We start from the raw sequence: 57,671 nt of genomic DNA, 5'->3' as shown, positions 1-57,671 counted from the left end.
TCGGCCAGACACTCCGCGCTGGTCCGCGGCGCGCACCACTCCGCGACGATGGCGCTCAGGACCTCGCCATGCTCGCCGCGCCCGATATCGTCGGCGAAGCGCGGGTCGTCGATCAGCCCCGGCGCTCCGACGAGCCGTGCCAGGCGTTCGAACATGTCCTGGCCGATCACCTGGACGAATACCCACCCGTCGCGCGTCACGAAGAGGTCGGAAGGTCCCGAAATCGGACTGCGGTTGCCGGTCGCGGTTCGGGAGCGGGCGCCGGAAGCCTCCTCGATCAGCACCGGATTCATGATGGCAAGCGCCGTCCCCAGCAGCGAGGCCTCGACCAGCTGCCCCCTCCCCGTCCTGTACCGGGCCAGGATGGCCGCCAAGGCCCCATAGGCCGCGGAAATCCCGGTGCTGTAATCGACATAGGAGGTGGCCGACCGGAAAGGCTGGCCGGGCAGGCCGGTCAAGGCCATCGCACCGCTCATCGCCTGGCCGGTCACATCGAAGCCGATGCTGTCCTTGCGCGGCCCGCGCGAGCCGAAGGCGGTGATCGAGACCAGGATGATGTCCGGCTTCACCGCGCACAGCGCCTCATAGTCCAATCCCAGGCGGCGCGCGGCCTTGGGCGGAAGGTTGACCACCGCCACGTCGCTGCCCGCCACGAGGCGGGTCAGGATGTCCCGTGCCTCCGGTTGCGTCACGTCGAGGGTCAGCGACCGCTTTCCGCTGTTCATCTGGTGATAGACCGCGCCCTCGCCGTCCGGGGTGAGCGGCATCACGTAACGGTCGTCGTTGCCGCTGGGCCGCTCGATCCGGATGACCTCGGCGCCCAGACCGGCCAGCATCGCCGCGCAATAGGGGGCGGCGATGTATCGGCCGAAATCAAGGATCCGGATGCCCTCCAGAACCCCGTTCATTCCCATATCCATGCCCATTCGCTCCGGCTTGGGATCGTTCTTCCGAATAGAAGAACCTGCAAGACGCTCCCAGGATTGCCAATTTTCTTTGACTGGGCTTCTTTATATCGAAGTCACACAGAGTAAATATCATCTATTTTTCCTTGATACCGGATAGATAAAATCTATACGTCGCTCCAATATTCCTTTATGGTTGATCTTCTGTTTTTTTAATTTTGTATCTTATTCAGGAACAGGATCGGCAACCAATTCAGCTAGGCACCGGTTTCTGACAGGGGAGCGGGCATGCCGATCAGCGTGTGGTGGCAAGTTGGGCCCGCAGGTTGAAGCGGTTTATCGCCTCCTCCAGGATCGTCCCGATCACCGATTCCACCTGGAGGCTGGCGCTGCTCGCGGGCCGGTCGCCGCGGCGCGCCAGATAGGCGGTCCGCTTCAGCGCCGGCTTCTCGATGGGAACCAGGATGACGCGGCCATCGTGGACCGCATCGAAGCAGGCCGCATGCGAAAGGATCGTATAGGCGCTAGCCCGGTCCACCAGCTTCAGGATTTGCGCAAGCGAGTCGACCTCCATCACCACATTGGTCGCGGTGCCGGTCGAGCGGGCGTGGCGTTCGATGATCTCCCGCAGTCCATGGGGGCGGCTCGGCAGCACGAGCGGCAGCCTGCAGACGTCGGAGAAGCTGCATCCTTCGACGGCAACGCCGTCGACGACCTCCGTCGACGGCCAGTGATCGGGTGCGGTGACGAGGTACAGTTCTTCGTTGAGCAGCGGCTTGACGACGAGCTGGTCGGAATCGGGCGGGTCGTAGAGACAGGCGATGTCGACATGCCCCGACGTCAGCCAGTCGAGGACATAGCCCGACATGGATTCGATAATGCGCAGGCGGACGGCGGGAAAATCGTTGCGGACCGTCTCGGCGAGCGGCACGCTCAACAGAAGGGCCATCGAGGGCGGCAGGCCAATGGAAACAGCGCCCCCGGCATTGGTTCCCCCCAGGTTCCTGACCTCCTGCACGGCGACATCGACGTTATGCAGGATGTCCCGGCTGTGACGCGCCAGCGCTGCACCGGCCTCCGTCAGGCGCGTGCCGCGGGGGGTCCGCACCATCAGCTGCACGTCCAGTTCCCTTTCGAGCTTTCCGAGGACGTCCGACAGGGATGGCTGGGCGATGCCAAGACGTGCCGCGGCAGCGGACACCGACCGGTGATCGACGATGGACAGAAAATAGCTCATCTGCCGGAATTCCATGCTCTTCCTCCCTTGCAGGCAATTCTTGTTATCGCCGAATATTGGATGAAGATTTCAAAACACCTTCATTGATCCGGCCATTATTTAATTTACCAGCCAACTTGAGCTTGACTTCTTTTTTTGCGCCGATGATGCTGCCGACGAGTTCCGAGGGCATATCACGGCCCGTCCGGTTTGTATCGCTCAACCGACGATCAGGGAGGCTATCATTCACAATACGGAAGATCAATCGGTATATGGAAACGATGCGGCGCCCGCCTCGAAGGATGTCGGGGCCGTCGTGAATGCCGTCCATATTCTTCGCTTCCTCTCCAGCGCGACGGCGCCGGTGGGGGTGGCTGCCGTGGCCCGTGGGACGGGGATCAGCCCGAGCACCTGTTTCAACATCCTGCGCACGCTGGCGCGGGCACGCTTCGTCGCCTTCCACAGCGCGGACAAGAGCTACACGCTGGGCTTGGCCGTGGCGGAAATGGCGGCGGGGATGATCGGGATCGGCCATGCGGAGCTGATCCGTCCGGAACTGGAACGGCTGGCCCTCAACTATGACATGCTGATCGTGCTGTGGCGGGTCACCGAGAACGGCCATCTCGTGCTGATCGACCGAGCCCACAGCCACACGGCGGTCAGGGTCGAGATGCGGATCGGGCTTCGCGTGCCCCAGTTGATCGGCGCGATCGGCCGCTGCGTCGCGGCGGCGCTGGACCTGCCGTCTTCCGAACTGCGGCGGCGCTTCTCGACCTTGCGCTGGCAATCGCCCCCCAGTTTCGAAACCTACGCGGCGGACGTTGCCGCCGCGCGCGAGCGCGGGTGGGCAATCGACGATGGCCAACTCTATCGGGGAATCATCACGGTCGCCGCGCTGGTGACCGACGGAAACCGCCAGCCGCGGTTCGGGATCAGCGGCATCACGATTTCCGGCCAGCACTCCCTGGAGCGGCTAGCAGAACTGGGAAACGACCTCCGCGAGGTGGCGGAAGTCGTCGGCCAGTCACTCTTCCGCGGAACAGCTAGCACTCGATGAATGGTATTCGGAATGGAGAATGCCCAAGATCTCCGAGGCCTATACCGGCAGGCCGCGAACTATCCTCACTTCAACGGGCATTTCGCCGCGTAGACGTCACGGTGCTCCTTCATGACGGCGTCGCCCAACTCGATGACGGGCTCTCCGCCGGCACCCTTGACGACCGTTCCGGCGAACAGATCCTGGATCGGGAAATGATTGGTGTTGAACTTGAAGTTTCCACGGACCGAATGGAAGTCGGCCGCCTTGATCGCCGCGAGGAAGGCTTTCTTGTCTTCGATCTTCCCGTTGACCTTTCCGATGGCGCTGTCCAGCAGCCGGCCGGCATCATAGGCCTGCGCAGCGGTTGCTGAAGGCGCGTATTTGTACTTGCGCATGAAATCCGCGACGAATTTCCTGTTCTCTTCGTTGCCTCCGATATGACTCCAGTTATCGGTCACGGTGATACCGAGCGCGGCGTCGCCGATGGCCGGAAGGTTCATGTTGTCGACGGAGTAGGACATGTAGAGCGGGAACTGCTCCTTCATGCCGCTCTGCACGAACTGCTTCACGAATTGGATCGCCAGCCCGGACGGGTAGAACGCAAACACGGCGTCCGGCTTCGCCGCCCGCAACTGAGCCAGTTCAGCCGCAAAATCCAGTTGGTTCAGAGGCGTATAGACCTCCCCCACGATGGTGCCCTTGTAGTACCGTTTGATGCCATTGATCACGTCCCGGCCGGACAGGAAGTTCGGCGCCATGACGTAGAGCTTCTTGACCCCCTTGTTCTGCAGCACCGATCCCATGGCCTCGGCCAGATTGTCGCCCTGCCACGATGTCGAGAAATAATATTCGGAGCACTTGTCGCCAGCCAGGGGAGAGGGCCCGGCGTTCGGACCGATCATGACCGTCTTGTTGCTCGTCACCCGTTCCGACGCCGCCAGCAGGGCACTGGAAATCACCGGCCCGACGACGACGTCGACCTTGTCGAACTCGACGAACTTGTCCGCGATCTGACGCGCGACATCGGGCTTCTGCTGGTCGTCCTCGAGGAGGACTTCCACCGGCAGCCCGCCAAGCTTGCCACCGGAATGCTCGATGGCGAGGTTGAATGCGTCGCGCGCATGGATCCCGATGACGGAGTTCGTCCCCGACAGGGTCGCAACGAAGCCGATCTTGACCTTGTCGGCCGCTTCGGCACCGGTGACCCAGCAGGATGCAAGCGCCGCGATGCAAGGAACAATGACGGATTTGGTCCGGATCATGGCCGTGTCCTCCTGTTGGCCGGTCTTGGCGACCGGCCTGTTGTCATTTCAGCGAATGCGACGTGGAGCAGCTGGCCGTACCGCGCCCTCAGGCGCGCGCGGCGCCGACCAGCAGGCTTGCAAGGGCCCCGCGCGTGAGCATCGGGCCGGACGCCGGCGCGCTTTCCGGCAATCCGGACCGATTGGCGGACGGATGGCCGAGCGACTGGAGCAGCAGGTCCAGAAACGCTTCGCCTTGCGCGGACGGCACGGGGGCGTCGACCTGCAACTCCAGCCAGCGCGTGCGCAGTTCCGGCCTGAGATGGTCGGCGGGCACATCGATGACCGGATGGCGCATGTTGGGGAACAGCGCCACGCCGGCCCGGCTGGCCAGATCGTAGAGCGACTCGACGTAGCGGAAGGAGCGGTGGCCGGGGTTGATGCCCTCGAAATGGAAGCCGGTCACGCTGATCGGGATATCGAAGCAGAGCACCGCGGCTTCGACGAGATCCCCCCAGGTCGCCGCCATGTCCGGCAGGAACCGGTAGCGCTCGTCCTCCGGCACGAACCCCTTGAGCGCCAGCTTCTGAATCGCGACGAAGTCGGGATGTCCCGTTTCGACGTCGGAAAAATAGGTCAGCTTGCATTTGCGCTGGAGCATCTCCTCCTGGATGGCGGAAACCGGCACCTCCGACACCGTGCATCCGGAGCCGATGGACAATCCGGCCGCGATGCCCGCCGCCGTACCGGTTTCCGTCCAGAGGGCTTCGACGCGCAGGGCGCAGAAGGCGACGTGGCTGGCGGAGATGGTCGTGGTGACCAGCAGGTTGTCGACGCCCTGCGGCGTCAGGCATCCGTACGGCACCTGATAGGGAGCACGGAGCGCCCGCATGAACATCGACCCTTCGTAGGTCTTCGTCGCCGAGCTGGGTTCGTCGTTGCAGCGCCTGCTCTCGATCGCCCAGTCGCCGATCGCAATCGACTCCGGCTGTCTCGGTGGGCGCGGCCCCGATCCGGCCAGATACGGATTGACGTTCGCTTCCGTCATCTTCACCTGTCCGCGGAACCGCCGCCCTTCCCGGACATACAGAATGTAGGGAAGATGGTTGTTCTCGACATACTCGTCCTCGGCGAGGACGAGTTGCGGCATTCCTCCTTCGGTCTGGATGAAATGGAGGAAGCCCAGGACGTGATCGAAGAAATTCCGGCGGATCGCCGTCCGCTCGCGGGGATGGGAAAGAATGAACTCCCGCGTCCCCTGAAGCAGATCGTTCCCCTCGTACCGCCGATTGAGGATCATCTTGCCGTTGACCGTCGGGATGACGTCGGGTCCGAAGGTGGGAACGCCGTCGGCGGACAGGGCAGCGGCGTTCCATGCGTATTTGCCGGGGTCGTAGGACGCCGGCCTGGCCTGCAGGCGGCCCGGCCGGCCGTCCTTCAGATAACGCAGGCTCAACCGGTAGGTGAAGGCCATGATGTTGTCGTCCATCGCCCCCGTGCTGCCCGGCAGGATCGTCGATGGCAGGAACCCCTGGTCGTCGACCCGGCGTTCGTGCGTCGCGGTGTAGATCACGCCGGCATGCGGCTCCTCCGCGGAGCGGGCTTCACGGCCGATGTCGAACGGCGCTCCCGCCCAGGCCGCCACGTCGCCTTCGTAACTCGCATCGATGAAAACCGTTCCGCGCACCCGGTTCGGCTGCGTCGGCTCGCCGGGCGGGTTGCCGAAGGAATCGCTGGCCGGTTCCCAGTGAACCTCCCTGAGGCGTTTCCGGTCGACCACGACGTCGACGGGGACGGCACCGGTGATGACCGTGATGTTCCGATGCTCCGCCAGAAGCTCGCGCCAGATGCGTTCGGCGACATGGAACTCCCAGAAGACATCCGACCGGCTTGCGAGCATCGGGTCGATCAGGCCGACCTGCTTGTAATGCCTCAGCACGAGGTCCACGAACTCTTCCGCGATTCCGCTCAGGGCTTGCAGCGAGCCGGTATCGAAGCAATGCACACCGTTCGTCGTCACCCCACCCAGGGTCGGCGTCGGTTCCAGGACGATAACCTTCATGCCGCCGCGGGCCGCCGCAATGGCCGCGGAACAGCCGGCCGCCGTTCCGCCGACGACGACGACGTCCGCTTCAAGATCCGAGTAGTTCTGCTTGTCCGACATGACGTTCCTTCCCATTCCGAATGCGCCGGAAATAGCGGGGATCGCTCGCAGCGCTCAGCCGGCTTTATGTACAATCCGCCTTTTGCAGGCAGTATTCGCACGACCCTGCCAATTCGCCCGCTTCGCGACGGGCCGGCATAGCCATGTGGCAATAAAGCCCTAGCTCCGCATGCAAATGAAGTCAAACGCCACCGCGCGGCCTCCTTTGGCCGTCATAGGTTTTACCTCTGTCCGCAAACGCATCTGGAAAGAAACGGTGGTGAAGAAGAACTGTCGGCCGACCGATGCCGAGCGCATTTCTTCGAGGATCGGAAATGCGGCCTGCCAATTCACGCGGCCGAGGGAGGGGCGAGTCTGGCACCTGCTATGCTCTGCACCCAATCGACGAAGACCCGCAAGGCAGGCGAAAGATGCCGTGACGACGGATAGAGGACCGACACGGGGACCGGTTCGGGGCTGTATGAACCGAGCACTTCGCGCAGGCCACCGCGTTTCACAGTGTCGGCGATGATGAAATCGGACAGGCGGGCAAGCCCGAATCCGGCCGTGGCGAGGTCGCGGAGCGCGAAGGTCTCGTCGACCACCAAGCCGGTCCGCATGGTCATGGTGGTCGATGCACCGCCCTCGTTGAAGGTCCACCCATCGGGCCGGCCGTTGCGGGAGGACGAGTAGCCGATGGCGAGATGATCCTGGAGGTCCGCCAGTTCCTGTGGTTCACCGCGCGCGGCAAGATAGGACGGTGCGGCACAGACAACCCAGCGGAAGCTGCCGATGCGCCGCGCAATGAGGCTGGAATCCGGCAGGGTTCCGGTGCGGATGACGCAATCGATCCCTTCCTGGACGAGATCGACCAGCCGGTCGCTCATGCCGATCACGAGGTCCACCTCCGGATACCGTTCGCGGAATCCTGGAAGCGCGGGAAGAATGATCGAACGCCCGATGGAGGCCGGCATGTTCACCCTCAGCCGGCCGCTGGCCCGCCCGCGCCCGTCCCGCAGCCCATTCTCGACGGTGTCAACCATGGACAGGATCTGGCGGCTCTGTTCGTAATAGGCTTCCCCGTCCGGGGTCAGCTTGATCTGGCGCGTCGTGCGGTTGATCAGCTGGACCCCGAGATGCTGCTCCAGCCTCTGGATCGTCATGGTGACCGACGAGCGAGGCAGGGACAGGGCATGGGCGGCCTTCTGGAAGCCGTTCCTATCCACGACATGGACGAAGACTTCCATGGCCCGCAATCTGTCCACACGCTCCTCCCTCGAAACTCGGCGATCTCGGAACCCGATCCGAGGCAACCGGCACGCCAGCCGGCGTCTACGTTCACATAATGTGAACTTTCAAGTCAAACGCCCCGGGATTGTACGGGCAAACCTGCCGCAATACCTCCTGATCCAGAAAATGCAGGGCCTGCCGACCGTCCTTCGCCCAGCACCGGAACGTCCTGGCGCGGGCTTGGCGATGATCGGAGCCCCTTGGATCGGGAGATCGACGACATGCCTTACAGGCTGACCATCAACGGCGAGGCGCGCGAGATCGACGCCGATGGCGACACGCCCCTGTTGTGGGCGCTCCGCGACATCCTCGGGATGACCGGAACGAAATTCGGTTGCGGTGCCGGCCTTTGCGGCTGCTGCACGGTGCATGTCGACGGTGTGGCGACGCGCGCCTGCCAGACTCCGATCGACAGCGTCGGCACCGCCGGGATCGTGACCGTCGAGAGCGTGGACCGCACCGACGCCGGCCGGCGTGTCCAGCAGGCCTGGATCGACCTGGAGGTGGTGCAGTGCGGCTATTGCCAGCCCGGCCAGATCATGTCGGCCGCCGCCCTGCTCGCCGGCAACCCCGACCCGTCCGATGCCGAGATCGACGAGGCGATGTCAGGAAATCTCTGCCGCTGCGGAACCTACAGCCGCATCCGCGACGCGATCCGGCACGCCGCCCGCCTCGCCAAGCCGGCCATGGAGACGGCGCAATGACAAATCCGTCCACCTGCCCGGGCCACGGCCCATCGCGTCGCACCGTCCTGTCCGCAGGCATCGCCGTCGGTGGCGGGCTGCTGGTCGGCGTTCCGCTGGCGGCGCCGGTTCTCTCGAAGAACGGCCCGGTCGATTTTGCCCCGAACGCGTTCATCAGGATCGCCCGGAACGGCACCGTCACGCTGACCATGCCCTATGTCGAGATGGGACAAGGCACCTATACTTCGGTGCCGATGCTGATCGCGGAGGAGCTGGAGGTGCCGCTTGCCGCGGTGACGCTCGAACACGCGCCGGCCGACGACATGCTGTACCGCAACCCGATCATGGGAGCGCAGGAGACCGACGGTTCGCTGTCGATGCGTGCGGCGTGGGAGCCGATGCGCCGCGCCGGGGCCACGGCGCGGACGATGCTGGTCGCCGCGGCTGCGGCGGAGTGGCGGGTGGACGCCGCCGAATGCCGGGCGGCGGAGGGCTTCGTCATGCATGATCCGACGCGGCGCCGCATCGCCTATGGCGACGTCGCCGAACGGGCGGCGACCTTGCCCATACCGCCGCAGGTGACGCTGAAAGACGCAGCGGCCTTCACCCTGATCGGACGGCCGCAGAAGCGGCTGGACTCGGCGGACAAGATCAGAGGCACCGCGATCTTCGGCATGGATGTTCGACTGCCGGGCATGAAGATCGCCGCGGTGATGGCCTCGCCGGTACTCGGCGGGCGGGTCGCCAGCCTGAACGACCGCACGGCCCGGCGGGTGACGGGGGTGCGCGGCGTGGTTCTCCTCGACGATGCCGTGGCGGTCGTCGCCGATCACTGGGCGGCCGCGAAGAAGGGTCTCGACGTCCTGGCCGTCGTCTGGGACGACGGGCCGAACGCCGACTTCTCGACCGCCCGCCTCAAGGACGAGTTGGAGGCGGCCTCGCAGCGGGACGGCGTGGTCGGCGACGAGGCCGGCGACGAGAAGGGCGCCTTCGCCGGCGCGGCCCAGCGGGCGGAAGCCACTTACCGGCTGCCGCTCCTGGCCCACGCGGCGATGGAACCGCTCAACTGCACCGTCCATCTGCACGACGGGCGCTGTGACGTCTGGGTCGGCACCCAGGCGGCGAGCCGCGCCCAGGCCGCCGCGGCTGCCGCCGCGGGCCTGCCGCGGGATCGCGTGGCGATTCACAACCAATATCTCGGCGGCTCGTTCGGCAGGCGGGCCGAGACCGACAACATCGTCCAGGCCGTGTCCATCGCACGGCGGCTGGACCACCCGGTCAAGGTCGTCTGGAGCCGCGAGGAGGACACGCAGCACGATTTCTACCGGCCGGCCTATCACAACACGCTGCGAGCCGGACTTGATCGGGACGGCCGGGTCACGAGCTGGTTCCACCGGGTCGTCGGCCCGTCGCCCCTCGCCCGCTGGCTGCCGCCGGCCGTCCAGAATGGGCTCGACCCCGATGCGGTGACCAGCGCGACCGGCCCCTACCACTTCCCGAACCGGCATGTCGATTATGTCCGGCATGAGGAGCACGCTTTCCGGTCCGGCTTCTGGAGAGGCGTCGGAACCACCCATAACGTGTTCGTCGTCGAAAGCTTCATCGACGAACTGGCCGCGGCGAGTGGGACTGACCCGCTGGAATTCCGCCGGCGGCACCTTCGGGACGACCCGCGCCTGCGGGCCGTACTGGATCTGGCAGCCGAAAAATCCGGCTGGGGCGAGCCATTGCCTCCGGGAAGCGGCCGCGGCATCAGTCTTCTTCAGGATTTCGGCGGAACGATCCTCGCCCAGATCGCCGAGGTCTCCGTCCATGACGACGGATCGCTTCGGGTGGGCAGGGTCACCTCCGTCGTCGACTGCGGTAAACTGGTCAATCCCGACACGGTGATTGCCCAGATCCAGGGCGGCGTCATCTTCGGCCTCTCCGCCGCGCTCTACGGCCAAATCACCTTCTCCGAGGGGCGTGTCGAGCAGGGAAATTTCGACAGCTACGCCGCGGTACGGATGGACGAAGCTCCACGCGTGGCCGTTCATCTCATCGAAAGTGGGGAGGCGCCGTTCGGTGTCGGTGAATCCGGTACGTCCGGCATCGCCCCTGCCGTTGCAAACGCCGTGTATGCAGCGACGGGCAACCGTGTCCGGAATCTGCCGATCACATCCGACATGTGAGTCGGCATTGGGACGATGGCGTCGTGCGTTTCCTATGAAATGCACGACGCTATAGGAGGTTATCCGGCGAAATGTTGAAGACATCTGGATGAGGCGTTGAACTGGCACAGTTGGTTGCGCTGGGTATTGATCAGGTATAGCTCCTGCTGCGCCGGAGACCGGCTATAACCTCCGACCCAAATCACTGGAAGCCCGTCACAAAACGGGGCAACTGCTGCTCGGCTGAGGGTATAGCTGGCGCGATGTCCAACTCGCCTCCGCCCCGGACGTTGTACTTGAGGGTGCATCTGCGCGACGTATAGCCAGATTTGCGGCATCCCCATCGTCAGATCGAAACGCTCGACCGGCTGCGTTCGCGGATCGAGCGGGTAACGGTGCGCTTCAGCACCGCTGATGACCGGCGCCGAGATCGAGTTGGAGAGTGATCTGGTGGCGCCTCTCGGCCTTCGGCTGAGGCCAAAAACAGCGAAGGCCGGCGCTGAGAAAGCGGCCGGCCTTAGGTATGTTCGGTAAAGGTTGGTTGCGGGGGCAGGATTTGGCCTTTACCGAACCCGCGGCTGCGACGATCAAGGGCGATGATGGCCTCGATCAAATCGCCTTTGTACAAACACGAGGCGGTTTCTCATGAGCTGGGTGAAGTCATTGATCAGGTCAGTCACGCTGCGGATGTCGGGTGCGACGGTCTGGACAGTGGCAACGAACTGCTGATTAATCCGGCTCAGGGGCACGATCCGGCTCAGTGTCTCTGGAGGACTCGTCAACAGACGAGCGGCTCGGCGGCTGGACGGTACGCGCCAGGATGGCAGGGCGATCTCTGGCGACTCTATCTCGGCAACCCATCGCCGTTTGGCCCAACGGCGCACGATATCGTAGCCGCTCTCGAAGCCGGGAGTGTCCGGAATTCACCAAGGTCTGCTGCCAGCGGTTGCGACAACTGGCCGGACACAAGGATGCACCCCTCTCGGCCAGTCAGTGCGGATTTCCGTCTTACACCGGAGGGGCCGTCCACCACATCACCTCACCACCAGAGAAACATTTTCCTAGAAGACGGGCAGAAACCGCTCACACGGTGATCGGACGGACTGTTCTTGAAATCCATTGTCCATGATTTTGCTGCGCATGGGTCCATATGGCGAAATCGCCACGATATCGACCCGGCTTCATCACCATTTCCTCGGTAGGCGATTTCGCGATCGCTGAAGCGCGGCGCAACGAGGAAGCCATCGCGGCATCCTTGGTTCGGTCCGCCGAACATATGGAGCACGACCATGTCCCTTCCCCCGACGGATACCGGCTCTTTATCCTCATGGAACGCCGTGAGAGCATACTTCGTGCCACCGTTGGTGATTCCGATCGCCATCATGCTGACGGTTTTGCTCTTCGTCCTGATACATGGTCCCGCTGCCTGAACCGAAGGCTTCGCAATGTTCGAGAGCGTCGATCGGAAGTCCTTTGAACGATGCGTTGTCCACGTCCCACTGTAGCCAACCGATTTCAGCAGGAAGGACCGAACTGGGGTTCGCGTCATCAAGGACGGGACGGTCCACTGTCACCCCCATCACCGTGGCCAACGTGTCGACCTGAACCTCGCAAAGCTGTTGATCGGCCCTCCCATGCGCGACGATCGGATAGTCCGCGGCCCGCATCAAAAGAGTAAACTGACGGCAGTCCATGCCGTGACGCCCGCAGAAATTCCGCCTTCAGCCTGCGCGCCAAGAAAGATAGCCCGAATAAAATGGTACGGCGGCCGCCCTCGATGCCTACAGCCATGATCACACCACTGTTTGGCACGCGTCTCTCTTAATCGCGGTCGCACGCTGATGCTGGCCGGAAAGGCACCGATGAATGCGATCCTCCGCCATGCTTTCGGGCATCCTCTGCCACCGTCCCCCTGGAGCGATCTGGCACCGGTGCGCGAGGAACTCTTCGGTCTGGACCGGCTCGAGCGGCATGCGGAGAGTCTCGCCGCCGCGCAGCCGGTGACACGCAAGCCGCTTGCCGTCCTGTCCCTGCACACCCGCCTCGCCGACAACGCCGCGGTGCTCCTCGCCGCCTATCGGGCGAGTGCGGCGGAATTGGAGCGCGGTCGCAGCGTGGTTCCCGCCGCGGAATGGCTGCTCGACAATTACCATGTCGTCGAGGAGCAGATCCGGGAAATCCGCGTCGACCTGCCGCTGGGTTATTACCGTCAATTGCCGAAGCTCGCTGACGGGCCGTTCGCCGGCTATCCCCGGGTGTTCGGACTGGCCTGGGCCTTCGTTGCCCACACGGACAGCCACCTCGATCCCACGATCCTGCGCCGGTTCATCACCGCCTATCAGCGGGTCCAACCGCTGACCATCGGCGAGCTGTGGGCGGTAGCGATCACGCTTCGCATCGTCCTCATCGAGAACCTGCGCCGGCTCGCCGACCAGATCACCGTCGGACGCGCGGCACGGGCGGATGCCGACGCACTGGCAGACCGGCTTCTCGCATCGGGGGACAGCCGTTCCGCTCTCGAAGCGGACATGGCCACGCGCTCTTCCGGTTCCTTGTCCGACGTTTTCGCCGCGGAACTGGCGAAGCGGCTGCGGGACCAGGATCCGCGAACGATGCCGGCCCTCGGCTGGCTGGAGGAGCGGCTCAACCGTCAGGGCGCAACGGTCGACGGTGTGGTCCAGCACGCCCAGCAGAGGTTGGGCGCCTCCAACGTCACCGTGCGCAATGTCATCACCAGCATGCGGCTGATCTCCGACATCGACTGGGCGGACCTGTTCGAGAGCGTGAGCCTCGTCGACGAACACCTGCGCGCGGCGAGCGGCTTCGCCGCCATGGATTTCCCCACGCGCAACCTCTACCGGAGCGCCATCGAGGAACTGGCCCGCGGTTCGTCATTCCCAGAACTCGCCATCGCCGGTCTGGCGCTATCGGCATCACGTGCAGCGGCGGCGGAAGCAGCCAACGGTGCGGACGCCGCGCGTGTCGGCGACCCCGGCTATCATCTGATCGCGGAAGGGCGAGGCGCACTTGAGCGGCGCGTCGGCTTTCGACCACCGGCCCGGCTGCGGATCAGCCGTTTCAGCGTTCATCTGGGAATCGGCGGCTATGTCGGCGCGATCCTGTCCGTGACGGCGCTATTGCTGGGTCTCGCGGTGTGGGCGGCCTGGCTTCCCGGTATGGGCGGCTGGCTCTTCCTGTTCGCCCTTGCCGGCATCGTGCCGGCCTCCGAAGTGGCGACGGCGCTGGTCAACCGCGCGGTCACCGCGCTGTTCGGAGCGATCACCCTGCCGGGGCTCGAACTGGCGGACGGCGTGCCCCCGTCACAGCGCACGCTCGTCGCCGTTCCGACGCTGCTGACCGGCGAGGCCGACCTGCTGGAACAGATCGAGCGGCTGGAGGTTCACCACCTCGCCGGGGCCGGCGGCGAACTCGTCTTCGCCCTGTTGTCGGATGGTCCGGACGCCGACCAGGAGGTGGTGGCCGACGACGACGCTCTCCTGGCGGTGGCCGCCGCGGCCATCGAGCGGCTGAATCTGCGCCATGGCCCCGGTCCTGACGGCGGGGACCGTTTTCTGCTGCTGCATCGCCGACGGCTCTACAATGACGGCGAGGGCAAGTGGATGGGGTGGGAGCGCAAGCGCGGCAAGCTGCACGAACTCAACCGGCTGTTGCGCGGCGCCACCGACACCAGCTTCATGCCCATTGCCGGTCGCGCGCCGCAGGTGCCGGCCGGCGTGCGCTATGTCATCACGCTTGACGCCGACACGCGACTGCCGCGGGACGCCGCACTCCGGCTGGTCGGCAAGATGGGGCACCCGCTGAATCGGCCGACGTTCGACGCGGCCGGGCGGCGCGTCATCAACGGCTATGCCATTCTTCAGCCCCGCATCACGCCGTCGCTGTCGCTCGGCGGCGAGGGCTCGCTCTATCAGCGGATCGTCTCCGGCCCCGGCGGCATTGCCCCCTATGCGTCGGCCGTCTCCGACGTTTACCAGGATCTGTTCGGCGAGGGATCCTTCACCGGGAAGGGCATCTACGACGTCGATGCCTTCGAAGCGGCGCTGGACGGCCGGGTTCCGCGCAATGCCCTGCTCAGCCACGACCTGTTCGAAGGTGTTTTCGCCCGCGCTGGTCTCGCTTCCGACGTCGAACTCGTCGAGGAGTTCCCCTCGCGCTACAACGTCGCCGCCAAGCGTCAGCACCGCTGGACCCGCGGCGACTGGCAACTGCTCCCCTGGATCCTCGGCCATAGGACAGGTCCTCAGGCGGCCCCGCCGGTCGGTCGCTGGAAGATGCTGGACAACCTGCGACGCTCGCTGCTGGCGCCGTTCACCTTGGCGACGCTGGCCGTGAGCTGGCTGCTGCCTCTGCCGTCCGCCTTGGCGGGAGTCCTGCTCGTGCTCGCCGTCAGCGCGGTTCCGGCGTTCCTGCCGTCGATGTCCTCGGTGCTGCCGGGCCGGCCGGGTACCCGCCTCGGCAGCCATGTCGGCTCACTCATGCAGGATCTGCGGATGGCGGCGATGCGGACCGTGATGTCGGTTGCCTTCCTGGCCGACCAGGCGTGGCGGATGGCCGATGCCATCGCAAGGACATTGACCCGACTGTTCGTCACGCACCGCCATCTTCTCGAATGGACGACGGCGGCGCAGACAAGTGGCCGGCCGCAGCTGGATCTCGGCGGCTTCTATCGAGACATGGCGGGTGGCACCGCACTTGGGCTCGTCGTGGCGGCCGGTACCGTTGCCGTGACGCCATCGTCCTGGCCGCTGGCCCTGCCTTTCGCCCTGCTGTGGCTGACGGCCCCCGCACTCGCCGCATGGACCAGCCGGCCGCCGGCCATACGTCGGCGGGCGGCGTTCTCCGATCCGGATGCCCGCGACCTGCGCCTCACCGCGCGGCGCACCTGGCGCTTTTTCGAGACGTTCGTCACGCCGGCCGAAAACATGCTGCCGCCGGACAATTTCCAGGAGGACCCGAAGCCGGTGGTCGCCCATCGGACATCGCCGACCAACATCGGTCTCTACCTGCTTTCCACCGTCGCCGCCCGCGACTTCGGCTGGTCGGGAACGACGGAAACCATCGAGCGGCTGGAGGCGACGTTCGACTCCATGCGGAAGCTCTCGCGGTTCAGGGGGCATTTCTTCAACTGGTATGGAACACAGGATCTGAGGGTGCTGGAACCGGCCTATGTCTCGTCGGTCGACAGCGGGAACCTTGCCGGCCATCTGATCGCAGTCGCGAACGCCTGCGAGGAATGGGTGGGCTGTGCTCCGGCGGCGGACGCCCGGCTCGGCATGATGGATACCCTCGCCCTGGCGCGAGAGGCCGCGGACGCCCTGCCCACAGCGGGCGGCGAGCAAATACGCCGGCTTGGCGCCGTTCTCGACGAGATCGCCGCACAACTCGACGGGGGGCACTCCATCGAGGTCCAGTTGCCGACGCTGAGGCGGCTGTCCGACAGGGCCGTCGAAGCGGCCCGCGACGTCATCCCGGCGGGCGGGCCGTCGGCCGGTGGCGACGGTCCGGCGGATCTGATGGTCTGGATCGTGGCATTGCGGACCGCGGCGATCGAGCATGGCCGTGACCGCTTCACCGTCGCCGGGACGCCGGACATGCGGAGGGGCCGGCTGCGTGCCCTCGCCGATACGGCACGCGCGATGGCGCTCGCGATGGATTTCTCCTTCCTTCTCGATCCCGAACGCAAACTGCTGTCGATCGGCTACGCCCTCCCCGACAACAGCCTGGATCCGAGCTGCTATGACCTGCTCGCCTCGGAAGCCCGGCTCGCCAGCCTGTTCGCCATCGCCAAGGGCGACGTCGCGACGCGGCACTGGTTCCGCCTCGGCCGTGCGGCGACACCGGTCGGCAACGGCTCCGCGCTGATCTCCTGGTCCGGCTCCATGTTCGAATATCTGATGCCGGCGCTGGTGATGCGCGCGCCGGTCGGCAGCCTTCTGGAGCAGACAAGCCGTCTGGTGGTGGAGCGTCAGCAAGCCTACGGCAGAACGCTGGGGGTGCCATGGGGCATCTCGGAATCCGCCTACAGCGCCCGCGACCTGGAGTTCACGTACCAATACTCGAACTTCGGTGTTCCCGGCCTCGGCCTCAAGCGCGGCCTCTCCGAGAATCTCGTCATCGCGCCCTACGCCACCGGGTTGGCCGCGATGGTGGATCCGCACGGCGCACGGCTGAACTACGACCGCCTCGCCGCGATGGGCGCATGCGGACGCCATGGCTTCTACGACGCCCTCGACTTCACCCGCTCCAGGCTTCCCGAAGGCGCGGAGATGGCCATCGTGCGCAACGTCATGGCCCATCACCAGGGCATGACCATCGTCGCCATCGCAAACGCCCTGCAGGACGGCCGGATGCGCGACCGTTTCCACCGCGAACCCATGATCATGGCCAGCGAATTGCTGCTCCAGGAACGCATGCCGCGCGACGTCGTCGTCGGGCATCCTCGGGCCGAGGAGGTGAAGACCTCCGCAATGGGCGTCGCCATCGCATCGCCGACGGTGCGCCGCCTTGCCACGCCGCCCTCTGCCGCAGCCCCGGTCACTCATTTGCTCTCCAACGGGCGCTACACGGTGATGCTGACCGCGGCGGGGGCGGGCTACAGCCTGTGGCGCGACATCGCCGTGACCCGTTGGTGCGAGGATGCCACCCGGGACGACTGGGGGACCTTTATTTTCCTGCGCGACACGCAGACCGGCGAGCTGTGGTCCGCCGGCGCGCAGCCAACCGGGCGTGCGGCGGACCATGCCGAGGTGGTGTTCGCCGAGGATCACGTCGAATTCATCCGCCATGACGGGACCTTGACCACCACCATGGACGTTCTGGTCTCCGGCGAGGCCGACGGGGAGGTCCGCCGCGTCTCGCTGACCAATGGCGGGCGGCGACCGCGCGTGATCGAAGTGACGTCCTATGCCGAGTTGGTTCTGACCACGCCGGCCGCCGACGCCGCCCATCCGGCCTTCGCCAAGATGTTCGTGCAGACCGGGTTCCACGCCGAGTTCGGCGCGCTGGTCGCCACCCGCCGCCCGCGCTCGCCACGCGAGCCGCCGGTCTGGGCCGCCCACTTCGCCGTCGTCGACGGCGGGATTGCGGGCGATCCACAATACGAGACCGACCGGGCGCGTTTCATCGGGCGTGGCCGCACCGTCGGCACGGCCGCCGCGATCGCCGACGGCCAGCCGCTGTCGAACGGCCTCGGGACGGTTCTCGACCCGATTGTCGCGATCAGGCGGCGCCTGACGATCCCACCCGGCGGGGTCGCGCGGGTCGCCTTCTGGACCTTGGTCGCGTCGTCGCAGACGGCGCTTCTTGACCTTGTCGATCAGCATGCCGACCGGAATGCCTTCGACCGGGTGAAAACCCTGGCATGGACGCAGGCCCAGGTCCAGCTTCGCCATTTGGCCATCGGGGCCGACGAGGCCGCCGACTTCCAGCGCTTGGCCGCGCCGATCCTGTACGCCGATGCCCGCTTCCGGGCTCCCTCCGCCACCATCGCCGGTGGCGCGGGAGCCCAGTCGGGCCTGTGGCCCCACGCGATTTCAGGGGATCTTCCCATCGTCATGCTGCGCATCGACGACGTCGAGGACATCGCCCAGGTCCGCCAGCTGCTGCGTGCCCACGAATACTGGCGCATGAAGCGTCTGGCCGTCGATCTGGTGATCGTCAACGAGCGCGCCTCATCCTATGTCCAGGATCTTCAGGTCGCCATCGAGACCGCGGTGCGCAGCAGCCAGTCGCGGCCACGGCTCGGCGAGGAACCGGCGCAAGGTTCGGTCTACGCGTTGCGTGCCGACCTGATGCGTGCCGACGCACGCGCCCTGCTCCATTCGGTCGCCCGCGTCGTGCTGATCGCCCGGCGCGGCTCCATCGCCGAACAGATCGCCCGCCTGCAGCGGCAATCGTTCCCATCGGCACCCATCGACACTCCCGCATCGCTCCAATCCGCGGCCCGGCCCATGGCGGACCGGGTGCCGGTGCCGGGCTCCCTCGAATTTTTCAACGGTCTGGGCGGCTTCGACAAGGACGGGCAGGAGTATGTGACCATCCTCGACGCCGGCCGCATGACGCCCGCTCCCTGGATCAACGTGATCGCCAACCCCGATTTCGGCTTCCAGGTGGCGGCGGAGGGCGGCGGTTTCACCTGGGCAGGGAACAGCCGGGAGAACCAGCTCACGCCGTGGTCCAACGATCCGGTCGGCAATCCGGCCGGGGAAGCGATCTATCTCCGCGATGAGGTGACCGGAGACCTGTGGAGCGCCACCGCGCAGCCGATCCGCAACGGCGGGACCTATATCGCCCGCCATGGTCGCGGGTACAGCCGCTTCGAACATCAGGCGCACGGCATCGCGCTGGAGCTTCTGCAATATGTGCCGCTGGCCGATCCGATCAAGATTTCCCGCCTGACCCTGCGCAACCATTCGCCCGGTCCGCGCACGCTGTCCGTCACCGCCTATGCGGAGTGGGTGCTCGGCACGGCACGTGGCGCTTCGGCGCCGTTCATCGCAACGGAGATCGACGCGGCCACTGGAGCCATGCTGGCCCGCAACCGCTGGAGCCCGACCTTCGGCGAACGCGTCGCCTTCGCCGATCTCGACGGCCGGCAGACGGCGTGGACGGCCGACCGCACCGAGTTCATCGGCCGCAACGGCGGCCCCTCGGCGCCAGCGGCGCTCGTCGGGCGCTCACCGCTGTCCGGGGCGACTGGCGCCGGTCTCGATCCCTGCACGGCCTTGCAGGGCGTCGTCGAGTTGAAGGCCGGCGAGACGGTCGAAATCGTCTGGTTCCTCGGGCAATGCGCCTCGGCGGAGGCCGCCCGCCTGCTGATTGCGCGCTATCGCGACGCCGATCTCGACGCCGTTCTCGAAGCGGTCGCCGATCACTGGACTTCCGTGCTCGGCGCCGTTCAGGTCAAGACGCCGGACCGGGCGATGGACATCATGCTGAACGGCTGGCTGCTCTACCAGACGCTGGCCTGCCGCATCTGGGCGCGTTCGGCCTTCTATCAGGCGAGCGGCGCCTACGGCTTCCGGGACCAGCTGCAGGACGGCATGGCGCTGAGCTTCGCCATGCCCAATGAGGCGCGGCGCCATCTGCTGCGCGCCGCCGGCCGGCAGTTCGTCGAAGGCGACGTCCAGCACTGGTGGCTGCCCCAGTCCGGGCAAGGGGTACGGACGCGGATCTCGGACGATCGCGTGTGGCTTGCCTTCGCCACCGCCACCTACATCGCCAGTTCGGGTGACGCTGCGATCCTGGAGGAAAGCGTGCCGTTCCTCGATGGTCCTCCCTTGCGCCCCGGTGAGCACGACGCCTTCTTCCAGCCGGCGACTGCCGACGAGTGCGCCCCGCTGTTCGAACACTGCGCCCGTGGCCTCGACCAAAGCCTCGTCCTGACCGGCGAGCACGGGCTGCCGCTCATCGGCACCGGCGACTGGAACGACGGCATGAACCGCGTCGGCCAGGACGGCAAGGGGGAAAGCGTCTGGCTTGGCTGGCTGCTGCTCCGCACCATCGCGCTGTTCGCGCCGCTGGCGGACAGTCGCGATGCCGTCCGCGCCCGCCGCTGGCGTGACCATGCCGAGGCATTGCGCCAGTCGCTGGAGCGCGAGGCCTGGGACGGCGCGTGGTACCGCCGGGCGACATTCGACGACGGCACATGGCTCGGTTCGGCAGCCTGCGAGGAGTGCCGCATCGACTCCATCGCCCAATCCTGGGCCGTGCTCTCGGGTGCCGCCGATCCCGAGCGTGCCGCGACGGCGATGGAGTCGCTGGAAAGTCTGCTGATCCGACCCGACGACGGCTTGGCGCTGCTGTTCACGCCGCCGTTCGATGGGACGACGTCCGATCCCGGCTACATCCGCGGCTATCCGCCGGGCCTGCGCGAGAATGGCGGGCAATATAGCCACGCCGCCATGTGGGCGATACTGGCGTTCGCCAAGCTGGGTGACGGCAGCAGGGCGGCCGCCCTGTTCGACCTGCTCAATCCGATCAACCACGCCCGCACGCCGACGGAAGCCGAGCGCTACAAGGTCGAACCCTATGTTGTCGCCGCCGATGTCTATTCGGTGGCGCCACATGACGGGCGCGGCGGCTGGAGCTGGTACACGGGTGCGGCGGGGTGGATGTACCGTGCCGGCACAGAGGGCATCCTCGGCATCCGCCGCGAGGGCGCATTCCTGGTCGTCGATCCGTGTCTTCCGGCTTCCTGGACGGGCTTCGAAGCCACGGTAACCGTGGAGTCGACCCACTACCACATCCGTGTGGAGGCGGCGTCGCACGGTGATCGCGATGCATCGGACGTGGTCCTCGATGGCTCGCGTTTCGACCGGACCGGCGAAGCCGTGCGCCTGCCGCTCGATGGCGGGAGGCATAGGCTGGTCCTGCCGCTGCGGGTCCGGCTGCCCTCCTGAGGATTGCAAACGGACCCGTCCCTGCGCTCGCGGCGGTCGGCATTAGCCTGAAATGGGTGGCATCAGATCCCGGCGATCTCCAGCGTGCCATAAAGCAGGCTGAAGGGCTGGGAGGTGGCGAGCTTCGTCACCGCCTCCCCGTCGGCATCCAGACGGAACAGCGCGCCGCCTTGGCCGGCGTCGATCCCGCTGAAATAGAGGCTGTCGCCAACCGCGCGGAGGTTGCCGGGCGCTGTCCAACTCACGTCGTGGGACCTGTCCGCCACCATGCGGGTGCCGGCCCCGGTACCGTCGCTCATCCACAGACTGCGTCCGTGCACTCCGTCATCCGCAGTGAAGAACACCCTGTCGTCCAAAACGGCGAAGTCCGCGATGTTGGCCCCTGCGCTGCCAGGGGCGATGTCCTTCACCATGCGCGTTCCCTCCTCCGTCCCGTCCGACATCCAAAGCTCGAAGCCGTGCTGCCCATCGCTGGCCACAAAGGCAATTTGGTCGTCGAAGGCGACATACCGGTTGGGCAGGGAGAGGCCGACCGGCGGAAAATTCTTCACCGGCATTGTGCCTTCCGGGGTTCCGTCGCTGGTCCACAAATCCTCGCCGTGGTTATAGAACAGCCTGTCTCCCACTGCGGTCAGGACCTCCAGGCGCCCGGCCCTTGGGTCCTCGCCAATGCTGCCATCCAGCTTGACCGTGCCCTCATCCGTCCCGTCGCTGACCCAAAGCTGGCCATAGCCGCCGGTCCCGTCCCAGGCGGTCAGGAACAACCGGTCGCCGACCGCCGTCAGATGCGTGGGCAGGATCGGCAGGGGAACCGGGGGATCGAAGCTGCCGGGGAAGAAATCCTTGACCAGCTCCGTCCCGGCCGCCGTGCCATCCGACCGCCACAGTGCCCTGCCATGGTCGCTGTCGTTGGCGGTGAAGAACAGCTCGTCCCCAACTGCCGTCAGGTTGGAGGGAAAGGACGGCCGTCCGCCGGCATTCACGTCCTTTACCATATGCGTCCCGGCCGCCGTCCCGTCGCTGACCCAAAGCTCCCCTCCATGCTGACCGTCGTCCGCCTCGAAATAAAGGCGGCCGTCCGCTATGGTCAGGGCCGTGGGTGCCGACGATGCGACGCCTGGATTGAGGTCCATCAGCAGGCGGGTTCCACCCGGTGTTCCGTCGGTGGACCACAATTCACGCCCATGGACGGCGTCGTCGGCGCTGAAATAAACACGCCCATGGAGTTCGATAAAGCCCTGCGGCTCCGATGAGGCCGCTCCCGGAGCGATGTCCCGCAGCAGGAAGGCCCGGCGCCCGTCCGTCCCCCACAGCTCGTTCCCATCCGCATTGTCCGTCGCCGCGAACACGGCGCTGGCTTTCATCGGCTCGTTTTTCAGTCGCAGATTGCCGGCAGTGAGATCCTCGCGCGACAGGCCCATCAGCTTCACGCCGTCGCGTGGGCCAAAATCGAGGACCAGCCCGTCGCTGTCCTGGTGGGAGCGGGCCAGCACATCCTCCAGGCTGCCGATCCCACCCCAGGCCCGCAGGTCCAGCAGGTCCCCGTCGGCTCCGCCCTGGAAGTCGCCGATGCAGTCCCAACCGTCGCCGGGCTTGAAAACGAAACGGTCGCCGCCGCCGCCGCCTTCCATGTAGTCGTTGCCGCGATTGCCGGCGATGATGTCGTTCCCGTTTCCGCCGAACAGAAAGTCGCGGCGCCCGCTGCCCATGATTGTCCGCCCGGACGTGCCGTGATGCTTTTCATGATCCTGTCCCATGCCGGCGCCCTTTCGATGGTAGCAGCGGGTCCGGATAGAAATGCTCTTATAGGTTGCCGTTGCGAATGACGCATCGGGCCAGGGCTCCATCGGCCCATCCGTCTACTCCGGTCCAGCGGCGATATGGCTCGCATTGTCCAACCGAAAGGGTGGCGGCGGTGAAAGTCGGGGGCGTCAGTCCGTGGTCGCCGTTTTCGAATCCGGCCATGTGGCGCCAAGTCCCAACCATGACAGTGCGGGCTATCGTAAGCGTCATTTCTCATTCCTCGGCCAGCGCCTACACTGGTGCAACTGCCGAGGACACGAGCTTTGGACCAAGGCACCATCGCTGACGGGATCTGGAAACAACCGATCTCCGTCGTGCTCAAAAACCTGGATGCGACCCCCGCCGGGCTGGGGCGAACCGAGGCGGAGGCCCGCCGGCGCCGGTACGGCCTCAACCAGCCGCTGGTGCGCCGCCGCCGGCCGCTGTGGCTGCAATTCCTGACCCGCTTCCTCAATCCCCTGGTGCTGATCCTGCTGTTCGCCAGCGGCCTGTCGGCAGCCACCGGGAACATCACCAGCTTCGTCATCGTGATCGTCATGGTCGTGCTCAGCGTCACCCTGGACTTCGTCCAGGAGATGCGGGCCGAGAACGCCGTGGAGGCGCTACGCCGCACCGTCGCCGTCCGTGTGCAGGTGCGCCGGGACGGTGTGGAGGTATCGGAGCCGGTGGATCAACTGGTTCCAGGCGACGTGGTCCGTCTGGCCGCCGGCGATCTGGTTCCGGCCGACTGCCGCCTCCTCGAAGCGCGCGACCTGTTCGTCAACCAGGCCATGCTGACCGGGGAGCCCTACCCGGCGGAAAAGCGGGTCGATGCCGTCGCGATCCCGGCCGAAGACGTTGGGCAGGCGCTCGACACCATATTCATGGGAACCTCGGTCATCAGCGGCAGCGCCACCGCCGTGGTCTGCCGGACCGGCGACGCGACGGCGTTCGGTCGGTTGAGCGGCACCCTGCAGGCGCCTTCCCCTCCCACCGCCTTCGAGCTGGGCATCCGCCAGTTCGGTTTCCTCATACTGCGCCTGACGATCTTCCTGGTGTTGTTCGTGCTGGCGGTGAATGTGCTGTTCCACCGGCCCTGGCTGGAGTCCCTGATGTTCGCCCTGGCCCTGGCGGTCGGGCTGACGCCGGAACTGCTGCCGATGATCGTCACCGTCACGCTGGCGCGCGGGGCGATGCGGCTGGCGGAGCGCCGTGTCATCGTCAAACGGCTGGCGGCCATGCACAACATCGGCGCCATGGACGTATTGTGCACCGACAAGACCGGGACGCTGACGGAGGCGACGATCCGGATGGTCAGGCACTTGGATTTCCGTGGCGCGGAGAGCGAACGCGTCTTCCGGCTGGCCTACCTGAACAGCCATTTCGAGAGCGGCATCAAGAGCCCGCTCGACGAGGCCATCATCGCCTTCCGCAGCCTCGACGTGACCGGCTGGCGGAAGATCGACGAGGTGCCCTTCGATTTCGAACGGCGGCGCGTCTCGGTTCTCGTCACCGATGGCACCGAGCGGCTGCTGGTGGTCAAGGGGGCGCCGGAAGACGTGCTACGGCAGTCCACCCATTACGAAGGCGAAGGTGGCGTCGAGATGCCGCTCGACCCGGCGGCGCGGGCGGATCTGGATGCCCTGTTCCAGAAGCTGGGAGAGGACGGGTTCCGGGTGCTGGCGATCGCCTCCAAGGCGATGGGACCGGATCATGCCTCCGCCGCGCTGGGAGACGAAAGCGAACTTGCCTTCGCCGGCTACGCGGTTTTCCTCGATCCGCCCAAGGCGAGTGCCATGGCGGCGATCCGCGATCTGACCGGGGCCGGGGTGGCCGTGCGCCTTCTGACCGGCGACAACGAGCGGGTGACGCGGCACGTCTGCGCCGAGCTCGGCCTGCCCGTCATCGGCCTGATCACCGGCGACGATCTGCGGGCGATGAGCGAGGAGGCGTTGCGGGCCCGCCTCCCCAAGGTCAACGTGTTCTGCCGGGTGACGCCGGCTCAGAAGGAACGCGTGCTGCTGGCCTACAAGCGCTCCGGCCGGGTGGTGGGTTTCCTGGGCGACGGGATCAACGACGCCTCCGCCCTCCATGCCGCCGACGTCGGCATCTCGGTGGACAGCGCCGCCGACGTTGCAAAGGAGGCAGCTGGCCTGATCCTGCTCGACCACGATCTGTCGGTGGTGCACGAGGCGGTGATGGAGGGGCGCCGCACGGTGCAGAACGTCACCAAATACATCCTGATGGGAAGCAGTTCGAATTTCGGCAACATGTTCAGCATGGCGGGAGCGTCGCTGTTCCTGCCCTTCCTGCCGATGCTGCCGACCCAGGTGCTGCTCAACAACCTGCTCTACGATGCGTCCGAGGCCGGCGTTCCGCTCGACACCGTGGAGGCGGAGGCGTTGGCCCTGCCGGTGCAGTGGGATCTGCGGCTGATCCAGCGCTTCATGCTGGTGCTGGGTCCGGTCAGCTCCCTGTTCGATTTCCTGACCTTCTATGCCTTGCTTCACCTGTTCAACGCCGATGAGGCGCTGTTCCAGACCGGATGGTTCGTGGAGAGCCTTGCCACCCAGGTGCTGGTCATCTTCGTGATCCGCACCCGCCGCAGCCCCTGGCTCAGCCGACCCAACGCAATCCTGGCTGGCTTGTCGCTGGGAGCTGCCGCCGTCGGCGCGCTGCTGCCGCTGACGCCGCTGGCATCCTTCTTCGGCTTCGTGGTTCCTCCAGCCTCCTTCTACCTGTTCCTGGTGGCCGCCGTCGTCACCTATCTGGTCCTCGTGGAGATCGTCAAACGGATGTTCTTCCACTACATCGCTCCACGACAGTGATGCGGAACCCGGGGCGTCGACGGACTCCGCCCTGAAAAGTTGGCGTTCAGGCTATAGATGGATGCCATTCATTTTCTCCGGGCAGGTCCATCCAACCATTGCCGGGTTGGAGTGGCAGGGCCAAACTTTCTTCGGAACCGGCACATAGGCCAATGTCAAATTGCAGGAGCTGGAATATTTTTCCTTTCCCAAATCGGAAATACCACCAGCTATAGCGCTTCCATATATTGGTGCCACCAATGTGAGAAGACGGACTCCCATAAGCGTGCATAGGCATTGCTTTTGTCCAACTTTACAGCGAAGGCCAAAGGCATATGGTCTACGGGACGCCTGATCAAAGGGAGCGGCGGATGTCCGGAAAGCTGCTGAACGACCGTCGTGTCCTCATCGTGGAGGACGAGTTCCTCGTCACCGTCGTATTGGAGGCGGCAGTCTTGGAGGCAGGCGCCAATGTGGTTCGGCTTGCCGCTTCGACCGTGGACGCTCTTGCGCTGATTGAAGCCGAACCCTTCGATGTTGCGCTTCTGGACGCCCGATTGGATGAAGAGCCGGTCGTCGACGTTGCGGAAGCCTTGGAAAAACGAGGCATCCCATTCGTTTTCCATTCGGGATATGGTCCGGAACATCTTCCAAGCAGCCATCGTCATCGCCCCCTGCTCCGCAAGCCATCGCTTTCATCCAGTGTCGTCCATGCACTGTACGAGGCGATGAAATAGCTGGAACCGGGCGGAAAGCCCATTGCAGCGAAAGACACCGATTTTCTGCCTGACCCTTATGGGTCGGTTTCGTCTCTCATCATCGTTGGACTGACAGTGGATGCGGCCATCCGGCACCCGCTCAGGCCATGGCAATGCACAACATGCGAACGATGGCGGCGGGGGCGCAGGGCTTCCGGAGCAGCGGTCTGTGCCGGTGTCGTTGCGGAAGGAGTTCCGGCCCGTATCCCGAGTGGAAGACAAAAGGCTTCGCGCCGGCTTCGAGCGCGTCGGCGACGGCGGTCACCCGCTCATCGTCGAGCCGGACATCCAGGATGGCGGCGTCGAAATCTTCCCGTTCGATCAGCGCCAGGGCATCCGTCACGCAGCTGGCCATGCCGACGACGATGGCCCCCGCATCCTGCAGGATTTCCTCCAACGCCATGGCGATCAGCAACTCGTCCTCGACGATCATGATCCGGCAGCCTTCCAGATGCTTTCCGGTCATCGGGCATTCTCAAGCGAGGCGGGGCTTTCTTCGTCGCTCCTCGTCTGGGCGACCGGTACGGTGAACGTCGCCTGGAGGCCAGCCGGAGCGTAATCCACCATGACATCGCCACGCAGTTCGTAGCGGATTTGCTGGGTGATCAGTTTGGAGCCGAAGCCGTGATGGGTGGGAGGCGACACCGGGGGACCGTCCGTCTCGCGCCAATGGACAAGCAGCACCGCATCGGCATCCCTTTGCCCGAATTCCCAGGTCACCACGACGCGCCCGTCCGCCACGGACAATGCGCCGTATTTCAGCGCGTTGGTCACCAACTCGTGGATCACCATGCCGAGCGCCAACGCGGCCTTGGGCCGGAGTTGAACGGCAGGTCCGTCAACGGCAAAGCGTCCTTCGCTGGTGGCATAAGGCTTCACCTCATTGAGCACGACGTCGCTGAGGGGGATATTCCCCCAACCGTCACGGGTCAGCAGATCGTAGGTGCTGGCGATCGCCTGCAGGCGGCCGAGAAACGCCGTGCATTCCGGTGCCTCGGCAATCGCCTTCAGCGTCTGCTGGGCCAAGGCGGTAACGACGGCCAGCATGTTCTTGACGCGGTGGTCGAGTTCACCGATGAGCTGGCGCTGCTGCTCCTCGGCCTCCTTGAGCGACGTCACGTCCACGAAGGTCAACAACAGGCCTTCCAGATCGTTGCGGGCTTTCCGGTAAGGCAGGATGCGCATCATGTAGTGCCTGGTCCCGTCCCTGGACCGAACCGCCTTTTCCACGGTCGCCGGGTCGGTAAGCGCATGTCTCAGATCCCGATCCAGATCGACCTGATCGAGATGGCTGACGATATCGGTCAGCGGACGGCCGCGGTCGCTCGCGATCAGATTGAAAATCCGGGTGACCGCCGGCGTGAAACTCCGGATCAGCAGGGATCGGTCCAGGAAAATGATCCCGATCTGGGTGCTGTTGAACAGATTCTGGAGATCGTTGTTGGACTGATCGAGTTCCTCGACCTTGCCGTTGAGTTCGATGTTGACGGCGTGAAGCTCTTCATTGACCGACTGCGTTTCCTCCTTGGCCGTTTCCAGCTCTTCATTGGTCGATTGCAGTTCCTCGTTGACCGAGATGAGTTCCTCGTTGGCGGACTTCAGTTCCTCCAATGAGGTTTCATACTCTTCGATCGTGCTCTGGAGACGCTCCTTGGTATCGCGAAGTTCACGTTCCAGCTGCTCCACCGCAACGGGATCCTGGCCCCAGTGACGCTCCTTGCCGTAGATCTCCTCCGCGGGACTTGGGCCTCCGACATCGGAAAACAGGACCAGGGAAAAGGGTTCCCCTTCGCGGTCGAACGGCTCGATCGTCAGATCGAGCACTTGGACACGATCGTCCACCTCCACCGCCAGGTGTTTGCGGGTTACCGGCTTGTGGGTCTGCATCGCCTCGTGCAGGGCGCCGCGAAGATCGAGCCGCAGTCCCTTGCGGGCCATCGCCAGAAGCTGGCGGTTCGGAGCGCCGGGAGGCGCCTGAAGATACTTGCCGGTGTTGGCGGAATAATAGACCACCTCGCCGTTCTGGTTGACGACGACATGGGCCGGAGCGAAACGCTCCAGCACGCGCGCCTCCACATGCCCACGCAGATTGGCGGCATTGGACTGGATCGAACGGGGGGTCTCGGCCGATCCGCGGGTGGTGCGGCCGCCATGCTCCGCCATGGCGAAGGGAATGGTTACGGAGACCGCATCCTGCCGGCGGAACAGGCGATGCTTTTTGTCCATGGGCACGAACAGCGTCTGATGCTGCCCGATCGTCTCGGCCACGCCGAGGAAAAGATAGCCGCCGGGGCGCAATGCATAGTGGAACATCGGGATGACCTGATCCTGAAGTCCCATCCCCAGGTAAATGAGCAGATTGCGGCACGAAATCAGGTCGATGCGTGAAAAGGGCGGGTCACGGACGACGCTGTGCGCCGAGAAGATGCACAGGTCGCGCACCTCCTTGCGAACGAGATAGCTGGTGCCGTCCTCAGTGAAATGGCGCTTGAGCCGGTCTGCCGGCACATCCCGCACCAGATTGGCGGGATAGCGCCCGGTGCGTGCCACCTCCAGGGCATGCTCGTCGATGTCGGTGGCGAAGACCTGGATCTTCGGCACGCTGTGGAGGGTTTCCGCATATTCGGACAGCAGCATGGCGATGGAGTACACCTCCTCGCCGGTGGCGCACCCCGGAACCCAGACGCGCACCGCATCGCCGGCGCTTTTCCCGGTGAACAGATGCGGGATGACGAGGTCCTCCAGCGCCTGGAAGGTCTCGCCGTCGCGGAAGAAGGTGGTGACGCCGATCAGCAGATCGCGAAACAGTGCCGCGGCTTCCGTGCGGTCCTCACGCAGGTGTTCGACATAGCTGTCGATGTCCGTCAGCCGCAGGGCCTGCATCCTGCGTTGGACACGACGGAGGAAAGTGTTGTGCTTGTAGCCCTGGAAATCGTGCCCGATCTGATTGCGCAGAATGGTGGTGATGCTTCTGCGTGCCGCTTCCAGCCGCGCATCCTCATGAACATCCTTCTCACCGGTCAGATCGCCCAGCGACGTGGCGGTTCGCGCATAGTCCACCAGCGTCGCCGCCATCGTTTCCACCGGCGCGACAAGGTCGACGACGCCGGTGGCGATGGCGCTGTTCGGCATGCCGTCATGGCGGGGAATTCCGTCATGCCCCTGGGCGATGGTGAAGCCGCCCCGTTCCTTGATCGCCTTGACGCCCAGGGTGCCGTCGCTGCCGCCACCCGACAGGATGATGCCGACCGCCCTTTCACCGCAGTCGCTGGCGAGCGAACTGAGGAAGAGGTCGATCGGGTTGCGCTCGCGGCGGGAGGCGCTGTCCGGCCGGACATGCAGCCGTCCGCCGTCGATGGTCAGCAGGGTTCCGGGCTGCAGGGTGTAGATGCGGTTCGCCTCGACCAAATCCCCGTCGCAGGCCTGATGCGCCGGCGTGGGCGTGCATCGGCCGATGATGTCGGCCAGCAGGCTTTCGTGTTCCGGTGACAGATGCGTCACGACCACGAAGGCCATGCCGCTGTCGGCGGGAACGGCACCGAACAGCCCCTCCAAGGCCTCCACCCCGCCAGCGGATGCGCCGATCCCGACGATTGGGAAGGATGCCTTGTCGCTCATGCTGCTGCCCTTCCACAGATCCTGACGATCCGGATCGATGTCGTTTGAGGATGCCGGGGATGGCGCTCTGGTCGGCGATGAGTTCTTCTACATTTCAACTGGAGCACCCCCGCGGGACGATGGCCGGCCGTCCCTGGTGGCGTTCTTCCTCACAGTCGATGCCAAATTCTGACGCGGACGGTCAACTCACTCTTTAGCATCCTGCTTTGGTTGCGCACCACCGTCATCGTCCCAGTTGCGAAGCAGAGTGCCGCGCTCCCGCTGGCGTAGACGCTCATCGCCGATCCCCAGGGTCACCGAAGGCACGGACGCGGTTTGAATGAACATTTTTCCGTTCAGGAAATGGACCGACGACGACCGATGTTTCAGTTGCACGGTTTGCATGACGACATCTCCTCTGCGGTAAACTCCGGTGCGGAGCGGCTTTCTGCGATGGGCGGAGCATCGCTCTGCCCGGTCCTCGCAACGGGGTTCATCCGGGCAGGAGATTTCCGTTTTCCGCCGGTTCCAGGAGCCGGCCCAGTTCATCGGGGTCGATGAGCACCGTCTGCTCCATGGCCATTCCGCGATTGGACTGCGGAAGACGGATCCAGGTCGCGCTGCGCCGATACACAGGGAAGGAAAGCGAGTCGATCAACTCCTCGTCGGTCTCCACGATGTAGCTTCCCGCCGGTTGCACCCCGTCGACGCCGCTCAAGGCAAAAGGATGGGCGAACGTTATGGTCCTGCTGGTGGTGCGAGTGAATGCGGTGGTCATCGAAGGGTGCTCCCATTCATGTCCGGCGGATTTCCTTGAAAGCAGCTGTCTATCCGCCCGAACTGGAGAACAGCAGCCCGGCAAGAAAGCCGACTGAGACGCCAAGTGTCAGATAAGCCATGTTCTTCCATTTCGGCGCGGACAAAGCCCAGGCGGCACGCTCTGAAACCATCCACTCCGACAACGTCCCGTGCGTGAGCGACATGGCGATCTCCTTCCGGATATTTGGTTTGAAATATGGTGCCGACAAATTTAGTTACAATGGGGAGAGCCAAATAATTACATTGATGCTTATTTAGCTCGTACTGCCGCCTGCCTCCGCCGGGCAGGATCCTCTACCTGAATGATTCTTGAGCATCCCTTATGATGCCTTCTCTCCATTTGGCGCGATTGAGCAACGGCCTGCATGCCAAAGCACGCGGCAAAAACCTGCCATATGCCGCTTCGCCGGATGGGACGCCGGTCCAACAGCATTGTCGATCATGTCCGGATGGATGATCTTCCCCCCGCAGTGCCATACGCGGGCCTGACCGATGTGAGCCACGGCTCAAAAAAACATGGACCGGACCGCCTCGACCGACTGCCAGACGGTGATCGCCGTGGCGATGAGAACGGCGGCGGCCATCGCCAGCGATACTGCCAACAACACCCCGTCCTCTTCCAGATAGGCCAAGGCGATCAGCATGATCGTCACCGCCGGGACGACATTGCTCAGCGGAATGGGAACGAAGAAGACGCCTGCAAGCACGAGGACGACCAATCCGACCACGCGCGTCGTCGTCTCGAGCGGCATCTTCCAGCGTGGGCGTATGACCGTCTCCATGCGCCTCAGCACCGGCACGGTACGATCGACCATACGGACCAGGCGCTGTGTCGAGAAACGCCGCGACATGATCGTCCTGGGAAAGGCCGGCGTTTCCCGCGCGAGGATCATCTGGAGGGCGGGAATGGTCAGCAGCAGCCCGACGACCGGCGATGTTCCCGGAGTCAGCCCGATCACTGCCAGCAACAGCAGGACGACGCCGAAGGAGCGCTTGTGCAGCCTGCCCAGCAGCCAGCCGAATGTAACGCCCTCGGCCGGAGCTTCGGCGAGCAGGCCACGCAAAACTTCGGATGTCGGGATATGCGGGGGCAAGACCGAGGTCATGACGGGATCGACACCGTAACGGTCGTGCCGGCGCCGGACCCGACGCTCAGACCGCCTTTGACCTGCTCGGCCAGCAACTCCATCAAGGTGAGGCCGAGCGACCCCAAGCGTCGTTCGTCGGCCATGCCGATGCCGTCGTCACTGATGCTCATGCGCAGGACTTCGTACGAGATTTCCCGGAACGAGACGGCGATGCGGCCGGATCGCCCGTCCGGGAAGGCGTATTTCAGCGCATTGATCATCGCCTCGTTGGCGATGAGGGCCAGCGGGATGGCCTGATCCGGTTTCAGGAACACCTCGTCGGCGTCGACATCCAGCACCACCCGCAAACTCTGTGCAGGCTCGAAGGACACCAGCAGGTCGCGGCACAGCATCCGCAGATACCCCCCGAATTCGATCTCCTGCAACCCCTGCGTCCGGTAGAGCTTCTCGTGGATCTCGGCCATGCGGTCCAGCCTTTCCACGGCGCTGTGCAGTGCCTCCTGCACGGCCGGCTCCCGGCCATGGGTGAGGTCCAACTGGATGCGCAGGAAGGACGAGGCCATCTGGAGGGTGTTTTTGACGCGGTGGTTCACCTCCTTCATCAGGTTGTCCTTGTCGCGCAGCAGCACGTCCTTGTCGGCAAGGGTGTTGCGCAGCACACGCTCCACCTCGGTGCGGCGCTCAACTTCGGCGGCAAGTTGGCGATTGAGTTCATCCAGCCGCCCGGTACGCACCGAGACACGGTGATCGAGTTCTTCGTTGAGCTGGCGCAATCCGTCTTCCGCCGCCTTGCGCTCGGTGATGTCGACAAAGGACACGAAATGGTGGCGGATACGGTCTTCTTCGAAAACGGGTGCGACATGCTGGAGCACCCATAGCGGCTTTCCATCCCTTCGATAGAGATGGACCTGACGCACGATGGCCTCGCCGGCGCGTAGGGCGAGGCCGATGGCGCGCGCCACCTCCGGGTCGGTGCCGGAGCCGGACAGCAGATGATAGCTCTTGCCCAGAATCTCTTCGCGCGCATAGCCGCTGAGCTTGGTAAATGCGGCATTGGCGAAGACGATCGGGATATCCGGCAGGGTGGGGTCGGCGATCAGCATGGGCATCAGGGTCGTTTCCGCGGCCACCACAAAGGGGCCACCGCGCGCTGCCTCAATCCTGACCATTCTCTCTGCGTCCTGTTGGTCGCGGGGATTATCGGGCATGCAGCGCTCCTTCGTCCGATCCATTGTTCGAAAAGGATATAGCCGCTGAATGCAGCCTTCCCAGGCGAAGAAGTGGCAGAGCCCGCTCGCCAGTTCGGCGCCGAATGGAAAAATATAACGATTGATCCACGACAAAAAACCTCCTGACATTCTTGCGTATGTAAAATATATCCTCGCAATACCAAAAGAACATCTCCTTTATATTCGGCAATTTATAGTTCTTAATTTCAGATTATATTTTCAAAACCATTGATATTTTGCGGTGCGGCATAATATAGGATTAAGTCATCGAGGTAGAGCACAGCGCTCCCTTTCAGCTCTCGCACCCCAAACAGTCATGGAGACGTCATGGACGACGGCACTTATTCCACATCCACCATTCGCCCGACCAATCGCCCCACCATTCGCAGTGCCAGCGACGAAGCCGCGGCGGGCAACGACGCGCCGAAGGAGGCCGGCATCCGAAGCGCCAGCGAGGAGCACACGGCGAAACCTGCCCGTGAGCTTGGTCGGCAGCCGAGGCCCTGGCCGCCGAGGCTACCCGGCGCTTCAGGCAACCAGGGCTTTCCGGAAACCGTCCGGACCGCTGGCCAGAGATTCGACCGTGCTCTCAAAGACGGTCTCGACGAGAGTGGCGATCGGGCCACGGCACTCGGCGGGGCCCTGATGGCAGGCTATGGAACGGCCATTTCAGAAGCGGTCTCCTTCATGGGCCAAGCCGCGGAACGCCAGAACGAACTGTTGGGCAGCATGCTCCAGGCCCGCGGCCCGCAGGACATCATGACGGCGGGACAACGCTACCTGCTCGGCGGATGGCTGGCCTTCTTCGAGGTCAATGTCCGCGTCGCCCAGGCCGCGTCCCGGATGTCGCAAGACACCGCTCACAGCCCGCCCCGGCCTGGCGCCTGACACCGCCGGCGCTCTCCAAAACCGCATGACAGTATTTCGGGAGGATCTCCGTTGACCGGTTCGGAAAAGGAGACGCAGACGCTTCTCACCGTCGAAGAGCAGGTGGGCGTCCGCAAACGCCGACAGGTCACCGGGACCGTCCGCGCCAGCACCTTCAGCCATGAGCGGGAACAGTCGGTCGAAGCCGACCTGTCGATGGAAACACTGGAGGTCGAGCGGGTTCCCATCGGACGGTTCGTCGACGGCCCGATCCCCGACCGCCAGGACGGCGACACCACCGTCATCTCGGTGATCGAGGAGGTGGCGACGGTGGAGGTCCGCCTGAAGCTGGTGGAGGAGGTCCGGATCACCCGCCGCACCACGGTCGGCAGGATGTCCGACACCGTCACGCTGCGCCGTCAGGAGGTGGTGATCGACCGGGATCCTGCGTTGGAAGAGGACTCCGAGGTCTGACCCGCCCGGAAATACACAAACAAATACACAAACTACCCAAAACACCCGAAATTCCATTGGAGAATATCATGAGCACGATCGTCGTCGGACTTTACAAGGAAAGCGGTTCGGCCAGGAATGCGTTCCAGGCGTTGGTCGCGGCAGGCTGCCAGGAGGTCGACATCGAGACCTTCGACGGTGCCGACAGCGCCGACGAAGCCGCCCAGGGACTGCTGGGACATGGATTTCAAAAGGACTTGGCCGAGCAGTACGGCATGGCTGTCCGGCACGGCCACATCCTGGTCGCTGCCGACATCGCCGACCGGGACGCCGATGCGGCGGAGGCGATCCTCGACGAGAATGGAGCCATCGACCTGCCTGACACCCTGCCTGTCGTTGCGGCAGCGCAGAAACCGGCCCAGAAGGCGGGCAATGGCGCCACCGTCGAGCAGGAAACCCTCCAGTCGGTGAAGGAGGAGGTCGAGATCGGCAAGCGCCGGGTCGCCAAAGGCGGATTGAAAGCCGTGTCGCAGATCACGGAAACCCCAATTCGGGAGACCGTAACGCTGCGCGACGAGGCGGTGGGCGTGGAACATCGCAAGGTCGACCGTCCTCTCCGCCCCGACGAGGAGAAGGCTGCGTTCGGCGAGAAGACCGTCGAGCTGACGGCAACCTCCGAAACGCCGGAAATCACCAAGGAAGCCCGCGTGGTCGGGGAGGTCGTGCTGTCCAAGACCGCTTCCGAACAGGAAAAGACCGTGGGAACCGTCGCCCGCCGCAGCGACGTCAAGGTGGAGCCCGTCGGCAACAAGCCCGGCAACAAGCGCTGATCTGAAACGTGCACAACAGATGGGGCGGCCGTTCGGCCGCCTCCCGCCGCAGCGGACATAACCTGCGGCGGAGCTGTTGAAGGTCTTTCTAAATAACTCACAGCTTCAATTGTCGTTTATCGATAGATTTCTCTCAATAGAAACACAAAAATGATTTCAAAATTTCGAATGTACACTTATGACTTTCGGGGATATCCCATTGTGGAAATCTTAGCGAACCCCACTTTGATTATTTCAAAGCCACCCCAGGCCTGCTCATTTTGCCGAAGATCGCAAATCCAAGGTGTTTCCTGGCGTGACTCGATCCGGATGGCATGGCTGCCGCCATTGCCGGCAAACCGGCCCACATCGGAGGCACTTTATGAATTCCCGGACAAGGCTGGCCTTCTTCATTCTTAAAACCCACGCCGGATGGATCGTCCGGGCGGACGGCTTCGTCTATCCGCCCTGCACCGACCAGATCGATGCGCTCGCCAAAGCCATTCGGGAAGCGCAAGCGGCGGAACGGCTGGGCTTCGCCAGCGTCGTGCTGGCGCAATCGGCGGCAGGGGAACCCTGCCATGTCCGCTGGTCCTGTGCCGGCAATGACGGAGCGGCACAGGCGGTTATGGAGCCTCCATATCCGGTAATTCCGGCGATGGCTGACACCCTGACGCCGGGGTCCGTATCGGAGGGACGTCCATGACGCCCCTTCTCCATTCCATCGGGGACAGCTCTGCACGCCATGATCCCGGACTCCGTGCCCGCTGGCCGGGCGTGACCGGACGGGCCAGGACTTTCCTCGTTTGTTCAAGCACGAATTTCAAAATTCTCTCTTATCAAGAGCTGAAATATTCTCCAAAGAGCGGGTCGCTATTCCAATATTTTAAGCGCAAGACTGCCAGATTATCCTAGAAACTTGGAGTATCTGGCAATGTCTTTTGTTTCCGTATCCTTGATAGATGCGAACAATCTGTTTCGCCAGGGCTTGAAAGTCATGTTCGCGGAGCAGGGCTTTCACATCGCCAAAGAGACATCGTCTCTCAAGGCGGCGCTTCAGATTGTCCAGGAGGGCGACGCTTCGCAGGTCATTCTGATCGACCCTGTTGGCATCGGCGACTTCGCGGATCTTGTCCGGTCATTGAAGGTGGCTTGCCCGGACACGCATGTGGTAGTGCTTACCGGCACGCTGGACGCCGAAATCATGACGAAGGCCATCCAGGCCGGTGCGGACGGATTCTTGATGAAGGACATGTCCATGGAGGCGCTGGCGCAGTCGTTGCGGCTTGTCATGATCGGTGAAACGGTCTTCCCCAGTGCCTTGGCCGCACTGCTGATCGGCGGTCGCCTGAACGGTGCCGCCGATCTGGCGGTACCGCAAAAAGGTGTTTCCAAGCGCGAGGCTCAGGTTCTGCGCTGCCTGCAGAATGGCAGCTCCAACAAGACGATCGCCAACCACCTCCGGATCACCGAGGCGACCGTCAAGATTCACCTCAAGAGTTTGCTGCGCAAGATCGAAGTCTCGAACCGCACGCAGGCCGCCCTCTGGGGCCTCAACAACGGCTTTGCGGATGCAGAGTGACCTGATTTTCTCCGACGGCATGTTGGGATTGCCGCCCTGCCGGCCATGGACGGACGCGTGAAGCCGGCGACGTGGCACGCACCGCACGGGACTTGACGTCCTCCGGTCCATTGCGAAGCGGGTTGCCGCAACCGGACAGATCAGCCGATTATCCCGCAAGTCCAGGCACAGGTTCTGCCAACCTGTTGTTATAGAAGATGTGGCTGAGCCACATCTTCGCTGCATCGCGCCGATGCGTAATCAATATTTTCCCATTCCGAGTGGCGTTTCTGTGCAGAACAACACATCTATTTTTGCGGAACTTCACATAGATCAAAAATATAGAATTTATAAAAATTATTGATTGACAGGCCATAATTTGCGCATTAACTTTGCGGTTATTGCACAATTTGCCTGAGACTACCGTGAAGTTATGGGTGTAATTATTTTAACTTTTTGTCTATTTGAGATCATGCGGTAAATTTATAAGCGCTCTAATTGTTTAGTGTCTGTACGCCAGCCCCATACTCTCCTGCCATGAACCCCGGCGCGGCGAGGCTTGGTTAAAAGTTTCGCTGGCTGGGATCATCCTATTGGCAGGAGGCGATCATGATGTCGGCGGATGAAGGCACGGATCGTCATTGTCAGGACATTCCCCGTATGGATCAGGATGAACAGCGGCGCATACGGCCCGGCCCTTTGGCGATCGTCGGTATCGGTGCCTCGGCTGGCGGTCTCAAAGCCATCACGGCCCTGCTTAGGGGGGTACCGGCTGACAGCGGCTTGGCCTTTGTGGTGATTCAGCACCGGATCCCGAACAATGAACGATTGCTTGCCGACCTGTTGAAAAATGTGACGGTGCTGCCGGTCCTTACGGCCCATGACGGGATTCCGCTGGAGGCCGATCACATCTACATCGCTCCGGCGGGTCGGTTGCCGACCATGGAGGCCGGCCAACTGCGCATCCGCGAATCGCGGCAGCCTGTCGACGCGACCCTGCCCATCGACATCTTCTTCCGCACACTGGCGACCGACCAGCAGGAGAAGGCGATCTGCGTCGTGCTGTCCGGTACCGGCGCCGACGGCACCAATGGACTGCGTTCGATCAAGGAATGCGGCGGGCTGGTGGTCGTGCAGGATCCGACGACCGCCGACTTCGACGGCATGCCGGGCAGCGCCATCGCCACCGGCATGGCCGACTATATCCTGCCGCCGGAGCGCATGCCCGGTGCCATCGTCGATTTCGTCCACCAACCCTACATCGGCCCGGCAACGGTTCAGAAGGCCGATGCGCCGGACGGCTCACTGGACGGCATCCTCGATCTGCTGAGCGCGCACACCAAGCGCGATCACAAGGCTTACAAGCCGCGGTCGCTGATCCGCCGCATCGAACGGCGCATGGGGATTCACCATATCGCCGATATGACGGAATACCGGGCCTTTCTGGGCACCCACCCGGCCGAAATCGAACTGCTGTCCCGCGACATCCTGATCAGCGTGACGCGCTTTTTCCGCGATGGTCCGGCATTCGACATCCTGGCCGGAGACTACATCGTCCCGCTGGTGCGGAACCAGCCGGCGGGCAAGCCGATCCGCGTCTGGGTCCCGGCCTGCGCAACCGGGGAAGAGGCTTACTCCATCGCAATCCTGTTGATGGAGGCCTGCGCACGGAGCGGCTTATCCCCCGGCTTCCGGGTCTTCGCGACCGACGTGGACAATCGGGCGCTGACCGTCGCCCGCACCGGCCTGTATCCCGAAACCATCACGGTCGACGTGTCGGTCGAACGGCTCGCCCGCTTCTTCACCAAGGTCGAGGACGGCTACAAGGTCGCCAAGCCATTGCGCGATGTGGTGTCCTTCGCCCAGCACGATCTGCTCAGCGATCCGCCTTTTTCCAAGCTCGACCTGATCAGTTGCCGCAACATGCTGATCTATATCGAGCCGGACGTGCAGAAGGCCATCTTCACCCTGTTCCATTTCGCCTTGCTGGATAATGGCGGCCTGTTCCTCGGTACGGCGGAGAACCTTGACACGCTCTCCAGCATGTTCGCGCCTCTTTCAAAAAAATGGCGCCTCTATCGCAAGATCGGTGCGACGCGCAGCAGTGCGATGGCGGTCCTGCCGACGGGAGGGCGGTCCGCGATCCCGGTCCCGACACTGCCCACCCCCTTGCGCGGCACCAGCCCGGCAGACATCATCCGACAGGCCCTGCTGCTTGAATACGCGCCGGCGGCCGTCCTGATCGACGGGCTGCATCGCATCCAATATCTCTTCGGTCCGACCGGCGACTTCCTCGACCTGCCGACGGGAGAACCGCCCTGGGATCTGACGGCGATGACACGCGGGGAATTGCGCCTGCAGCTCCGCCGCGCCGTCACGCAGGCGCTCTCCTTGCATGGCCGGGTTCAAGTCTCCGGAATTCGGCACAAGCGTCACGGCGTCGTGGTGCCGGTGACCATTCTGGTTATCCCGGTGCGTTTCCCGCGGGCCGGCAGTGACTTGCTTCTGGTGACATTCACGGCGGACCGCGCTGTACCAACAAGCACGCCGGTCGCCGAGACCGCGCCGCTGCCGATGGAAATCGACGGCGTCGAACAGCTCGAAAACGAGCTGCGCATGACCCGCGAGGAGTTGAACGACACCATCGAAGAACTCAGCGCCACCAGCGAGGCGCTGCGGATCGCCAACGAGGAGGTCCTGTCGATCGGCGAGGAGTACCAGTCGACCACCGAGGAGCTGGAGACATCCAAGGAAGAGCTGCAATCCCTCAACGAGGAACTCAGCACGCTGAACTCCCAGCTGCATGAAAAGGTCGACGAGTTGGAGGCGACCACCAACGATCTGAGCAATCTGCTGAGCAGCACCGACATCGCCACGGTCTTCCTGTCGTCGGAGCTGCGGATGAAGCGTTTCACGCCATCGGCGACCCGGCTGTTCGCTCTGCTGCCGCAGGACGCCGGGCGCCTGATCACCGATATCGCCCGACATTTCTCCGATCCTTGCCTGCTGCCCGACATCCGGTCGGTGCTGTCATCCCTGATGCCGTCGGAACGCGAAGTGTCGACGGACGACGATGCGACCTTCCTGCGCCGCATCCAGCCCTACCGGACGCAGCAAGGCCGGGGAGAGGGGGTCGTGATCACCTTCAGCGACGTGACGCCGCTGAAGCGCACCAGTCTGGCCATGGCTCTGCAGGCCCGCCAGTACAAGCTGATCGCCGATCTCGGACACAAGGACCTCATCGGAGCGGAAGGACCGGAGACACTGACGGAAGCGGCCCGTCTGATTGCCGAAGGGCTGGGAGCGGACGGCGTCGCCATCCTCGGTCCCGGCGAGGATCCGTCGGGCCGGCGCACCGGGGACGCTGACGATCTGATCCTGATCGGCAGTGCCGGCCTCTCCCTTCCACAGGAGCCTGCCGTCAGGATTCCCAGCGACATGTCGACACTGGTCGGACGGGTGTTCCGGTCCCGGCAGCCGTCGATCGTCAAGGATTTCGCCACCGATCAACGTGTCCGCTCCTCCATGGCGCTATCGGGCAGCCACTTCGTCAGCGGTCTGGCGGTTCCCTTCGGCGGCGAGGCACGCGGGCCATCCATTCTCGCGGTTCTGAGCCGCAAGGCCGGACGGTTCAGCGATGCCGACCTGGAATTCGTCCAGGCCATCGCCACCGTGCTGGGGTTGGTCATCGAACGGGCGGGGGTGCTGCGCACGGCGCGGGCCGAGCGCGATTTCGCCCAGGCCATCGTCGACACTGTCCGCGAACCGCTGCTGGTGCTGGACGAGACGCTGCGGGTGGTCGGCGCGAGTGCGGCCTTCCACCGATCCTTCGCCACCACGCCGGACGGCGTGCTCGGCGTCCAACTGGCCGAGACGGCCGGCGGCCTGCTGGGCGATCCCGCCCTGCACCAGGCGCTGGAACGGATCGTACCCGACGGCACGGTCATCGATGCGCTGGAACTGACCATCGGTCAGGGTGTCGGCGAGCAGGGTGCCGAGGGACGCCGCACCCTGCTGCTGAACGCCCGCCGGCTCAATCAGGCGGGCCAACTGATCCTGTTGGCGATGGAAGACGTCACGGAGCAGGTGCGCGTGCGCGAAGCCCTTGCCGCCGCCAAGGCTGCCGCCGAACTGGCAAGCGCCAGCAAAACCCGATTTCTCGCCGCTGCCAGCCACGACCTGCGTCAGCCGGTCCAGGCCCTGCTGATGTTCCATCATCTGGTGGCGATGCAACCTCAGGGCGAGGCGGCGGCCAAGCTGCTGGTCAGCATGGGCAACGCGCTGGGCGCCATGACCGCCATGCTCGACGACATCCTGGATGTGTCGCGTCTCGACGCCGGCATCATCCAGGTGACGCTCCGGTCATGTCCGGTCCAGACGATGATCGATTCGCTGTGCGCCGAGTTATCGCCCTTGGCCGAGGCGGCCGAACTGACATTGCACAGCGTTCGGACCAGCCTGTCGGTGCAGAGCGACCCCAAGCTGCTGGAGCGTATCCTGCGGAACTTCATCGCCAACGCGGTCAAATACACCGACCAGGGTCGCATTCTGGTGGGTTGCCGCCGTGCCGGGCCGAACCTGCGCATTCAGGTCTGGGACACCGGGCGCGGCATTCCGTCGAACCAGTTGACGTCGATCTTCGAGGAGTTCCATCAGGTCGACAATCCGGAGCGTGACCGGCGGCAGGGGTTGGGGTTGGGGCTCTCCATCGTGGAGCGCCTCGCCGCGCTGCTCCATCACCCGATCCGGGTCCAATCGGCACCAGGGCAGGGATCTATGTTCGAGATCCTGGTTCCGTTGGCCGGTCCGGACGATTCTCTTCCGAAGGACGAGGAGATGGTCGTATCCGACGGCGGCAACGGCGAGCGGGTGGTGGTGATCGACGACGACACGGCCGTTCTCGACGGGGTCGCCGCCTTCCTCCACGAGTTGGGCTATGATGTGGTCGCGGCATCCGATGGCGACACGGCGGTGGAGCGGTTGGGGAGCCAGGTGCCGGACTTGGTCATCGCCGATTTCCGGCTCAAGGGCATGGAAACCGGATCGGAGGCAATCCGACGGCTGGAGCGGCATTTCGCCGCCCGGCTGCCCGGAATTCTTCTGACCGGCGACACCTCGCCCGCACGCATCCGGGAGGCGAGCGCCAGCGGCTTCCTGTTGCTGCACAAGCCGCTGAGCCCGGAGCCTTTGCTGACTGCCATACGACACGCCCTGACGGACCAGTCCTTGGAGCCGGGAACCGCCTGATCCTCTACCCGGTTTCTCTGCCAAGGCTGGTCAAGCAACTCAGGGCCACACCTCATCCGCCCAGATTTGAAATCCTGTCAACTGTTTAGGGTCGAAGGTGTGGATGAGCGGCACGTCGGCCGCATCGCGACCCTGCGTGGACGCTATCCCGGACTCAGTCTTCGACCGATGCCATTCCAACTCGGCATAGGCTGAACCGGCTCACCTCGCCCGAGCGCCCGGCCTCGGCTACCGCGACGGCGATCGTCTCTTTGTGCGTGTCCATGGCGACAAACACCCCGGTATTCTGCTCCATGGCTCGTCTCCTGTGTCTGAGGCTCGGCGCCGGCCCACCCAGCGCAATCCTCGTGTGTGACATAACGTGAGACGAGCCACCTGCAGCTCAGCAGGGACATGGGGGTCTAGCGGCCACGCTATGACACGTGGTTGCCGTGTGGAACGACATAATGTGCATCGCTCATATCAGGTGGGGACGCCCGGCACGATATGGCGTTCTGGCCTTTTCAGCAACGCTGAAAGGACTGCCCTGACGATGGCTGAACTCTAGCGCAGTCACCCTGTCAGTGCGACCTTCGAAACGAGCTCTCAATCCATCAGAAGAAAAACCGCTATCATTGTCATTAGCAAATTTGCGGCCAGCAGCCACTTTATGACTTCCAGTCGACGAAGGCCTTACCGAAGCTTTCGCTGCTCATCCTATTCCCTCTCCGTTCTAATTAGCAAGGCACGCTTTCAACGTTTCCATTTCATGCCCAAGCTAACGCCTATGGCCGATCAGATTTAATTTACAATGCTCCTAGCAGATGACAAATCCCCTGCGTCAAAGGTCGATTCACATTTTGCGCTCCAAGCCATTTTGGCGCGCGCTGGAGCGCGCCCGTGGATAAAGCCGATGTCGCACATGCCTAACGTACATTCCAGGCTCAGCCGTAACGTTGCAGAATGTGCATTGCATTCAATTCCTTTCGGTATCATCCTATTCCGATACGATCCTATCGAGGTCAATTGTGTCAAAGCTGGCAGACATCAGGGCATCGCAGCGACTGTCGCAAGGCGAACTTGCCAAGCGGGTCGGTACGACTCAGTCGCAGATCGCCAAGCTTGAAAATGGGCAACGATCATTGTCGCTCAATTGGGCAGCCCGGCTTGCTCCGCACCTCGGCGTCAAGCCACAGGCGTTGCTGATGGAAGACAGCCAGATCGCGCTCTTGATGCTGATCACCAACGATGCCATTGATCCCGTTGATCTCTCACCAGACGCGACAGAACCTAGTCCACCTCAGAGCGTCTGCTCCGCTGGCACAATAACCGTCTTCACCTTTACGACAGCACGCCCCCCAATCCAGGGACGTTTTCCACTGCAGGCCGCTCCCGTTGGAACCGCCCTGACGCCACCCTGCCTCAACAGCGTGGAGGACGCCTACGGTGTTCGCGTCGCTGACACCCGGATGGCCCCGCGCTTCACGCCTCGGCAAACGCTCTATGTCCACCCGCGTCAGTCCCCGGTCCCAGAAGTTGGGGTGCTCATCCGCCTGTCTGACGGCACCGCTTGCGTGCGCGAGTGGCGCGGTTGGACTGATGACGGCGATCTCCTCCTTCACAGTTATAACCCTGCTGAGACCGTCACACTGCCAGGGGGCAGTGTTGTCGATGTTCATGTGATTGTTGGCCTGGAGGAAGGTCTGTAGGTCGCTCCACAATATTTCCTCCAGCACTGCATACCCAAGCCCTGCCCTGTGCGATATTCATGAGACTCACCATGTTCTCGTATGACCACACCGACATTTTCCTGAAACTGGATGCCAACTACGATCTGTGGCCGCTGATCCGTACTTTGCAGAAGGGCGATCTTTCTTCCAGTGATCAGCAGGCTCTTGCCGATCGCTTGATACCCTCTTGCTCCAAGGTCCCTCACTTCGTGTTCAAGCGCGGGAAACGCGGCCGTCCCCGTAAATTGAAGACCACCTTGAACGCACTCGACGTGTGCACAGAAGTTTCTGTCGAATTGGCCGACGCTGAAGGCGCTGCTCCAATTCAGGTGAAGCGCGCGATTGCAAACGTACAGGACGCCCATCTCCGGGAGTCCGGCTACTCGGAGCGGACTATCTACCGAAGCCGGGCCGTCGCCAACGAACTTAGTGTGGCATTGCCGCCATGGAAGAGGTAAGCGACGATCCCGCTGGTCCCTATTTCTGAGATCACCCAAGGCGCTGGATTCCCAGCGCCTTTTTCTTTTCTCCAGCCTCAGACCGGTGGCTGGAAAATAGCGAAATTGTGGCAGGAGGTTTCTATCGCACATAAGGCAAGTCCGGTTTATTCCATTCGTCATCATTCCCCTTGGAGGATTTCAGATAACGAGCAGTCCAGATCAGTCCTTTGGTGTTAGCGGAACCGGAGCAGCACGGCTCCCTCTCCCGCCGGACAGCCTGCCGGAGCAGTTGGTGAACCTGGCCCGCTTGCTTGGGCGAGCGGCCGCTCACGAGTTCGGTCATGCCGTCACCGATCCCCAGTCGACCTGACCCCACCCCTCGACCAGACGAGCACTGCCGATGGAAACGCCCTCCCCTCAATCGAAGCTCATCATGCTGACCGTCGCCGAAGCTGCCGAGATCAGCCGGATGTCACAGCGCTGGGTCCGCAATCAGATTCTCGATGCGGATGCTCAGGATCTTGAACGCTTCATAAAGTCGTTGCGGCGCTAGAGATCACCCCATTCTCTTCCTGTTCACTTGGTTCATCAGCCGAGTAGAAGCATTGGGAATACGTGCCGGCACAAAACCTTCCGTTTTGTTCCATGCTATATTCCCATCCGAACACACCGTTCACCTCCGTATCATTCCACAGATCGGGAGACACCACCATGCACACTGTTGCTGGACTGAAAGAACTCGTCCTTCCTACTTTTGAAGAGACGACACTTGCTTCCTTGCAGGAAGCCTTAATTGCTTTGCCGCTGCCGGAGGTCGACCTTCGGCGCATGAAAGCGACGCTCAGGACCACAGCGCGCGCTCTCAACGAGCCACTTGCCGCCGCCGGACTTCGGCGAGATCAGCACGATCCACGTCGCCATCATGGGCATGATGGCACAGATGCAGCTCAGGGAGATCGGTCAGAAGACCCGGCGCAGCCATCTCGGCCTCGCCAAGGAGGGACGTATTCCCGGCGGCAAAGCCTATGGATACGACGTCGTCGACGGCGACAAGGCAGGTGGCGGGTATCGCCGCATCAATGCGGGCGAAGCCGCCGTTGTCCGCCGCATCTTCGCGCTGTACGCCGACGGCATGAGCCCCCGCGCCATCTCCCGCCTGTTGAACGATGAGAAGGTTCCAGGTCCCAGGGGGAGGAAATGGGTCGATACCACGATCCGCGGACAGGTCGCGCGCGGAACCGGTATCCTCAACAACGCCAACTATGCCGGCGTTCGGGAATGGGGACGTTGCGAGTTCGTCAAGGATCCGGGCACCGGCAAGCGCGTCGCCCGCATCAACCCTCAGGGAAAGCGGGAGATTGTCGAAGTCCCCGAGTTGCGCATCATCGACGACGTTCTGTGGAACCGCGTCAAGGCGCGACAGGAGGCGGTTGCCACCGAGATCGGTCGGGATGAGCAGGGCAACGCTCTGAACCGCGTGCATCGCCGGCGCTTCCTTCTGTCCGGCGTGCTGGTGTGCGGCGTCTGCGGCGGCCGCTACACAATCATGGGCAAGGACCGCTACGGTTGCGCCGGGCACCGGAATTCCGGCACCTGCCCGAACGACCGCACCATCAGCCGGCAAGCGATCGAGGGCCGTGTTCTTGCCGGGCTGAAGGAGCGCCTGCTCGGCGCCGACGTGGTCGCCGCCTTTATCGAGGAAATGGTGGTGGCGCAACGGCGTGATCAGGCCGAGGCCAGGAACCGGCGCGGCGACCAGGAGCGCGCTCTCGCGGGCATCGACCGGAAGATCGCGTCGATCCTGGAGGCAGTGGAGAACGGGATGTACAACCCGTCCCTGAAGGAGCGGCTGTCCGCCCTGGAGGCCGAACGTGCCACGCTCGCCGCCGAGATCGGCGCCCTGGGGACGGAGGCGCCGGAGATGCTGCTGCCGGCCAACCTGCCGGAGCTGTACAGGCGGAAGATCGCGGAGCTCGAATCCGTGCTCGGCGACGGCGACGAGGGGATGGCCGCGATGGAGATGATCCGGTCCATGGTCGACCGTGTCGTGCTGTCCCCTTGCCCCTCGGGCGCCGGGCTGGAGGCCCAGCTTCATGGCGACCTGCTGGCGATCCTGGAGGCGTGCGCCGAAGCGGACCCGAAACGCCGACAGCCCGCCTCGTTGGAGGCGGGCTGTCAACTGTCGGTGGTTGCGGGGGCAGGATTTGGCCTTTACCGAACACGCGTTCCACGTTGAAGAATGGACCGCCCCTTCATCAAATCAGTCCCCGGTGAACCCAACTGGTACACAACAAAAAGCACCTACCGCAAGTGGACGCATCAGTAAAAGCTGCTGAAATCCATCACCGCCAGCTACAAATTGTTGTTTTTTTAGGAGAAACGACAAGAAAAACACAGAATATCCCTCCATTTATTCTAACAGGAAGAAATGTTCTGCAATTATTCGCCCATGTAAAAGGCGCGGCAGAGCACAATGGAGCGATCAATCCGAACGCGATATTTGGAAGCTTAGTTGGGGGACTAGGACCCCCAACGACGTTCACCGGCGCGGTGCTGCACAAAGAGAAATCAACGGGTTGCGCGCTTCTCCGTCACATATCGCGCGCTGTTGTGCGACAGACAAGTGTGACAGGAGTGCCCCTTGGTGTTACGTCAGCCCGGCATGAGCCTGCCAATGGGTGGGAGAGACCACAGGCGGCGTGGGAATTGGCTCGAATGCTGATGCTCTGCCCAACACCACAGCCGGTCATGAACGATCTACCCCCGACTGGCGAGGCAACCCAAGCTCAGTTCCAGCCAATCGAGTTTCTCTTCCACCAGACGGTAGGCGTCATCGCCGATGGTCAGGGGTGGGCTGTGTGCTCTGGCGCCGAAGTAGCAGTTCTAGCTGCTTGACGTATCGCCGATCCCTTTCGATGATCCGCGCCGGACTTCGCCCCGCCAACCTGCGCAAATCTGTTCCATCTTACGTGTCAAGGAAAAGCAGCCCCCATGGACGTGTTCTCGCTGGATGAATGGCTTCTTAGGCAGTACATGGCCTTCGCGCGGTCTTTCGTCCGGATCAGGTCGACGCAGATCAAGGAGCAGGTCGACAGAGAATACGGCGGGCGCCGGTTCTGGCCGGAACCGCTCATTCAGCTCAATCCGCACTTCGAAGCTGGAGGGTCCATTCAGAGTCTGATCGGCAGAGAGGGGCTGGATCCGGACTGCGCCAGGATCTTCCATGATGGACGCGCCCATCCGGATCAAGCCGATCGTACCCTCAAGCTCCGCCGCCATCAGGAGCAGGCGATCAGCCTCGCCGTCGATGGAAAGAGCTTCGTCGTCACGACCGGCACCGGATCGGGCAAGTCGCTCTGCTTCTTCATTCCCATAGTCGACGCGATTCTCAAGGCGAAGCGCGCCGGCGAAGGGCCTCGGACACGCGCCATCATCGTTTATCCGATGAACGCGCTTGCCAACAGCCAGATGGAGGAACTGAAGAAGTTCGTCGGCGAGGCCGACGGGGCGCTCTCCGTTACTTTCGCCCGCTACACCGGGCAGGAGAGCCAGGAGGAGCGTGATCGCATCAAAGACAACCCTCCGGACATCCTTCTCACCAACTTCATGATGCTGGAGTTGCTGATGACCCGCCAGTCCAAAGTCGACCGGCAGGTCATCGAGAACTGCCACGGGCTTCGTTTCGTCGTTCTCGACGAGTTGCATACCTATCGCGGCCGACAAGGTGCGGATGTTGCCATGCTCATGCGGCGCCTGCGCGCGCGCGTCGGCAATCCGCAACGGCCGCCGGTCTGCATCGGCACCTCGGCGACCATGGCCAGTGAAGGAGATGACGGGGACCGCGAAAAAGTTGTCGCCGACGTGGCGTCCCGTCTGTTCGGGACACCGATCGCGCGGGATGCCGTCGTCACGGAAACACTGCGTCGGGTTACCGACCCCACTCGGTCAGCCGACCATGGGCTGGCCGGTCTTGGTGAGGCGATCGACCGGGTGGCGGAAGGCAACGCGTATGATGGGTGGAGCAACAAAGAGGTCGCCCTTGATCCCTTGGCAGTCTGGATGGAGACGCGGGTAGGCCTTCGCGATGTCGACAAGAAGCCGCGTCGCGGCTCGCCACAGTCGCTGAAAGACATTGCGAGAGCGCTGAGCGAGGAAGCCGGGCGCAACGAGGAGCGGTGTGGACAGGCTCTGAAGGCTGCTCTTCTGGCTTTCAGCAAATCCGAGAAGGATCGCGGCGTCCCGGATGGACGGGACGAACCGCTGTTTGCATTCAAGCTGCATCAATTCATATCCGGTGCCGGGCGGCTCTACACTACGCTGGATGCCCCGGATCAGCGGACCGTCACCTTCGACGGCCAGATCTTCGATCCCGACCATCCAGAGAAGCGCCTGTTCGCAACCCATTTCTGCCGCAACTGCGGCCAGGAGCATCACCCGGTAACGGCGCTGGACGAGGAGGGTGCCAGACGCTTCGAGAAGCGCGAAATCGACGATGTTCCGCTGAACGAGAACGATGACCCCGACGGGGCAGCCGGCGTATGGGGCTTCCTAATGCCCGAACCGGTCGACGGGGAGTTCACCTTCCAGGGGCGGGAGGAGGATTATCCGGACCCATGGCTGGAGGAAACCCGGGCAGGCGAGATCCGGCTGAAGGCAACTTACCGCCGCACGCGCGCCGAACTGGTTATGGTTCGACCCGACGGAACCTGCGGGGGTGGCCGGAGAGCCTGGTTCCTTCCCGGCCGCTTCAAGTTCTGCCCGGCCTGCGGCGACTACCACAGCGACTCTACGCGTGACATCAACCGGCTCGCCTCCCTCAGCGCGGAGGGCCGAAGCTCAGCCACAACCATCATCATCACCGCCATCCTGCGCTGGATGCACGGTGCCGGCCACGCCATTGAGCGCGACGCGCGCAAGCTGCTGGCGTTCACTGACAACCGGCAGGATGCCGCATTGCAGGCCGGGCATTTCAACGACTTCATCTTCGTAACGCTGCTGCGCGGCGCGATTCTAGCTGCCCTTTCCCGATGCGGTGAGGAGGGATGCCGAGAGGATGAAATCGGGCAAATGGTTCAGCGGATGCTCGGCTTTACGGCCGGCAACCTGGAGCGCCGTGTCGAGTGGCTGCTCGAGCCCGATTTGAAGGGGGGAAACCTCCTTAACGCTGAACGGACCATGCGCGACGTCCTCACCCACCGCTTCTGGGTCGATCAGCGGCGCGGCTGGCGTTACACCAACCCGAACCTCGAACAACTGGGGCTGATCGAAGCGGTCTATGCGTCGCTCGACGAAATGGTTCGCGACGAGGCTCTTTTCGCCGGCGGCCCCGAGTTGTTGCGCATTTCTTCGCCCGAACAGCGTGCGGCCGCAGCAAAGGCGGTCTTCGACATCATGCGGAAGGGACTGGCGGTCGCAACCGATGCGCTCGACCGCCTGCGGATGGAGAGTGTTGCGAGCCGTGCCCGTTCGTCCATTAAGGCCCCCTGGTGTCTGGACGATGAGCGGCCCCGGACGGCCACAACCTTCATGCCGCGCCCGCCGGCGCGGCGCGACATGCAGATCCGCGACGAAGACCTCATCATTCGCGGAAGTCCTCAGAGTGCAGTCGGCCGCGCTCTCAGGGCGCTTCCCTTCGGACCTCCGGGGAGCCCGCGGCCGACCGGCGCCGACCTGATCCGCATCATTGAAACACTGCTGCGGGGTGGGGTCGAATACGGATTGACGCTTCAGGTCGTTGCGCCCATCGAAGGTGATGGGTGGCGCCTCAACCCCTCCGCCGTTCTTTTCCGGACCGCCGACGGCTCTCCTGACGTGAAGCACGACAACCGCTTCTTTCGTAGCCTCTACGGAGAGATCGCCGCTCTGCTGGAGGCCGGCGGCGGGGCGCTGTTCGGCCTGGAAGGGCGTGAGCACACCGCACAGGTGGACAGCGACCGGCGACGCCTGCGCGAGGCGCGGTTCCGCTACGGCAAGGATGACATAAAGCTGCTTGAAAAAGAGACGGAGCGTCTGAAGGAACTGCGGGAAGACAGCCGCTTCCTTCCGACGCTCTTCTGTTCCCCCACCATGGAACTGGGCATCGACATCTCGTCGATGAACGTCGTTTACATGCGCAACACTCCGCCGACGCCGGCCAATTATGCTCAGCGCAGCGGACGGGCGGGTCGCAGCGGACAGGCGGCGCTGGTGCTTGCCTATTGCGCAGCGCAGAGCCCCCATGACCAGTACTTCTTCCAGCAGCCGAAGGCGATGGTCGATGGCGTGGTCCGCCCGCCTTCGATCGACCTGACCAACCCCGATCTGGTGCAGAGCCATCTTCATGCGGAATGGCTGGCGGCCAGCCGCATCGAACTACAAGCGTCGATCAGTGCCAACCTGGACATGGAGGTTTCGGGGAAGCCGCTCCTCCCGGCAATTGCGGCAAAGGCCGTCGATGCGGAAACTGCACGTGAAGGAGAGCGCCAAGTCGCGGCGGTCCTGTCCGCGCTGGCAGCCGACTATGCCGACAGTCCGCCGGAATGGTTCACCGACGTGAATGGTGTGGCGCGGCGCGTGGTGCAGGAGGCGCCGTCCCGCTTCGCCTCGGTGTTCGACCGCTGGCGTGATCTGCTGGCGTCGGCAGAGCGGCAGGTGGACGACGCGGCCCGGACCTTGCGGGACTATTCCATCTCGTCCCGCGAGCGGCAGGCCGCCGAGTTGCGCCAGCGCGACGGCAACAACCAGATCGCCATCCTCCTGGGAGGAACGGAGAGCCAGGGAGCGGACTTCTACGTCTACCGGTATCTTGCCACGGAGGGCTTTCTACCGGGCTATAACTTCCCCCGGCTGCCGTTGATGGCTTACGTGCCTGGCGGTGAAGGCGGCGAGGGGCGCCGCTACATCCAGCGGGCCCGCTTCCTCGCCATCTCCGAGTTCGGACCGAGCAGCCTCGTCTATCATGAAGGGAGGGCATTCCGCGTCGACCGCGCCCTGCTCAAGGGCGCTGGCGGTGGCCCCGATGGGATGTTGGCGACATTCGCCACATCGGTCTGTCCCATGTGCGGCGCCAGTCATGATGGCGAACCGCCGGAGGAATGCCACGTCTGTGGTCACGAACTCCGCAACCCGCCGATCATCACGCGCCTTTACCGCATCGAGAATGTCGGCACCCGTCCGGTGGAGCGGATCACCGCCAACGACGAGGATCGCCGCCGCCAAGGCTTCGATCTTCAGACCACCTTCTCCTTCCAGCGCGCTACGGGCGTCGTTTCCCGCGTGCTGGAGGATGCCGACGGCGAGATCCTGACGGCAACCTTTGCGCCGGCCGCGACGGTACGGCGGATCAACAAGGGACTCCGCCGGCGCCGCAACGAGGGTGATATCGGCTTCTGGATCGATCCGCGCACCGGCCGGTGGGTTGGGGCTGAATCCGATGAGGGGGCACCGGATCCCCTGCGGGCGCGTCAGCAGATCACGCCCGTGGTAGAGGACCGCAAGAACGCGCTTCTACTACGTTTCCCGCAGGCGCTCAGGCTGGCGACAGGAGATGCCGTGGACACCGTGATGGCCACGCTCCAGCACGCGCTGGCCCGCGGAATCGAGACGGTTTACCAGCTCGAGGAAGGGGAAATCCTGGGTGAGCCGACTCCAAGCCGGAGGGAGCGCCATGCGCTGTTCTTCTACGAGGCGGCCGAGGGCGGCGCCGGCGCCCTATCCCGCCTTGTCAATGATGCCGACGGCTTCCGGGCGGTGGCGCGCGCGGCGCTGGTTACGATGCACATCGAAGAAGCGAGCATCGATGACGCTGCGGGCGATCCTGCTGCATTGCGCGACGCGCCGGCCCGGTGCGTGGCCGGCTGCTACCGCTGCCTGCTCTCCTATTTCAACCAGCCCGACCATGAACGGATCGACCGCCGCAACGCGCAGGTGCTGACCATTCTCCTGCGTTTGGCGACTTCGGAAAGCCGCGCGCCCGACGCGGATGCCACTGGTGGTGGACTTCCAGGCTGCCCGCCGGGCGACGGGCCGATCACAGTCGAAGGCGTCTCCGTCCCCTGGTTCTGGCGGGCGGCGCGGATCGCCGCAATCGAGGATGCCGACGCAACGGAGGAGTTGGCCGACAGCCTTGCCGCAAAAGGGGTAGATCTTTATCGCTTGCCGCGCAATCCTGAGCAGCGAACCATCACGCTCTCCACCCTGTCCAATGTCCTGAAGGACCGCAACTCGTGACCACTGCCATGCCGTTTTCCCCGGGCGAGCTCGTCCGCGCCCGTGGCCGCGAATGGATCGTGCTGTCATCGGGCGACGCGCTGCGTCTGCGCCCGCTCAGCGGGTCAGAGCAGGAAGTGGAGACGCTGGTCCCCGAGTTGGAGATCGAGCCGATCAGCCCGGCCACGTTTGATCCACCCACGGGCGAGCGGACCGGCCCGCGTGAGGCGGCGGTTCTGCTACGCGACGCGTTGCGGCTGTCCTTGCGCCGCGGCGCCGGCCCGTTCCGCAGCGCCGGGCGCATCAACTTTGAACCGCGCGCCTACCAGCTGGCACCGTTGATGATGGCGCTGCGGCAGGAGACGGTGCGCCTGCTGATCGCCGACGATGTCGGCGTGGGCAAGACAATCGAGGCCGCTCTGATCCTGCGGGAGTTTTTGGATCGCGGCGACATCGACCGCTTCGCCGTCCTTTGCCCTCCCCATCTCGTCGAACAGTGGACGGCAGAGCTGGAGAGCAAGTTCGCCCTGACAGCCACGCCGGTCACCGCGTCGGAGGCCGCCCGGCTGGAGCGCGACCTGCCCACCAGCATGAGCGTCTTTGAGGCCTATCCCTTCACCGTCGTCAGCCTGGACTTTATCAAGAGCGAACGGCGGCTGGACGACTTCCTGCGCGCCTGCCCCGACATGGTGGTGGTGGACGAGGCGCATGCCGCGGTATCCGGCGGGCGCGGACGGCACCGGCGCTTCGACCTCCTGCGCAAGTTGGCGGAGCGGACCGATCGCCATCTGGTGATGCTGACCGCCACGCCCCACTCCGGCGACGAGGAGGCGTTCCACAACCTTCTCGGCCTGCTGGCGCCGGAGTTCGGCGGCTTGCGGGAGGCCGCGGGCGACGATTACCGAACCCTTCGCGAGAAGCTGGCCGGATACTTCATCCAACGCCGCCGCGCCGACATCGAAGCCTGGCGTGAACCCGGCCTGTTCCCCATCCGCGAAACGACGGAGCAGAAATACAGCCTGTCCGGCACGGTCGAGCGGTTCTACGGCGACGTCCTCGATTACTGCGCCGAAGTCGTGGAGGCCCAGCAGGGCGAGCGGGGCCGGCGGCTGGCCTTCTGGGGCACGTTGGCGCTGATGCGCTGCGTCGGCTCCAGCCCGGCCGCCGCCGCGCGGGCCCTGCGCACGCGCGCCATCCTGGAGGAGGATGACACGGCCGAGGCGGAGCGGATCGCCGCCACCACGCTGGACGGCGAGGATCTGACCGAGGACGACGTCGAGCCGGGTGCGGCCATCGAAGACCCGCGGCTGGCCGCCCTCGTCGCCACCGCCGACACGCTGGCCGCCAACATGCCGCGCGACCCGAAGTTCATGGCGCTGAAGCGGGTGCTGGAGTCGCTGATCGGGGACGGCTTCTCGCCCGTGGTCTTCTGCCGCTACATCGCCACGGCCGAGGCGGTGGGAGCGGCGATCGCCAAGGCGTTCAAGAACCACACCGTGGAGACGGTCACCGGCGCCCTGCCGGGCGAGGAGCGCGAGGCCCGCGTGCTGGCGCTGGGGGAGGAGGAGCGGCGCATCCTCGTCGCCACCGACTGCCTGTCGGAAGGCGTGAACCTCCAGTCCTGCTTCGACGCGGTGGTCCACTACGACCTCTCCTGGAACCCCACCCGCCACCAGCAGCGCGAAGGGCGCGTCGACCGGTTCGGGCAGAAGAACGAGAAGGTCCGCACCGTTCTGCTATACGGAGAGAACAACCCGGTCGACGGCGCCGTGCTCGACGTGATCCTGCGCAAGGCCCGCGCCATCGAGAAGCAGACCGGCGTGCAGGTGCCCATGCCGGACGACGGCGGCAGCCTGACCAAGGCGCTGATGGCGGCGGTGCTGCTGCGCGCGCGCGAACGGCGGCAGATGTCGCTGGACTTCGGCATGACCGATACCGACGCCGCCAAGCAGATCGACGTCGCCTGGACCAACGCGTCGGAGCGCGAGAAGAAGGCCCGCACCGTTTTCGCCCAGCGGACCCTGAAGCCGGACGAGGTGATTCCGGAGTGGGAGGCGACGCGCAAGGCCCTTGGCGGCTTCGAGGATGCGGAGCGCTTCGTCTCCCGCTCCATGATGCGGCTGGGAACGGGTCTCGTATCGCTGTCGCGCGGCTTTGCCGCGTCCCTGCACCTCGCCCCCGACCGCCTGCAGGAGCGCTTCCAGGCCGAAGGGCTGCTGGACGACAGCGCCCAGCCCAAGCCGCTGCGCATCGCGTTCGAGGCACGGCCCGCTGCCGGCTACCTGTCGATCCACCGGGCCCATCCGCTGCCCGGCATCCTGGCCGAGAGCTTCCTGGAGAACGCGCTCGACCGCCATGCCCCAGCGGACGACCCGGCAACCCTGCCGCGTTGCGGCGTGTGGGAGACGGACGGGGTGGACAGTGTGACCACGCTGTTGCTGGTGCGCATCCGCCACCGCATCGACTCGCGCGGGCGGCTCGGTCCCCGGTTCGCCATGGCCGAGGAGGCGGGCGCCATCGCCTTCGCCGGCAAGGCAATGGAACGGATCGCCGATGGCGATGCCGCCTTCGCGCTGCTGGAGGCTGCCAGCGCCAACGTGGTGGACGCCGTGCGCGATGCGCAGATCGCCAGAGCGGTCGCGGCGCTGCCCGCCCTGAGGCCGGCGCTCGACGCACTGGCCGGTGAGCGCGCCGCCGTCCTCGCAGAGGATCATCAGCGCGTCCGGCAGGCGTTGGGGTCCAAGGCCGCCGTGAAGGTTGAGGCGGTGACGCCCGTCGACGTGATCGGTCTCTACATCCTCATGCCCCGTCTGTGACATCCATCATGGCCCGTCCCGCCTCATCCGCCGCCAAGCCCCAGCGCCGCGCCCGCCTGCGCGCGTCGCGTCGTACCGCCCGGCTGGAATTCGCCGCCATCGAGATCGTCGGCGCGCTACTCACCCCGCACCTGATGGGCGAGATCAACGCCGAGCGTGCCGGGGAACAGGATCCCGACGCCTACAACGTCCCTCCCGGCTTGAAGCTGCGTGACGAAATCGCCCGCTATTTCCGCATCGGCGAAGCGCTGTGGAGCCGCTTCGCTGCCGTGCGTGCCGCCAGCCCGGCGGCGTCGGAGCGCTTCATGCTCGACCTGCTGCGCCAGTGCTTCGGGCTCGACAACATCGCGCCGATACCGCCGATGGTGCTGGGCGACCGCGTGTTCCCCATCGGCCACACGGCGCTGGACGGGCGCGTCCCCGTCGTCATCGCGCCCGCGGCGGCGGAGGGCGCCCGGCGTCCGGGGCTGGACGAGAGCGTGGCGCAATTCGCCGATGGCGGGCGCCGCCGGTCCGCGACGCTGCTGCTCCAAGAATACCTGAACGCTGATGAGCGGGTTCTGTGGGGCATCGCCGCCGACGGGACGACGCTGCGCTTGATGCGCGACAATGTCAGCCTGACCCGCCCGGCCTGGATCGAGGCCGATCTCGGCCGCATCTTCGGCGAGGGGCTGTTCGCCGACTTCTCCGCCCTGTGGCTGCTCATCCACGGCAGCCGCTTCGCCGCCGCCGGCGCGCTTCCCTCCGATTGCCCGCTGGAGCGCTGGCGCGAAAAGGGCCGGACGGAGGGCATGACCGCCCGCGACAAGCTGCGCGACGGCGTGCGGGACGCTCTGCTCGACCTGGGCCAGGGCTTCATCGAGCACCCCGCCAACGGCGAACTCCGCGAGGCGCTGAGCAGCGGCAAGCTGTCCCGCCAGGGCTATTTCGAGGAGCTTCTGCGCCTCGTCTACCGGCTGATCTTCCTGTTCGCGGCGGAGGACCGCAACCTGTTGCATCCCCCCGGAGTGGACGAGGCGGCGAAGCGCGCCTATGCCGGGGGCTACGGCGTCGGGCGCCTGCGCGAACGCTGCATGCGCCGCACCGCCTGGGACCGTAACGCCGATGTCTGGGAGGGGCTGAAGGCCACCTTCCGGGCGCTGGGCCAGGGGGAGCCGCGGCTGGGCCTGCCGGCGCTGGGCGGCCTGTTTGCCCGTGGCCTGACGCCGCATCTGACGGCCGCGCGCATCGAGAACCGGCGGATGCTGTCCGCCATCTTCCGCATGGCCTGGATGCGGCCGGACGGGCAGCCGCTGACCCGCGTCAACTGGCGCGACATGGAGACGGAGGAGCTTGGCTCCGTCTATGAAAGCCTGCTGGAACTCCAGCCGCTGCCGCGCGCCGACAGCCGCAGCTTCACCTTCGCCAAGGGCGACGAGACCAAGGGCAACGCCCGCAAGACCACCGGCAGCTACTACACCCCCGATGCGCTGGTGAAGCTGCTGCTGGACAGCACGCTCGACCCCGTGCTGGACGCGGCGGAGGCGCGCAACCCCGCCGATCCGGCGGCGGAGATCCTGCGCTTGACCATTGTTGATCCAGCCTGCGGCTCCGGCCATTTCCTGCTGGGCGCGGCCCGGCGGGCGGCGGCGCGCATCGCCAAGCTGCGCAGCCCCGGCGTGCCCTCCCAGACGGAGTTCCAGCATGCCCTGCGCGAGGTGGTGTCGCACTGCATCCACGGTGTCGACCGCAACCCGATGGCGGTGGAGCTGTGCAAGGTCGCCCTGTGGATCGAGGCGCTGGAGCCGGGCAAGCCGCTGACCTTCCTGGACGCCCGCATCCGCTGCGGCGACAGTCTGATCGGCGTGTTCGATTATGACATGCTGCGAAAGGGCATCCCCGACGCCGCCTATGTCCCGCTGACCGGCGACGACAAGGCGGTGGCGAAGGCCTTTGGCAAGCATAACGCGGTGCAGCGCGACGGCAAGGGCGCCACCGGCTTCCTGGCCGACCTGCGCCCACCCACCGACCTGATCGACGCCCACCGGCGGTTGATGGACATGCCGGAGGACACGCTGGCGCAGGTCGCCGCCAAGCAGGCGGCCTACGTCGACCTGCATCACGGCCGCGGCTGGCAGGGGCTGAAGGCCGCCTGTGACCTGTATGTCGCCGCCTTCTTCCTGCCGAAGACCGGCAAAGCGCCGACGCCGGAGGTGCTGATGCACCCGGTCATGCCGCTGACCGACCACGTTTGGGCGGCGGTGCGCGGGACGCTGCCCTATGGGCCTCTCGGCGCCCTGGCCGACGAGGTCGCGCACCGCATCTGCGCCTTCCACTGGCCGCTCCAGTTCCCGCACATCTTCGCGCTGGGCGGCTTCGACGTGGTAGTCGGCAACCCGCCATGGGAGCGGCTGAAGCTGCAAGAGCAGGAGTTC

Annotated in this window: 36 protein-coding genes (2 of these 36 running past the window's edge); 19 read left to right on the top strand and 17 right to left on the bottom strand. The window is 64.4% G+C overall.

Translation table 11 applies throughout. The annotated features are described in order from the left end of the window. The 3 genes from ABNQ39_RS15185 to ABNQ39_RS15175 all read right to left on the bottom strand — a co-directional run. Positions 1–908: the 5' portion of a CaiB/BaiF CoA transferase family protein gene (locus ABNQ39_RS15185; protein ID WP_376961262.1), read on the bottom strand. The gene continues 277 nt to the left of window position 1, outside the view; only the first 908 of its 1,185 coding nucleotides appear in the window; the start codon lies at positions 906–908; its stop codon lies off the left edge, out of view. A gap of 292 nt (positions 909–1,200) precedes the next feature. After that, a complete protein-coding gene (locus tag ABNQ39_RS15180) occupies positions 1,201–2,142 on the bottom strand; it encodes a LysR family transcriptional regulator (RefSeq protein WP_376961260.1) in 942 nt (313 codons plus the stop codon). Between the two features lie 43 nt (positions 2,143–2,185). After that, complete coding sequence (locus ABNQ39_RS15175; protein WP_376961258.1) at positions 2,186–2,452, bottom strand: hypothetical protein; 267 nt, start codon at positions 2,450–2,452, stop codon at positions 2,186–2,188. On the opposite strand from ABNQ39_RS15175, the gene ABNQ39_RS15170 reads away from it, so the two are divergent. Further along, complete coding sequence (locus tag ABNQ39_RS15170) at positions 2,438–3,178, top strand: IclR family transcriptional regulator (RefSeq protein ID WP_376961256.1); 741 nt, start codon at positions 2,438–2,440, stop codon at positions 3,176–3,178. The two genes, ABNQ39_RS15175 and ABNQ39_RS15170, sit on opposite strands and share 15 nt — an antisense overlap. 65 nt (positions 3,179–3,243) lie before the next feature. On the opposite strand, the gene ABNQ39_RS15165 is transcribed toward ABNQ39_RS15170, so the two are convergent. The 3 genes from ABNQ39_RS15165 to ABNQ39_RS15155 form a co-directional block, all read right to left on the bottom strand. Then, entirely contained in the window at positions 3,244–4,422 is a 1,179-nt protein-coding gene (locus ABNQ39_RS15165) for an ABC transporter substrate-binding protein (protein WP_376961254.1), read from the bottom strand. An 88-nt stretch (positions 4,423–4,510) separates the two neighbouring features. Beyond that, complete coding sequence (locus ABNQ39_RS15160) at positions 4,511–6,565, bottom strand: FAD-dependent oxidoreductase (protein ID WP_376961252.1); 2,055 nt, start codon at positions 6,563–6,565, stop codon at positions 4,511–4,513. 329 nt (positions 6,566–6,894) lie between these two features. Further along, on the bottom strand, positions 6,895–7,791 hold the full coding sequence (locus ABNQ39_RS15155) for a LysR family transcriptional regulator (protein WP_376961250.1): 897 nt from the start codon (positions 7,789–7,791) through the stop codon (positions 6,895–6,897). A 264-nt stretch (positions 7,792–8,055) separates the two neighbouring features. Between ABNQ39_RS15155 and ABNQ39_RS15150 the strand changes: the two genes are divergently transcribed. Together ABNQ39_RS15150 and ABNQ39_RS15145 are read left to right on the top strand one after the other, a co-directional pair. Then, the gene (locus tag ABNQ39_RS15150; RefSeq protein ID WP_376961248.1) at positions 8,056–8,538 is read left to right on the top strand and encodes a (2Fe-2S)-binding protein; all 483 of its coding nucleotides are present in this window, start codon (positions 8,056–8,058) and stop codon (positions 8,536–8,538) included. Next, positions 8,535–10,688 carry a xanthine dehydrogenase family protein molybdopterin-binding subunit gene (locus tag ABNQ39_RS15145; RefSeq protein WP_376961246.1) on the top strand — a complete coding sequence of 718 codons (2,154 nt, stop codon included), beginning with the start codon at positions 8,535–8,537 and terminating at the stop codon, positions 10,686–10,688. The genes ABNQ39_RS15150 and ABNQ39_RS15145 overlap by 4 nt, the downstream gene beginning before the upstream one ends. A 1,062-nt stretch (positions 10,689–11,750) precedes the next feature. Here the strand turns inward: ABNQ39_RS15145 and ABNQ39_RS15140 are convergent. Next, positions 11,751–11,912: a hypothetical protein gene (locus ABNQ39_RS15140; RefSeq protein ID WP_376961244.1), complete on the bottom strand. Its 162-nt coding sequence runs from the start codon at positions 11,910–11,912 to the stop codon at positions 11,751–11,753. 80 nt (positions 11,913–11,992) lie between these two features. Further along, positions 11,993–12,361, bottom strand: a complete 369-nt coding sequence (locus ABNQ39_RS15135; RefSeq protein ID WP_376961242.1) for a hypothetical protein — start codon at positions 12,359–12,361, stop codon at positions 11,993–11,995. 168 nt (positions 12,362–12,529) lie between these two features. On the opposite strand from ABNQ39_RS15135, the gene ABNQ39_RS15130 reads away from it, so the two are divergent. Then, complete coding sequence (locus ABNQ39_RS15130) at positions 12,530–21,088, top strand: GH36-type glycosyl hydrolase domain-containing protein (protein ID WP_376961240.1); 8,559 nt, start codon at positions 12,530–12,532, stop codon at positions 21,086–21,088. 62 nt (positions 21,089–21,150) lie between these two features. Here ABNQ39_RS15130 and ABNQ39_RS15125 read toward each other — a convergent pair whose 3' ends face one another. Next, positions 21,151–22,845, bottom strand: coding sequence for an ELWxxDGT repeat protein (locus ABNQ39_RS15125; RefSeq protein ID WP_376961238.1), 1,695 nt, complete (start codon positions 22,843–22,845; stop codon positions 21,151–21,153). Positions 22,846–23,205: 360 nt separating this feature from the next. Between ABNQ39_RS15125 and mgtA the strand changes: the two genes are divergently transcribed. Both mgtA and ABNQ39_RS15115 read left to right on the top strand, forming a co-directional pair. Continuing rightward, entirely contained in the window at positions 23,206–25,698 is a 2,493-nt protein-coding gene (gene mgtA / locus ABNQ39_RS15120) for a magnesium-translocating P-type ATPase (protein WP_376961236.1), read from the top strand. 350 nt (positions 25,699–26,048) lie between these two features. Further along, the gene (locus tag ABNQ39_RS15115) at positions 26,049–26,414 is read left to right on the top strand and encodes a response regulator (protein WP_376961234.1); all 366 of its coding nucleotides are present in this window, start codon (positions 26,049–26,051) and stop codon (positions 26,412–26,414) included. Positions 26,415–26,535: 121 nt separating this feature from the next. Here ABNQ39_RS15115 and ABNQ39_RS15110 read toward each other — a convergent pair whose 3' ends face one another. The 7 genes from ABNQ39_RS15110 to ABNQ39_RS15080 all read right to left on the bottom strand — a co-directional run bounded on the left by ABNQ39_RS15110 (position 26,536) and on the right by ABNQ39_RS15080 (position 33,147). Next, positions 26,536–26,868 (bottom strand): response regulator, encoded by a 333-nt coding sequence (locus ABNQ39_RS15110; protein WP_376961232.1) that lies wholly within the window; start codon positions 26,866–26,868, stop codon positions 26,536–26,538. A gap of 29 nt (positions 26,869–26,897) precedes the next feature. Then, complete coding sequence (locus ABNQ39_RS15105) at positions 26,898–30,053, bottom strand: CheR family methyltransferase (protein WP_376961230.1); 3,156 nt, start codon at positions 30,051–30,053, stop codon at positions 26,898–26,900. A 186-nt stretch (positions 30,054–30,239) separates the two neighbouring features. After that, positions 30,240–30,437, bottom strand: a complete 198-nt coding sequence (locus tag ABNQ39_RS15100; RefSeq protein WP_376961228.1) for a hypothetical protein — start codon at positions 30,435–30,437, stop codon at positions 30,240–30,242. Positions 30,438–30,525: 88 nt separating this feature from the next. After that, on the bottom strand, positions 30,526–30,810 hold the full coding sequence (locus ABNQ39_RS15095; protein WP_376961226.1) for a hypothetical protein: 285 nt from the start codon (positions 30,808–30,810) through the stop codon (positions 30,526–30,528). A gap of 49 nt (positions 30,811–30,859) precedes the next feature. Beyond that, positions 30,860–31,015, bottom strand: a complete 156-nt coding sequence (locus ABNQ39_RS15090; RefSeq protein ID WP_158279295.1) for a hypothetical protein — start codon at positions 31,013–31,015, stop codon at positions 30,860–30,862. Positions 31,016–31,357: 342 nt separating this feature from the next. Further along, entirely contained in the window at positions 31,358–31,957 is a 600-nt protein-coding gene (locus ABNQ39_RS15085) for an exopolysaccharide biosynthesis protein (RefSeq protein WP_376961224.1), read from the bottom strand. Continuing rightward, on the bottom strand, positions 31,954–33,147 hold the full coding sequence (locus tag ABNQ39_RS15080; protein ID WP_376961222.1) for a sensor histidine kinase: 1,194 nt from the start codon (positions 33,145–33,147) through the stop codon (positions 31,954–31,956). Before ABNQ39_RS15080 ends, ABNQ39_RS15085 begins: the two co-directional genes overlap by 4 nt. A 348-nt stretch (positions 33,148–33,495) precedes the next feature. On the opposite strand from ABNQ39_RS15080, the gene ABNQ39_RS15075 reads away from it, so the two are divergent. From ABNQ39_RS15075 to ABNQ39_RS15050, 6 genes are all read left to right on the top strand, one after another. After that, positions 33,496–34,056: a hypothetical protein gene (locus ABNQ39_RS15075; RefSeq protein ID WP_376961220.1), complete on the top strand. Its 561-nt coding sequence runs from the start codon at positions 33,496–33,498 to the stop codon at positions 34,054–34,056. Between the two features lie 51 nt (positions 34,057–34,107). Further along, positions 34,108–34,509, top strand: coding sequence for a YsnF/AvaK domain-containing protein (locus ABNQ39_RS15070; RefSeq protein ID WP_098735093.1), 402 nt, complete (start codon positions 34,108–34,110; stop codon positions 34,507–34,509). 68 nt (positions 34,510–34,577) lie between these two features. Then, positions 34,578–35,318, top strand: coding sequence for a YsnF/AvaK domain-containing protein (locus tag ABNQ39_RS15065; RefSeq protein WP_376961217.1), 741 nt, complete (start codon positions 34,578–34,580; stop codon positions 35,316–35,318). 361 nt (positions 35,319–35,679) lie between these two features. Then, positions 35,680–36,003 (top strand): hypothetical protein, encoded by a 324-nt coding sequence (locus ABNQ39_RS15060; RefSeq protein WP_376961215.1) that lies wholly within the window; start codon positions 35,680–35,682, stop codon positions 36,001–36,003. 228 nt (positions 36,004–36,231) lie between these two features. Next, positions 36,232–36,879 (top strand): LuxR C-terminal-related transcriptional regulator, encoded by a 648-nt coding sequence (locus ABNQ39_RS15055; RefSeq protein WP_376961213.1) that lies wholly within the window; start codon positions 36,232–36,234, stop codon positions 36,877–36,879. Between the two features lie 588 nt (positions 36,880–37,467). Further along, complete coding sequence (locus tag ABNQ39_RS15050) at positions 37,468–42,105, top strand: chemotaxis protein CheB (RefSeq protein WP_376961211.1); 4,638 nt, start codon at positions 37,468–37,470, stop codon at positions 42,103–42,105. A gap of 154 nt (positions 42,106–42,259) precedes the next feature. Here ABNQ39_RS15050 and ABNQ39_RS15045 read toward each other — a convergent pair whose 3' ends face one another. Continuing rightward, entirely contained in the window at positions 42,260–42,400 is a 141-nt protein-coding gene (locus ABNQ39_RS15045; RefSeq protein WP_376961209.1) for a hypothetical protein, read from the bottom strand. A gap of 712 nt (positions 42,401–43,112) precedes the next feature. On the opposite strand from ABNQ39_RS15045, the gene ABNQ39_RS15040 reads away from it, so the two are divergent. The 7 genes from ABNQ39_RS15040 to ABNQ39_RS15010 form a co-directional block, all read left to right on the top strand. Continuing rightward, positions 43,113–43,793: a helix-turn-helix domain-containing protein gene (locus tag ABNQ39_RS15040; protein WP_376961207.1), complete on the top strand. Its 681-nt coding sequence runs from the start codon at positions 43,113–43,115 to the stop codon at positions 43,791–43,793. Positions 43,794–43,852: 59 nt separating this feature from the next. Beyond that, a complete protein-coding gene (locus tag ABNQ39_RS15035; protein WP_376961205.1) occupies positions 43,853–44,272 on the top strand; it encodes a hypothetical protein in 420 nt (139 codons plus the stop codon). A 382-nt stretch (positions 44,273–44,654) separates the two neighbouring features. Then, on the top strand, positions 44,655–44,807 hold the full coding sequence (locus tag ABNQ39_RS15030) for a hypothetical protein (protein ID WP_376961203.1): 153 nt from the start codon (positions 44,655–44,657) through the stop codon (positions 44,805–44,807). Between the two features lie 321 nt (positions 44,808–45,128). Continuing rightward, positions 45,129–46,490, top strand: coding sequence for a recombinase family protein (locus tag ABNQ39_RS15025; protein WP_376961201.1), 1,362 nt, complete (start codon positions 45,129–45,131; stop codon positions 46,488–46,490). 755 nt (positions 46,491–47,245) lie between these two features. Next, entirely contained in the window at positions 47,246–52,462 is a 5,217-nt protein-coding gene (locus ABNQ39_RS15020) for a DEAD/DEAH box helicase (protein ID WP_376961199.1), read from the top strand. Positions 52,463–52,470: 8 nt separating this feature from the next. Beyond that, on the top strand, positions 52,471–55,257 hold the full coding sequence (locus tag ABNQ39_RS15015; RefSeq protein ID WP_376961197.1) for a DEAD/DEAH box helicase: 2,787 nt from the start codon (positions 52,471–52,473) through the stop codon (positions 55,255–55,257). A gap of 8 nt (positions 55,258–55,265) precedes the next feature. Beyond that, positions 55,266–57,671: the 5' portion of an Eco57I restriction-modification methylase domain-containing protein gene (locus ABNQ39_RS15010; protein ID WP_376961196.1), read on the top strand. The gene runs 2,478 nt beyond the window's last position; 2,406 of the gene's 4,884 nt are visible here — the first part of the coding sequence; it begins with the start codon at positions 55,266–55,268; its stop codon lies beyond the right edge, outside the window.

Source organism: Azospirillum sp. A26, from assembly GCF_042604635.1.
Classification (GTDB): domain Bacteria; phylum Pseudomonadota; class Alphaproteobacteria; order Azospirillales; family Azospirillaceae; genus Azospirillum; species Azospirillum palustre.
This window is presented reverse-complemented; position numbering and strand designations above follow the sequence as displayed.

Bases quoted from the DNA above. Each gene is read 5' to 3' on its own strand.
- ABNQ39_RS15125 (WP_376961238.1), bottom strand. From the start codon at position 22,845: ATGGGACAGGATCATGAAAAGCATCACGGCACGTCCGGGCGGACAATC.
- ABNQ39_RS15140 (WP_376961244.1), bottom strand. From the start codon at position 11,912: ATGGCTTCCTCGTTGCGCCGCGCTTCAGCGATCGCGAAATCGCCTACC.
- ABNQ39_RS15180 (WP_376961260.1), bottom strand. From the start codon at position 2,142: ATGAGCTATTTTCTGTCCATCGTCGATCACCGGTCGGTGTCCGCTGCC.
- ABNQ39_RS15055 (WP_376961213.1), top strand. From the start codon at position 36,232: ATGTCTTTTGTTTCCGTATCCTTGATAGATGCGAACAATCTGTTTCGC.
- ABNQ39_RS15035 (WP_376961205.1), top strand. From the start codon at position 43,853: ATGAGACTCACCATGTTCTCGTATGACCACACCGACATTTTCCTGAAA.
- ABNQ39_RS15145 (WP_376961246.1), top strand. From the start codon at position 8,535: ATGACAAATCCGTCCACCTGCCCGGGCCACGGCCCATCGCGTCGCACC.
- ABNQ39_RS15105 (WP_376961230.1), bottom strand. From the start codon at position 30,053: ATGAGCGACAAGGCATCCTTCCCAATCGTCGGGATCGGCGCATCCGCT.
- ABNQ39_RS15065 (WP_376961217.1), top strand. From the start codon at position 34,578: ATGAGCACGATCGTCGTCGGACTTTACAAGGAAAGCGGTTCGGCCAGG.
- ABNQ39_RS15130 (WP_376961240.1), top strand. From the start codon at position 12,530: ATGAATGCGATCCTCCGCCATGCTTTCGGGCATCCTCTGCCACCGTCC.
- ABNQ39_RS15135 (WP_376961242.1), bottom strand. From the start codon at position 12,361: ATGGACTGCCGTCAGTTTACTCTTTTGATGCGGGCCGCGGACTATCCG.
- ABNQ39_RS15100 (WP_376961228.1), bottom strand. From the start codon at position 30,437: ATGCAAACCGTGCAACTGAAACATCGGTCGTCGTCGGTCCATTTCCTG.
- ABNQ39_RS15015 (WP_376961197.1), top strand. From the start codon at position 52,471: ATGCCGTTTTCCCCGGGCGAGCTCGTCCGCGCCCGTGGCCGCGAATGG.
- ABNQ39_RS15090 (WP_158279295.1), bottom strand. From the start codon at position 31,015: ATGTCGCTCACGCACGGGACGTTGTCGGAGTGGATGGTTTCAGAGCGT.
- ABNQ39_RS15085 (WP_376961224.1), bottom strand. From the start codon at position 31,957: ATGACCTCGGTCTTGCCCCCGCATATCCCGACATCCGAAGTTTTGCGT.
- ABNQ39_RS15080 (WP_376961222.1), bottom strand. From the start codon at position 33,147: ATGCCCGATAATCCCCGCGACCAACAGGACGCAGAGAGAATGGTCAGG.
- ABNQ39_RS15050 (WP_376961211.1), top strand. From the start codon at position 37,468: ATGATGTCGGCGGATGAAGGCACGGATCGTCATTGTCAGGACATTCCC.
- ABNQ39_RS15175 (WP_376961258.1), bottom strand. From the start codon at position 2,452: ATGGACGGCATTCACGACGGCCCCGACATCCTTCGAGGCGGGCGCCGC.
- ABNQ39_RS15150 (WP_376961248.1), top strand. From the start codon at position 8,056: ATGCCTTACAGGCTGACCATCAACGGCGAGGCGCGCGAGATCGACGCC.
- ABNQ39_RS15020 (WP_376961199.1), top strand. From the start codon at position 47,246: ATGGACGTGTTCTCGCTGGATGAATGGCTTCTTAGGCAGTACATGGCC.
- ABNQ39_RS15045 (WP_376961209.1), bottom strand. From the start codon at position 42,400: ATGGAGCAGAATACCGGGGTGTTTGTCGCCATGGACACGCACAAAGAG.
- ABNQ39_RS15060 (WP_376961215.1), top strand. From the start codon at position 35,680: ATGAATTCCCGGACAAGGCTGGCCTTCTTCATTCTTAAAACCCACGCC.
- ABNQ39_RS15165 (WP_376961254.1), bottom strand. From the start codon at position 4,422: ATGATCCGGACCAAATCCGTCATTGTTCCTTGCATCGCGGCGCTTGCA.
- ABNQ39_RS15075 (WP_376961220.1), top strand. From the start codon at position 33,496: ATGGACGACGGCACTTATTCCACATCCACCATTCGCCCGACCAATCGC.
- ABNQ39_RS15155 (WP_376961250.1), bottom strand. From the start codon at position 7,791: ATGGAAGTCTTCGTCCATGTCGTGGATAGGAACGGCTTCCAGAAGGCC.
- ABNQ39_RS15095 (WP_376961226.1), bottom strand. From the start codon at position 30,810: ATGACCACCGCATTCACTCGCACCACCAGCAGGACCATAACGTTCGCC.
- ABNQ39_RS15160 (WP_376961252.1), bottom strand. From the start codon at position 6,565: ATGTCGGACAAGCAGAACTACTCGGATCTTGAAGCGGACGTCGTCGTC.
- ABNQ39_RS15110 (WP_376961232.1), bottom strand. From the start codon at position 26,868: ATGATCGTCGAGGACGAGTTGCTGATCGCCATGGCGTTGGAGGAAATC.
- ABNQ39_RS15115 (WP_376961234.1), top strand. From the start codon at position 26,049: ATGTCCGGAAAGCTGCTGAACGACCGTCGTGTCCTCATCGTGGAGGAC.
- ABNQ39_RS15030 (WP_376961203.1), top strand. From the start codon at position 44,655: ATGGAAACGCCCTCCCCTCAATCGAAGCTCATCATGCTGACCGTCGCC.